This window comes from Streptomyces sp. NPDC085900, from assembly GCF_044540925.1.
GTDB lineage: Bacteria > Actinomycetota > Actinomycetes > Streptomycetales > Streptomycetaceae > Streptomyces > Streptomyces gilvifuscus.
This window is the reverse complement of sequence record NZ_JBITSP010000001.1, coordinates 844,785-901,157: the sequence shown is the minus strand read 5'-3', so window position 1 is coordinate 901,157 and position 56,373 is coordinate 844,785. Positions and strand designations below refer to the sequence as shown.

Sequence of the window (56,373 nt, the reverse complement as noted above, 5' to 3'; positions counted from 1 at the left end):
AGGGCGGGCGGATCATCAACAACGGGTCCATCTCCGCGCACACGCCCCGGCCGCTGTCGGTCGCCTACACGGCGACCAAGCACGCGCTGACCGGCCTCACCAAGTCGCTGTCCCTGGACGGGCGGCCGTACCGGATCGCCGTCGGGCAGATCGACATCGGCAACGCGGCCACCGACATGACGCAGCGGATGCAGGCGGGGGTGCTGCAGGCGAACGGTTCCGTGGTGCCCGAGCCGGTGATGGACGTCGCCGATGTGGCGCGCACCGTGCGGCACATGGCGGAGCTGCCGCTGGAGGCGAACGTGCAGTTCGCGACGGTGCTGGCGACCACGATGCCGTACATCGGGCGCGGCTGAGCGCGTTCCCGGGTCACCGAAAAACCGTCAACTCGTCAACTTGCACAAACGGAATTGAAGCGTCCGGACCATTGCGGCCGGTCGTGGATCTATGCTCAAATCTCCTACACAAGAGCTTCACACTTGGAGCAGTGAGGTTCCGTAGGCCCAGGCTGCTCGCACGTCTCGCAAGGCCAAACCGAGGGGGGAGGCGGCAGTCGTTCCGCCGCATCGGGTGGGGGTGGATCCCGCGTTCTGACGCGGGATACGCACCGGTGCGCGGAACGGCTGCCGTACGCATCTCAACCGGCGTGCTCGCCCTCGTCCTTGCGCCGCCTGCGCAGCGCCCACACCCCGCTCGCCAGCAGCGCGACCGTGCCGCCCGCACCCTCCAGCAGCCGCCAGCCCGAGGGGGAAGCGGAGCCCGCGCCGGGCGCGCCGGCCGCCGCCCGCACGGCCTTCCGGCTCGGCGTCGCCCGCGCCCCGCCCTCGCTCAGCGGCTCGACCAGGCTGCCCACCGCCACCGCCGAACTCCCCTTGTCGAAGCCCCAGTCGAGCAGGGCGGCCGTCTCCTCGTAGACGGCGTTGTAGCCGCTGGTGGGGTGCATCACCGTCACCAGCAGGGTCCGTCCGTCGCGGGTCGCGGCGCCGGTGAAGGTGTTGCCGGCGTGGCTGGTGTAGCCGTTCTTGACGCCGATCAGCCCGTCGTACGTCTTCACGCCCCACGCGCCGGTGAGCAGGCGGTCGGTGTTCTGGATCTGGAAGGTCTTTTTGCCGCCGGCCGGGAAGTTCGCGGTCCTGGTGTGGCAGTAGCCGCGGAAGTCGGCGTTCTTCAGGCCGTGCCGGGCGAAGAGGGTGAGGTCGTAGGCGGAGGAGAGCTGGCCCTTGTGGTCGAAGCCGTCCGGGCTGACGACATGGGTGTCGAGGGCCTGCAGGTCCTCCGCCCTGGCCTGCATCTCGGCGACCGTCTTCGCGATACCGCCGTTCATGTGGGAGAGCACGTGCACGGCGTCGTTGCCGGAGCGCAGGAAGACGCCCTGCCACAACTGCTCGACGGTGTAGGTGATCCCGGGCTTGATGCCGACCAGGCTGGATCCGGACGGGACGTCGGCGAGGTCCGCGTCGGTCACCTTGTAGCGCTCGCTCCGGTCGAACTTCTTCAGGACCGTGTCGGCGAAGAGCATCTTCAGCGTGGAGGCGGGGGCGAGCCGCTCGTGCGCGTTGCAGGTGGCGAGGACCTCTCCGGTGTCGCCGTCGGCCACGAGCCAGGCGGCGGCGGTGAGCTTCTTCGGCAGTCCCGTGCCCTGGACTCCGGGACGGGCGAGACGCGCCCCGCCGACGACGGTCGCGGCGTGCGCGGGGGCCGCCGCGACAAGCGGCGACGCAGCGGCGGCCAAGCCCAGAACGGCACGCCGGGAGAGCGGAGAGGAACCATGCATCCCGGGACCGTACTGCATCTTCCTGAGGGACGATCCCGAGCCCCCCGGCCCACTCAACTGGGCTTTCCTGGCAGTAGCCCCTCCCCTGCCCAGGAATTGCCTGTCTTACGAAAATTTGAAGTCCTACCCCGCTTTCTCAGCTGTGACACATCCTTTACTCAGTCCGACTCAAAGGTTTCTCCCTAGCTTGTGGCAGCGCCCACAGCGGGCGCCAAGAACCTTCGAGGAACGGGATGTTTGGCATCTATCTCAAGCGCGAACTGGGCCGCAGAAAGAAGGCGGCCCTGGTCATCGCACTGGGTCTGGCGCTCGGTATCGCGCTGGTCATCACCGTCAACTCGGTGTCGGCCGGTATGACGCAGGCACAGGACAAGGTCCTCAAGTCGCTCTACGGCCTCGGCACGGACATGACCGTGACCAAGGCGCAGTCGGCCCCCAAGGCGGGCAGCTCGCAGGGCCCGAACTTCAAGTTCGACGCGAAGTCGAGCAGCAGCAACAAGCAGAGTTCGGACCGGGTGACGACTCAGGGCGGTCAGGCTCTGTCGTCCTCGCTGGTCACCGAGGTGGGCGCCCAGAAGGGCGTGGCGAGCGCGGTCGGTGCCCTCACGCTGAACGTCACCAAGGTCGACGGCTCCTTCACCCAGGGCAAGGCCAAGTCCTCCACGTCGTCCTCCTCGGGCGCCCAGCAGCAGGGCGGCCCGGGCGGCGGCACCACCGGCGGCGGTCAGCCGCAGGTCCAGGGCGGCGGCGCGAACTTCAGCGTCAACTCCTACTCCGTGGCCGGCATCGACGTCACGAACCAGGATCTGGGCCCGCTGGCCACCTCCAAGATCACCTCGGGCAAGACCTTCACCTCGACGCAGACGAACGCGAAGGTCGCCGTCGTCAGCAAGTCCTTCGCCAAGACCAAGAAGTACAAGGTCGGTTCGACCTTCAAGATCTCCGGCACCAAGTTCACGGTCATCGGCATCGCGACGCCCGACAGCAGCGAGTCGACCACCGACGTGTTCGTCCCGCTCAAGCAGGCGCAGACGCTGGGCGACGCGAAGAACAAGGTCACCACGATCTACGTCAAGGCGACCGACTCCCAGCAGATCTCGGCCGTGAAGAAGGCGATCCAGTCCAACATCTCCGGTACGACGGTCACCACCTCCGCCGACCTCGCCTCCACCGTCTCCGGCTCCCTGTCCACCGCCTCCGACCTGGCCACCAGCGTCGGCAAGTGGCTGTCCATCGCGGTGCTGGCCGCGGCGTTCCTGGTGGCGGCCCTGCTGACCTCGTCCGCCGTCTCCCGCCGGGTGCGTGAGTTCGGCACCCTGAAGGCGCTGGGCTGGCCGAGCCGCAAGGTGACCCGGCAGGTCGTCGGCGAGTCCATGGTCAACGGCCTGATCGGCGGCGCTCTCGGCATCGCGCTCGGCCTCGCCGCCGCCTACGCGGTCACCGCGATCAGCCCGAAGCTGACCGCGCAGCTCGGCAGCAGCGGCGGTGGCGGCATGGGCGGGCCAGGCGGCGGCCCCGGTGGCGGCCCCGGTCAGCAGTCGGCCTCCAGCACCATGGAGATCGCCCTGTCCGCCCCGGTCTCCCTGACCACCATCGCCCTCGCGGTCGGTCTGGCGGTCACCGGCGGCCTGATCGCCGGCGCGATGGGCGGCTGGCGCGCCTCCCGCATGCGCCCGGCGGACGCCCTGCGCAGCGTCTCGTAACACCCCCGCCCCCGAACCGGGGCGCCGCCTCCGTACATCCCCCCGGGAGGCGGCGCCCCACCCCATACCTTCCTGTGGAGAACTCCATGTACAGACTCACCGGCGTCACCAAGCGCTACACGCGGGGCAAGGAGACGGTGGAGGCGCTGCGCGGCGTCGACCTCACCATCGCCGACGGCGACCAGCTCGTCATCCAGGGCCCCACCGGCGGCGGCAAGTCCACGCTGCTGCAGATGATCGGCGGCCTGGACCGGCCGACGGAGGGCAGTGTCGAGCTGGACGGCGTCGACCTGGCCCGCATCAGCGAGACCAAGCTGACCCGGGTGCGCGCCGAGAACATCGGCATCATCTTCCAGTCGTTCAACCTCATCCCGACGCTGACCGCGCAGGAGAACGTCGAGACGGCCCTGGTGCCGCTGGGCGTGAAGCCCGCCGAGCGCCGGGAGCGCGCCGCCGAGGCGCTGCGGTCGGTCGGTCTCGGCGAGCGCCTCGGCCATGCCCCGTCCGAGATGTCAGGCGGCCAGCAGCAGCGCGTCGCCATCGCCCGCGCACTGGTGAAGAAGCCGAAGGTGCTGCTGGCCGACGAGCCCACCGGCAACCTCGACGAGGGCACCCGCGACGACATCATGGCCCTGCTGGAGGGGCTGTGGCGCGAGCACGGGCTGACGTTCGTCATGGTCACCCACGACTCCTCCATCGCCCGCCGCGCCCCGCGCCTGGCCACCATCAAGGCGGGGCTGCTGACGCTGACCGAGCAACAGCCGTACGGCGTGGGGGCGTACGACGGTCAGGTCGCCCACTGACCCTGTCCAGCGGGCCCGTCGGGGCCGCTCACCTGCCCAGGATCCGGTCGATCTCGGTCAACTGGCCCGCGGTGAGCGGCCCCTTGGCGAGGGCGCCGGCGTTCTGCTCGGCCTGGGCGACCGAACGGAAGCCGGGGATGGGGACCGTGCGGGGGCTGCGGGCCCAGATCCAGGCGAGGGCGCCCTGCGCGAGCGTACGGCCGTCGGTGGTGAGGATCTCCCTGATCGCGTCGACGCGGGAGAGCCAGTCGGACGCCGCTCCCGAGCCCTCCTCGAAGCCCGGCAGCCAGGCCGGGGGCCTGCTGCGGATGTCGCCCGCCTCCAGCTCGCCCTGGCGCCGGCCGGCCAGCAACCCCATAGCGAGGGGGCTGCGGTTGATGCTCGCCAGTCCCGTCTCTTCGCACAGGGCGAGCATCTCGGGAGCGTCCTGGAACACGTTCAGCGCGTGCTGGACGGCGGCGCAGTGGGCGCCTTCGGCGAAGACGGCGGCGCGGGCGGGGTCGTCGGTGCTCCAGGCGTAGGCGCGGATCAGCCCCTCCTTCACCAACTCCTCGCAGGCGTCGCGGAGTCGGGCGCCCTGTTCGGGGTGGGCGTCGGAGATGTGGAGCTGGTACAGGTCCACGTAGTCGGTGCCGAGGCGGGCGAGCGAGGCGGTGAGCGCCTCACGGACGTACTCCGGCGAGACGTCCGCGCCCTTCAGGGTGCGGGTGGTCTCGTCGAAGAGGTTGCCCCACTTGGTGGCGAGGACCACGTCCCCGCGCCGCTTGCCGAGCGCACGGCCCAGCACGCGCTCACTGTGTCCGGTGCCGTACACGTCGGCCGTGTCGAAGAAGGTCACCCCGAGGTCGAGGGCGCGGTGGATCGCCCGTACGGACTCCTCGTCGTCGACCTTTCCCCAGCCGAGGGGCCGGCCTTCCAGGTCGGACCACTCACCGCCGATCGCCCAGCAGCCGAAGCCGAGGGCGCTGACCTCTGTCCCGCTGCGTCCCAAAGTCCTCTTGGTCTCCATGGGCACAGACGCTAGGAGTTGGAGTGCACGCCAGGGCAAGCCCTTTCACCGAAACGCGTCACACCTGCCCGGTCTCGAACCGGGCGATCCTGCCGTCGTCGGTGACGTCGAAACTCCAGCGGGTGCGCATCTCGCCCCAGGTGTCGTTGCGGTAGTGGGCGACGAGCGCCCGGCCGTCCCGGGACTCGTTGTCGACGTCCAGGTGACCGTGGGAGGAGAAGATCTCCCGGTCGATCCAGTCGCCGAGGTCGCGGTCGGAGCCGTCGTCCGACATGGTCGCGTCGTCGGTGAGCAGGGCCATGAACGCCTCGCGGTCGTGGGCGTTGACGGCGGTGACGAAAGCGCGCACGACCGGGTCGCTGAGTTTGGCCGGTTGAATCGTCATGCCAGCCAGACTCACACCGCTCCCCTGCCGCCGCCACCCGAACGGCGGCGCGCGGAAGTCCGCCGGGCGCCGGCGGTGCGACGGTGGATACGGAGGGGACTGTCCCCTGTCTACCGCCATTGTCCGTTCCTGTTCTTCCCGGGAGTCATCGTGACTGCTTTCGACCGACGTGATGTGGGCCTGCTGCTGCTCCGGCTGGGGGCCGGGGGTGTGCTGGCGGCGCACGGCGCGCAGAAGCTGCTGGGCTGGTTCGGCGGCCACGGCATCGAGGGGACGGGCCAGTTCATGGAGTCCGTCGGCTACGCGCCGGGCAGGGCGAGCGCCACGGCGGCGGGCCTGGCGGAGGCGGGCGGCGGCACGCTGCTCGCACTGGGCCTGGCGACGCCCGCGGCCGGTGCGGCGGCGGCCGGCGCGATGGCGGGAGCGGCCGCCGTGCACGCCCCGAACGGCTTCTTCAACCAGGAGGGCGGCTACGAGTACGCGGCCACCCTGGGCCTGGCCGCCACCGGCCTCGCGGTCACCGGACCCGGCCGGCTCTCCCTCGACCACGTACTCGGCCACGCCCTGGACCGCGGCTGGATGGTGCCGGCGGCGCTCGGCGCGACGGCGGCGGTCACGGCGGTCATCGTGGGCGCGCGGAACCGGAGGCTGAGGAAGCCGGAGCAGGAGCAGGCGGCGGCGGGGTTCGAATCCCAGGAGTCACTGTCCGGGGAGTGACCCTCCTTCGGCCGACGGGTGGCGGGCGGGTGGCAGGCTGGGCCCCATGACCGATCAGCAGGCCCCCTCACCCTCCTGTCCCTCCTCCCCCGACGTCTGGTCCTCCGTCGACGCCCTGTGGACCTGGCTGGACGGCGACCGCCCGCACGGCGGCGGGGAGGGGCTCCTCCTGCGCATCCTCAAGCTCTCCGAGGAGGTCGGCGAGGTCGCCCAGGCGGTGATCGGCGTGACCGGCCAGAACCCCCGCAAGGGGGTGACCCACACCTGGGAGGACGTCCAGGGCGAGCTGTGCGACGTGGTGATCACGGCACTGGTGGCCCTGCGCACGCTCACCCCGGACACCCGTGAGGTCTTCACCCGGCACCTGGAGCGGGTCACGGCACGCTCCCTCGGCCCGTCCGCGCCGCCCGCCCGGCGGAAGTGACGGGACGGCAAACAGGGCAGCCCCCTCCCGGGGCGGGGCACTTCTCTCCGGACACACAGCGCGCTGAGCTCCCTCCACGGGCACCCGTGTGCGCGGATATTGGGCAACTCATTGACCGGTGTCGAAAAACTGCCTTACATTCGCAGCGTTTCCCGGCGCCGCCCGTCCCCGTCCTCCGCTCGAAGGGGAGCCCCACGTGTCCACCGAAACCCGCACCCAACCCGGCAGCACCGCCACGAAACCGGCGTCCGGCGGACTGCCCGTCGGCACGCTGGTGGCCGGCTGCTTCGCGGTCTGCCTGGCGCAGATCGCCCTCGCCATGCCGGCCACCCTCAACGGCCTCTTCCAGGAGGACCTGCACCCAGTCGGCTCGCAGCTGACCTGGATCTCGGACGCGTTCCTGCTGCCGGTGTCCGTACTGGAGCTGACGTTCGGCGTCCTCGGCGACCTGTTCGGCCGCAAGCGGCTGCTGGTCGGCGGCGGCGGGCTGCTCGTGCTCGGCGAGGCGCTGGCCGCCGCCAGCACCGGCATCCATGTCCTCTGGGTGGGACAGGCCATCGCCGGCCTCGGCGCGGCGGCCCTGTTCCCGACCTCGCTCGCGATGATCGCCGCCGGCACGCACTCGGCCCGGGACCGGGCCCGCACCATCACGATCTGGGCCGCCGCCCTGTCCAGCGGCGGTTTCGTCGCCCCCGTGCTGGGCGGCATCACCGGCAACTACGGTTCCTGGCGCTGGGCGTTCATCGTCGTCACGGGCCTGGCCCTGGTCAGCACGGTGCTCAGCCAGCTCTTCGCCCGCAACTCCAGCGCTCCGGAGGGCCGTTCGCTCGACCTCGCCGGCCAGATCACCATCGGCGTCGGCATGTTCGCCCTGCTCTACGCGGTGATCCAGGGCCCGGCGGACGGCTGGACCGCGACACCGGTGGTGATCGCCTACGTCGTCGCCGTGGTGTTCGTCGGCCTGTTCGTCCTGGCCGAACTGCGCGCGGAGGCACCGCTGTTGCGCCTCGACCTGTTCCGCAACAGGGCGTTCGCGGTGGCGTCGTTCGTCGCGGTGGTCGGCATGTTCAGCTACCTCGGCACCGCCTACGCCACCAGCATCCGGCTGGGTCCGATCCAGCACCAGAGCCCGCTGCGTGGCTCGTTCGCGTTCATTCTGCTCAACGCCTGGACGCTGCTGCTCATGCCGCTGATCTCCCGGCTGCTGGAGCGGGTCAGCGCGCGCTGGGTGCTCGGCTCCGGTCTCGGCCTGATGGCGGCGGGCGACTTCGTGGCCGCCACCCTCTCGGTCCACGACCGCGCCCTGACCTCGCTGATCCTGCCCATCGGCCTGGTCGGCATCGGCTTCGCGCTGACCGTCTCCTCGATCACGGCGACCGCCGTCAACACGGTCGAGGTCCGCTACGCGGGCATGGCCAGCGCCTCCACCAGCCTGCTGCGCGACTTCGGCTTCACGCTCGGCCCGGCGGTCATCGGCGCGATCGCGCTCAGCCGCGCCGCCGACGAGTTCACCCGGAAGCTCGCCGCCTCCGACCTGTCCGCCCAGGCCAAGGCCGCGGCGGCGCAGGTCGCGGCGGAGGGCGGCCCGCTGGCCTCCAACTCGGTCCCGCCGTCGTCCCCGCCGGGCGGCGGCGTGCCGATCGCCCTGGAGGCCCTCGGCAACGGCTACGCGATCGGGTACGTCGTCTGCGGCATCGCCGCCCTGGCCTGCTGCCTGCTCAGCGTGGTCGCCCTGCGCGGCAAGGGCGACGCGGACGCGACGGTGGGCATCGACAAGGAGGAGGAAGCGGCGGCGCAGGCGGTCTGACCGGCGCTCCGACCGGCCGTTCTGTCACCGCTGCGTCACAGGTGACGCACAGGGGAAACCCGTGGTGCCCGAGATCGGTCTCCCTCGGCGAAAGCCGGCGGGGACCGGCTCGTGCGAACCGACTTCGGGGGACCTCATGCATCACGTCAACACTGTCCGCAAGGCCGCGCTGGCGGTCGCCGCGCTCTCCGCGGCGCTGGCGGTGACCGCCTGCCAGTCGAGCGACTCGGCCTCCGGCACCGGCGGCTCCTCGCCGACGCCCAGCGCCTCGGCGTCCGCTCCCTCCTCCCCCACGCCGGCCTCCTCGGCTCCGAGCTCCGCCCCGTCGGCGCCGCCCGCGACCGCCTCGCCCGCCTCGCACTCCAGCTCCGGTTCCGGTTCGGGCTCCGGCGGCGGTTCCGGTACGGCCGTGAAGACCTGTGCGGCGACCGCCCTGGACGTCACCGCCCACCAGGCCGCCAACCGGCCCGTCGGCACCGGAACCGGCGCGGCGGTCTTCGAGTTCACCAACACCTCCAAGCAGACCTGCGTCCTGCAGGGTCACCCCACCGTGGCCGGCGCCGGCAACGGCTCCCCGCAGCACAACGCCCCGCTGAAGGTGACGCCCACCGGCACGGCCACCCAGGTCAAGCTGGCCCCCGGCGGCAAGGCCTGGCTCAAGCTGACCTTCGTCCAGGTCCAGGGCGAGGCCGACGGCTACTGCAAGTCCGGAGCCACACCGACGACGTACCCGACGATGGTGATCGGCCTGCCGGGTGCCGGCTCCCACCAGGTCGCCCTGGACGACGGGGTGTTCGCCGAGTGCGACAACACGGTGACGGCCACGGCGGTGTCCGGGGCGGCGCTGTCATGACGGCTGTCCGGGAATAGCTGTTCGAAGGTACGAGCCGCGGTTTCTGCGGCTACTGTCCCCGGCGTGGACACAAGTGCAATGGTGTCGTTCCGGTTCTCTCTGCTGGGTCCGCTGCGCGCCTGGCGGCAGGGGGCGGAGCTGACGCTCGGCCCCCCTCAGCAGCGGGCCGTCCTCGCACTGTTGCTGCTGCGCCGGGGCCGGGCGGTCGGCGTCGGCGAACTCGTGGACGGGATATGGGGCGCCGACCCGCCGACGGCCGCCGTCTCCGTGCTGCGCACCTATGTCTCCCGGCTGCGCAGACTCCTCGAACCCGAACGGCCCGCGGCCGGGTCACCACGGCTCGTGGTGTCCCTGGGCGACGGGTACGCCCTGTGCACCGACGCCGTCGTCAGCGACCTCGACCGGTTCGAGGACCTCGTCGCCCGGGCCGGGGCGCGGCACGCCGAGGGCGACGACCCGGCCGCCGTGGAACTGCTGCGCGATGCGCTGGATCTGTGGCAGGGCACCGCACTGGCCGGGGTGCCCGGACCGCGCGCCGAGGCCGAGCGGCGCCACTTGGAGGAACGGCGGCTGGCCGCCCTGGAGTCGCGGCTGCGCGTCGAGCTCGACCTCGGGCAGCACGCCCGGGTGCTGCCCGAACTGGCCGCCCTGTACGAGGCGCACCCCCTGCGGGAGGCGCTGTGCGAACTCCTCGTCCTCGCCCTGTACCGCGGCGGACGCCGGGCGGAGGCCCTCGCCGTGTACGACCGCACCCGGCGCACCCTCGTCGACGAACTCGGCATCGAACCCGGCCCGTCGCTGCTCGCCGTGCGTGCCGAGCTCCTCGCGAACAGCGGTTCCGGGCCACCGGAGACGACGGACACAGACGACCGGTTCGACGTGGTCGACGAAGGCCGCGACGGCGACGGGGATGGGCTCGCGGACGGGACCGGTGCAGGGCAGGACGGTCCCGGTCTTCCGGTGAGCGCCGTACGACCGTCCCAACTCCCCACCGACCTCGCGACGTTCACCGGCCGCCGCGCCCAACTGGACGGAGCCGCCGCGCTGCTGCCCGACCGGGGGCATCCGCAGACCAGCGTGATCGGCCTGATCAGCGGAATGGCCGGCGCGGGCAAGACGACCCTCGCCGTGCACTGGGCGCACCGGATCGCCCACCGCTTCCCCGACGGCAGCCTCTACGTCAACCTGCGCGGCTACGACCCCTCCGGCTCGCGGATGAGCCCCGGCGACGCGATCGAGACGTTCCTCGTCGCGCTCGGTGTCGCCCAGCAGGCGGTACCGGAGGAGCTGGAGGCGCGGGCCGCGCTCTACCGCGGTGTCCTCGCCGACCGGCGCGTGCTGATCGTGCTGGACAACGCCGGCGACAGCGAGCAGGTGACGCCGCTGCTGCCCGCCGCCCCCGGCTGCCTCGTCATCGTCACCAGCCGCAGCCGGCTCAGCGGCCTGGTCGCCCGGCACGGCGCCCACCCGCTCGCGCTGAACCCGCTGTCCGCCGAGGAGTCCCTCGAACTGCTCGCCCGACGGCTGGGCGACGCCCGTGTCGACGCCGAACCGGAGGCCGCCCGGGCCATCGTCGCCCTGTGCGCCGGGCTGCCCCTGGCCCTGTCGATCGTGGCGGCACGGGCCGCCCTCAACCCCGGCTTCCGGCTCGCCGGCATCGCCGAGGAGCTCCGCCAGGACCACGGCAGTCTGGACGCCTTCGCCGGCGGCGACGCCGGCACCGACGCCCGCGCCGTCTTCTCCTGGTCGTACCACGCCCTGTCGCCGGAGGCGGCCGGCCTCTTCCGGCGGCTCGCCCTGCACCCCGGCCCGGACATCACCGTCGCCGCGGCCGCCGCGCTGGCCGGCGTGGACCGCCGCCGGGTCCGTACCCCGCTGACCGAGCTGACCGGGGCCAGCCTGCTCATCGAACGCGCCCCGGGCCGGTACGTCTTCCACGACCTGCTGCGCGCCTACGCGGCGGAGCTCACCGAGGCCGAGGACGGCGCGGAGGTGTGCGGGGCGGCGCTGCTGCGGATGCACGATCACTTCCTGTTCACCGCGCACGACGCCTCCATGGTCCTCGACCCCTTCCGGGAGACCATCCCCCTCCCGGCGAGCACAACGGACGCCACGCCGCTGCGGTTCAACGACCGTGCGGCGGCGACCGCGTGGCTGCGCACGGAGCGGTACGTGCTGCGCGAGATCGTCGCGCACGCCGCCACGCACGGGTTCGACACGCACGCGTGGCGTACCGCGGCGGCCCTGGACGTCTACTTCAACCGGCTCGGCTACTGGCACGACCTCCTGGAGATCAACGGCGCGGCGCTGCGGTCGGCCCGCACGCTCGGTTCCGTGACCGGCGAGGCGTACTCGCTGTGCGGGCTCGGCGTCGCGCACTCCCAGCTCAACCACGCCGCGCAGGCCCAGCGGTACCTCGAGGACGCGCTGGAACTGTTCCGGTCCGCGGACCACGCCAGTGGCCAGGCCCGGGTGCACCGCGGCCTCGCCTACCTGTGCAACCGCACGGACCGCCGCCCCGCCGCGCTCGACCACTACGCGCGGGCCATCGAGCTGTACCGGTCCGAGGACGACCGCAGCGGCGAGGCCGGTGTGCTCAACCAGGTCGCGTGGACGTACATCCTGCTGGGAGAGCACGAGAAAGCCCTCGAACGCTGCGAGGAGGCCGTCCTGTTCTACCAGCAGCTCGGCGACCCCTACGGCGAGGCCTCGACGCAGGACACGCTCGGCTACGCCCTGCACCATCTCGCCCACCACGCGGAGGCCATCGGGCACTTCGAGAGGTCGGCGCGGCTGTTCCACGGGATCGGCGACCGCTACCTCGAGTCCGACGTGCTGCGTCACCTCGGCGACGCCCATCTCGCCACCGGCGACCGCGACGCCGCCCGCGCGGCACGCCGGGCCGCGCTGGCCCTGCTGGAGGAACTCGGCCACGCGGAGGCGGACGAGGTACGGCGTGAACTGCGCGAGCTGGGCGAATGGGGCGAGCCGGCCGAACCGGCCGAACCGGCGCCGGGGGGAACGGCCGTCTGAGGGGCGGGCGTTCACCGCACGCCGCTGTCCTCCAGCGCCGCCTTCAGACTGCGCAGGGCGTAGTAGACCCGCGACTTCACCGTGCCCTGCGGGACGCCCAGCGCCTCGGCCGCCTGCTGCGTGGTGCGGTCCGCGAAGATCGTCGCGCGCAGCGCCTCGCGGTGGGCAGGCGTCAGCGACCGCAGGGCGTCCTGCACCACGATCGACGACAGCATCCGTTCGATGTCGTCCGCCTCGGCGCACATGTCGCTCAGCCAGGAGTTGCCGCTGATCTCCGTCGGCCGCGCCGTGCGCGTGCGGTGCGCGTCGATGACGAGGTTGCGGGCGACCCGGAACATCCATGGCCGTACGGCCATGCCTTCGCTGTCCGCGAGGGTCTGCTTGTTCCAGCAGCGCAGCAGGGTCTCCTGGAGGATGTCCTCCGTGCGGTGGGTGTCTCCGCCCAGCATGCGCAGCACGTACGAGTAGAGCGCCGGGCCGTGTTCCAGGTAGAGGTCCCGCAGCGCCCGTTCCTCCGGGGAGACCGCGCTCGCGGATCCGATGACCGTCACGTTCATGGTGTGCTCCTGCTCCTCGGGGCGGCCTGCCCCGGTCCGCGGACGGGGGCGAAGGCCGCCTGGAGCTCGGAGTGTTGCGACGGGCGATGCACATCCGTTCGACGAGCGGGCCACATGGCGATTGACGATCGGTCCACACGGTGGACGGATCGATATACGCGCAGCTCACGGCCGTCAACGGCGGGCGGGGGCGTGGTTCAGACGTAGGCGGACTCCAACGCGTCGACGCGTCGGCGGACCCGGTCGGCGAGCTCCGCGTCCTCGGACGCCAGCAGCCCGCGCAGGTGCAACCGGTCCCACATGTGCAGCAGTTCGCGGCCGTGCGCCACGGCGGCGCGGTCGTCGTCGATCCGCTGCCAGGCGGCCGCCGCCCGGGCCACCTCCTCGGCCGCCCGCCGGTCCCCGGTCCGGCACCGGATCCTCGCCACGGCCAGGGCCAGCACGGTGGCCTCCCTGTGGTCGCCGCGCAGATGGGCGACGTAGGCCTCCACCGCCCGCGCCTCCACCGCGCGCGGATCCTCGGCACCCGCCTCCTCGGTGAGGCTCTCGCGCAGCCGGTTCGCCAGCAGGTGCGCCTCCTCCAGCCGGCCGACGGTCGCGAGAGCGTGGATACGACCGACGGGTCCGGCGAGGTCGGCGGGAAGCACGACGGTGGGCAGGGAGGGGGTGGCCAGGTTCGGGGCGGCCGCCCGGCCCTCGGCTGCCGCCCGCGCGGCGGCGGTGGCACGGGCGACGGCGGTCGCCACGGCCGAGCCCAGGGCGGTGGGCGGCTTGGGCAGGCGGGGTACGGGGGTGGGATCGGCGACGTCGTCCCGGGATACGGCTTCGGGGCTGGGCTCAGGCTCGGGGGCGGGGTCGGCGACCGGTACGGGCTCGGCCTCCGACTCGGTATCCGCCTCCGGTTCGACGTCGGCGTCCGGCTCGGGCTCGCCCTCCGGGTCGGCCTCGTCCTCCGTCTCGCCGTCGAACTCCGGTGTTCCCGTGGAGGTCAGGACTCGGCTGGAGCCGTCCGGGGAGACCTCCAGGACGAAGTGGCTGGTGTCGGGGCTGTCGTTCACGGTCGCCTCGACGGCCTCGGCGCGCTCGGCGGCGTACCGCTGCAGCCGGTCCAGTACGGCCTCGTGCAGGGACTGGCCCGGCGCGGGGACCAGGGGTTCGCCGTCGATCGCGGCGAGTCCCTCGTCGGAGATGTGCACCTCGTAGCGGTCCATGGCGTTCCTCCTCAGGGAGTGGATGTGGGGGTGAGGGACTCGGTGGGGACGGCGGTGGGCAGGGAGGTCTGGATGCCGGTGGGGGTGGGCGTGCCGGACGGGATGGCGGCGACCCCCGAGTACTTGGCGAACTGGGCGCGTACGGCGGCGACATAGCCCTGCGCCTCCGCCGTCTTGGGCACGCCCTTGGCCGCGCGGACGGCGTCCATGCCGACGTCGTAGCCGGCGAGGGCGAGGTCCAGGACGCTGCCGGTGGCCTCGTTGGCGTCGATCATCTTCTGGGCCTCGTCGGCCATGGCGCAGATGTAGCGGCCCTGGGCCATGATCGAGTCCTTCGCGTCCAGCGCGGAGGTCTTGCCGTTGTCGTCGTCGTCCTTGCCTTGCTTCGTGAAGACGTCGGGCGGCAGCTGCGAGATGCCCTGCTTGCCGTCGGGGCCGACCAGGGAGGCGTTGAAGCCGGACGCCTTCTCGATCTGCGAGGCGATCACGATCGGCCCGATGGCGCCGCACAGTTGGCCGGCCTTCTGGATGGGGTCGACCAGGTCCTCGGGGACCGTGGAGGTGTCCAGGTCGCCGTGGCCGTCCCCCTGGAAGACGGCCAGCACCGAGCTCGCGTCGCTCGGGCCGGGCAGGTCGCCGCCCCCGCCACCGCCGCCGAAGATGCTGTGGAAGAGCAGGTAGATCGCGATCAGCGGGGCCAGCAGGACCCCGAAGCCGCAGAACACGATGACGATGACGGTTCCGCCGGCCAGGCCGAGCGGGAACAGCAGGCAGCCCGCGCCGCCGGCCGCGATCGCCGTGTTCCTGACGGCATTCGACCCGCCCTCCTCGTCCGGCTGAGCCGGTGCCGCGGGGCCGCCCTTCTCGCCCGTCTCCACGCCCATGGGTGTCCGCCTTCTTCCCCTCGCCTTGAACCGCTCTGCCTGGACGGCCCGTTGTGCTGTCCGTCGGGCTCGGCAGATCGAAACGGGCCTCAGAACAAATAAGTTCAAAACGGTGGAAACCAAATGAGTCAGAGCAGCGGACGTACGAGGCAAGAGGGGGGCGGGGCACACATGGGCACACCTTCGGCGACGCCGTCGGGCGGGGGAGGTTGGGTGCGGGGGCCGAAGTCCCCGCAGCCCGCTCCCCCGCCTCCCGCACCCCAGAGCGAGGGCACCGGTCCGGCGGCGCGGCCGCCTCACGCCGGCCACGGCGCCGGCGTCGCACCGGCGCCGGTCCCCGTACCGGCCGCCGTGTCCGCGGCCCCCGTCCACGCCGCGGCCACCACCGCCGTACAGCCGGCAGCCGCTCCGGCGGCCCCGCCTCCTGCCACCACCCCCGCCCCCACCCGCGCCAGCGGTCAACCCGCCGTCCAGCCCCGCACCCGGCGTCTCTCCGCCGCCCCCGCCGCCGAGCCGGCCTGGGGTGAGCCCCGGCGGCCGAGGGCTGCCCGGGGCCGGTCGCGGAACGAGGTCGGCTGGGTCAAGGCGCACGGTGGCGCCGGGGTCACCTCGCTCGTCGAGGTGCTCGGCGGCGTGGACGTAGGGGCACGCTGGCCCGATCCGTCCCGCGGCGAGCCGCGACGGGTCGTCCTGGTGGGACGGACCAGCGCGCGCGGACTGCGGTCGGTGTCCCAGGCGCTGGGCTCGCTGCACGACGGCCGCGCCCCGCAGGGGCTGGAGTTGCTCGCCGTGGTGCTCGTCGCCGACGCCCCCGGCCGGCTGCCGCTCGGCCTGTTGCGGCGGCTCCGTGTGCTGCGCTCCGCCGCCCGGGTGCAACGCGTGCCGTGGATACCTGCGTGGCGCACCGGCGGCAGCCCGAAGGTCCTGCCCCGGCAGTTCGACAGGCTCGCCGAGCTGGTGGGAAGCGAGCTGTACGCCGAGGGGGCCGCGTCATGACCCGCGCCCTGCCCGTCGCCCGGTTCCTGGCCGACACCTACACCCCGCCCGAGGGCGCGCACACGATCATCAACACCCTCGCCTGGTGCGTCACGGCCGCCGGTGTCTTCGGCCTGATGGCCGTCGGCATCAACATGGCGGTCCAGCTCAACCGAGGTGAACCGGGCGAGGGTGGCGCGCACTTCCGCGGTGTCTTCTACGTCGCTCTGGCCTGTCTGGTCGCCACGACTGCCGGTCCGCTCGTCGCGTTCCTCGGCGACCTGTCCCTCCTCGGGCCGTAGGCCTGTCCCGCACCTTTCCGATCGACAGCCATCCCTTCGCCCACCGCTCACGCGGGGCACCGATTCCTCGGAGATCCGAATGTCCTCATTGCTTGTCGAAGCCGCCAACGTCATCGTCGCCGCGCCCTCGCCCGGTACCTCCACCGTGCCCCAGCCGACGAGCAACGCTCCCGGTGACCTGGCTGCCAAAGTCAACACCGTCCTGGGCATCGTCGCCTGGGCGGGCACCGCGGCCGGTGTGCTGGGCGTGCTGATCACCGGCGCGATGATGGCCGTCTCCCTCAAGCGCGGCGAGAGCTCGGAGCACATGAGCCGCCTCGGCATGGTGCTGGGCGGCTGCGTGCTGGTCTCCACGGCCGGGCCGCTGGTCGGCTTCGTCTTCAACTGAGCCGGCGGACGTCGAGATGCTCATGCGCAGGCAGCGTCGGACCGAGGAGTCCGGGCCGTACTGGAAGCAGCGCAACTGGCAGTTGTCGGCGGGGTTCCTCGCCGTCGTGGTGCTGGCGGGCGGGTTCACTGCTCTGACCTCGGAGCACGACACCGGCGGCGACCGCATGGGCGCGGCGGTCTCCGACGGCCCGCTGTCCGGCACCTCCGCCCCGCGGGGCGGCCGGCCCCTGGGCTGCCACACCGATGACAGCGGGGGTGACGCCTTGCCCGAGTCGGCGCCGAAGGACATCAGCTGGCACACGCTCGGCATCGCGCGCGTGCCGGTCTCCGGCTCGGCCGGGCCCACCCGGACGACGGGGTCCCTGCGCTGGTGCTTCGCGCACACGCCCATCGGCGCGGTGCTGGCCGCCACCGTCATCCCCTCCCGGATGAGCGGGTCCGACTGGCGGGCCGTCGCGCGGCAGCAAGTCGTGGCGGGGCACGGCCGGGACCTGTTCTCCATCCAGCGCCAGACCGTCGCGGACATGGACAGCGCCGAGCAGGCCGGTAACACCGCCGTCGCCTCGTACGCCGGTTTCTCCGTGACCTCGTACACCGCAGACGCGGCGAACGTCAGGCTGCTGCTCCGGACCGGGCAGGGTTACGCGGCGACCGCCGTCCTCGTGCGCTGGAGCAACGGGGACTGGAAGGTCGTGCCGAACGCCGACGGTTCACTGCACTCACAGGTGACGACCATCCAGGGCAACGCCAACGGCTTCATCCTGTGGGGGGTGTGACATGGGCTGTTCGACCGGAAGCCCGCTCCTCGATTTCGCCAAGGGCTTCTTCGACTTCCTCGGCGATCCCATCGGCACCATCGTCACCCTGATCGCCAAGACCATCCTCAACGGCGCTGTCTCCGTGTACGCGGCCCTGATCACCAGGGTGCCCACCCTGACCGGGACGACCGTCTCGAAGGACGTCAACGGCCAGACCCAGTGGCTGGTGGTCTACCTCGCCGTCGGCTCGCTGCTCTTCGCCTCCGCCCGTATGGCCGTGGAACGGCGCGGCACCGCGGGTACGACCGCCCTGAAGGGCATCCTGCGGGTCATCCTCGTCTCGGGCGCGGCCACCACCATCGTCATGGCCGCCGCCGATGTCGCGGACAGCTACTCCAGCCACCTGTTCAACCAGAGCACGCAGGGCACGCTGAACTCGGTCGGCTACTGCTCCGACCAGGCCGGGATCGAGCCGTTCCTGCTCCTCGTCCTCGCCTTCCTGCTGCTGATCGCAGGGATCATCCAGACGATCCTGATGTACATCAGGCTCGGCGTCATGATCCTGCTCCTCGGCACCCTCCCGCTGGCCGCGGCGGCCTCGATGACCGACTGGGGTGCCGGCTGGTGGCGCAAGCACATCGGCTGGATGATCGCCTGGCTCCTGTACAAGCCCGCGGCGGCGCTCGTGCTCTACGCCGGATCAGCGATGATCAACCAGGGTCAGGCCGGTTCCAAGGACGCCGTCGAGACAGCCGTCAACCAACGCATCGCCGGTATCGGCGTAATGCTTCTGTCCGCGGTCGCCCTGCCCGCGCTGCTGAAGCTCGTGGTGCCCGCCACCGCGGCCCTCGGCGGCAGTTCGGCGTACTCCGGGGCGATGCAGTCGGTGGGCGGCGGCCTGGCCAGCGGCGCCCGGTCGCTCGGCGGCGCCGGGGGCGGTTCCGGCAGCCGGGGCCAGTCGGGTCCGAGCGGCGCGTCCGGCGCGTCGGGCGGCTCCGGTTCGTCCGGCGCCAACGGCGCGGGCGGATCCTCCGGCGGCGGCAAGTACGGCCCGGCCGGTGGCGGCGGGTCCGCTGCCGGCGGCGGAGGCGCGGCGAGCGGGGCCGGCCGGGCCGCGGCGGCCGCCGGAGGACCGGCCGGTGTGGCGGTCGCCGCGGCGGTGACCGCGGCGCAGGTTCTCGGCAGAGCCGCCTCCGGTGCCCTGGACGGTGCCGACGGCGACCAGGGCCACAACCCGAGCCCGCACCGCTGACTCGGCGGCGGCCCGCCCGCCACCCCCTGAACGGGCCGCCGGACTCCCGCTCCCCCCGGAGAGTCCGGCGGCCCTCCCCGCTCCGCGACCGACCCGGCCGAGCGCCGTGGCCGTATCACCTCACGAAGGGAAACCGGACCCCCATGTCCACGGAAGCCGTCACTCATCCGACCTACGGGAACTGGCGCCGGCCACGGCGGCCGGGGCTCGGACCGCTCGGGCTCGTCGGTACGTTCGGTGTCTTCGGCGGGCTCGTCGTCACCCTGCTCGCCTCACTGATCTCGCTGTACGCGGCGCTGACCGTGCTCGTCCCGGTCGTGCTGTTCCTGACGCCGCTGGCCCTGCGCACCCAGGACGGGCGCAACGTCTACCAGTTGCTCGCCCTGCGCATCGGCTGGCGCAGCCGCAAGGCCAAGGGGGCGCACCTGTACGTCTCCGGGCCGCTGTCCGCGCGGCCGGGCGGCCGGTTCCGCCCGCCGGGGCTGCTCAACAAGGTCGCCGCCATCGAGGGCCGGGACGCCTACGACCGTCCCTTCGGCGTCCTGCACCACCCGGCGCGCAACCTCTACACGATCGTGCTGGGCTGCGACCCCGACGGCGGCTCGCTGGTCGACCCCGACCAGGTCGACGTATGGGTCGCCCTGTGGGGCGAGTGGCTGGCCCGGCTGGCCCACGAACCCGGGCTGCGCGGCGCCTCCCTGATCGTGGAGACCGCGCCCGACCCGGGCACCACCCTCGCCCACGAGGTGCTGCCGCGCATCCGCCCCGACGCGCCGCCCGCGGCCCGCGCGGTGATGGAGGAGGTCGTCGAGCGCTATCCGACCGCCTCCTCGGAGATGCACACCTACGTCACCCTCACCTACGGCATGCCCGCGGGCCAGAAGCGCAGCAAGGAGGACGTGATCACCGACCTCGCCATCCGCATCCCCGGTCTGCTCAGCGGGCTCGTCGCGGCCGGCGGCGGTGCCGCGTACCCGCTGTCGGCGGAGCGGATCGCCGAGGTCGTGCGGGTCGCCTACGACCCCGCGGTCGCCGCAGACGTCCTCGACGCCCGTAACCAGTACGGCGGTACGGGCCTGGAGTGGGAGGACGCCGGGCCCGCCGCCGCCGTGGAGACCGTGGGCAGCTACCAGCACGACTCGGGGGTGTCCCGGACCTGGCTGCTGACGCTGGCGCCGCGCGGCACCGTGCGGTCCTCGGTGCTGCGGGGTCTGCTGGAGGCCGCGCCCGGTACGCGCCGCAAGCGGGTCGCGCTGGTCTACCGGCCCATCGACCCGGCCACCTCGGCGCGGATCGTCGAGGCGGACCGGCGCGCGGCCCAGTTCATGGCCACGTCGGGGCGCGGGATGGTGCAGGCGCGGGCGGCCTCCGAGATGCGGGCGGCCGAGCAGACCGCGGCGGAGGAGGCTTCGGGCGCCGGCCTCGTGGAGTTCTCGCTGATGCTGACGGTCACCGTCGACGACATGGACCAGCTGGCGGACGCGACGGTCGCCGTACGGAACCTGACCGCCGCGTCCCGGGTGCTGATGCGGCCCGCGGACCGGATGCAGGCGGCCGCGTTCGCCTGCACGCTGCCCGCCGGGATCCTCCCGTGGGAGCAGACCCTGATCCCGCACGAACTGCAGGAGGCGCTGTGAGCCGCCGGAGCGAGGAGAAGAGGGCGGAGCGGGCGGACCGGCTCGCCGAGGAGACGGCGTGGCGGTCACCTGCGGGCCCGTCCCCGGCGGCGTCACTGGCGGAACTCGACCCGTCCTGGGCGGAGAAGAAGCCGGGGGGAAAGAAGGCCGACAGCGGCAAGAAGGGCGACAGCGGCAAGAAGGCCGCCGGCCCCAAGGAGCTCTACATCCCGCCGCGCGGCTGGTACGGCCCCGGTGGCGGCCGGGTCGGCTACATGGATCCGCCGACCATGTGGCGTGCCACCACCGTGCAGGCCTGCGGCATGTGGCCGTTCGCCGCCGGTTCGGGGTCGCCGATGACCGGAGTGCCGCTCGGGCAGCACCTGTTCACCGGTGCCACCGTGTGCGGCGACCCGCTGAACTGGTTCACGCGGGCCCGTTACATCTCCAACCCGTCGCTGTTCATGCTCGGCATGCCCGGTCTGGGCAAGTCCACGCTCGTCAACCGGATGCTGATCGGGCTCAGCGCCACCGGTGTCGTACCGCTGGTGCTCGGTGACCTCAAGCCCGACTACGCCGACACCGTGCGCGCGCTGGGCGGCCAGGTGATCTCCATCGGGCGCGGCCGGGGCGGCATCAACGTCCTGGACCCGGGCGCGATGGGCGCGGCGGCGGCGCGGATCGGCGGCGAGGCGGGCGAGGTCCTGAAGGCCGAGACGCACGGCCGTGTGCTGAACATGGTGGCGGCGCTGGTGACCATCGTGCGCGGCCGTCCCATGGACGACCACGAGCAGTCCGTGCTGTCCGCGGTGCTGCACCACCTCCGCGAGCGCACCCCGCAGGGCCGCCCGGCGCTGCTGCCGGACCTGCTGCGGGTGCTCACCGAGGGCCCCGACCGGGTGCGGGCGGTGACCCTGGACCGCGGGGACGACACCCGTTACCGGGATGCCGTCGACCCGCTGCACCGCTCCCTGCTCGGCATCCTGGACGGCCCGCTGGGCGACACCTTCGCCTCCGAGACGTCGACCCGGATCGACCCGGACGCGCCGGCGGTGTGCATCGACATCTCGGGCATCGGCGAGGCCGACACCCAGCTGACCGCGGCCGCGATGCTCGCCGCCTGGTCGGACGGGCTGGGCACGGTGGCCGCCTCGCACGCCCTGGCCGACGCGGGGCTCGCGCCCCGGCGCTGGTTCTTCACCGTCCTGGACGAACTGTGGCGTCCGCTGCGGGCCGCCTCCGGCATCGTCGATCGCATCGACGCGCTGACCCGCCTCAACCGGTCCCTGGGCCTGGGCGACGCCAAGATCACCCACACCCTCAAGGACGCCGAGGCCCTCGGCACCGACTCCGACCGCGCCAAGGCCCGCGGCTTCGTCGAACGGGCCGGGATGGTGGTCTGCGCGGGGCTGCCGAAGGCCGAGATGGAGGACCTCGGCAAGGTGGTGGGCCTGTCCCGGCGCGAGATCGAACTGGTGTCGTCCTGGTCCTCGCCGCCCGGCTGGGGCGTCTCCGGCGAGAACGAGGAACCGCCGGGCCGGGGCCGCTTCCTGATCAAGGTCGGCGGCCGGCCCGGCATCCCCATCAAGGTCGCCATCACCGACGCCGAACGCCACTTGCACAACACCAACACCCGCTGGACGCCCAACGAGACGGCCAACGAGACGGTCATCGAACAGGCCCTCGCGCACACCGCGGCTCAGGTCGCACGGGCCGCCCAGGAGGGACCCCGGCAGCTGCCCGGGAGGTGGACCGCATGACCGGCAGAGCGCCCTCGACCAGTGGCGTCCACGACCTCGCCCCGTGGGCGATCGTGGCCGTCGCCGCGGCCTCCCTCACGGTGTTCACCGTCGGCTGGGCCGGCGGCACGCTGGGCGCCGGGATCACCGGGCACGGCTGGGACGCGCCGCCGTTCGCCCTCTCCACAGCCGCGCATCTCGTCGGCGACGGTCCCGGGACCCTGTGGCCGGGCACCACGCCGGCCGCGGTCTACGGCGGGATGGCCGGCCTGCTCGCCCTGATCGCGGTCCCCGCTGCCGTGGTCGTACGACTGCTGCTGGCGCGGGCGGGCCGCACCAAGGGCCTGGCCGGCTGGCGCGAGCTGGCGAGCATGTGCCCCAAGGGCATCGAGGCCCGCGCCCGCGAACTGCGCCCCGGCCTCAAGGGCCGGGACCAACTGCATCCCGACGAGACCGGCAACCTGCTCGGCGACCTCGACCCCAAGGGGCCCGAGGTGCGCAGCAGTTACGAGGACGTCGAGCTCGACCTGATGGCCCCGCGGGCCGGCAAGTCGACCGGCATCGCCGTCCCGCGCGTCCTGCGCGCCCAGGGCGCCGTCCTGCTGACCTCCAACAAGTCCGACGTCTTCGCCGTCACCCGCGCCGAGCGCGCGAAGGCGGGCCGGGTGTGGACGTTCGACCCGCAGGGCATCGCCCACACCGAGCGCGCCATGTGGTGGAACCTGCTCGGCGACTGTCACACCATCGAGGGCGCCCGCCGGCTGGCCGGGCACTTCGTCGCGTCCGTCAACGACGACAGCGCGAAGAAGGACTTCTGGATCTCGGCCGCGCAGAACACGCTCACCGCGCTCTTCCTGGCCGCGGCGCGCGGTGGCGCCCCGGTCACCGACCTGCTGGGCTGGCTCGCCGATCCCGCCGACCGTACCCCGATCGACCTGCTGCGCGACGCCGGACTGATCGCGATGGCCGAGCAGTTGCAGGGCACGGTACGCGGCGCCGTGGAGACCCGGGACGGCATCTTCGAGACCGCCCGGCAGACCGTGTCCTGCCTCCTCGACCCGGAGATCCTTGCCTGGGTCACCCCGGACCCGTTCCTGCCCGAGTTCCGACCGGACCGGCACGTCGTCGGCACCGACACCCTCTACCTGCTGTCCAAGGACGGCGGCGGCTCGGCGGCCGGCGTCATCGCGGGCCTCGCGGACGCGACGATGCGGGCGGGCGTGGTGGCCGCGGAGCGCATGGGCGGACGCCTCGACCCGCCGTTGACCGCGGTCCTCGACGAGGCCGCCAACGTGTGTCGCATCTCCGATCTGCCCGACCTCTACTCGCACTTCGGCTCCCGCGGCATCAACGTCGTGACTCTGCTGCAGAGTTACCGGCAGGGCGCCCGGGTGTGGGGCGAGGTGGGGATGGACGCGCTGTGGAGCGCGGCGACCGTCAAGCTGCTCGGCGCGGGCCTGGACGACGCCGACTTCGTGCAGAAGATCTCGACGCTGGTCGGCCAGCACGACGTGAAGACGCCGAGCCTGTCCCGCAGCAAGGACGGCACGCAACGCTCGTACTCCTACCGGCAGGAGTCGATCCTGCCGCCCGACAAGATCCGCGCCCTGCCCAAGGGCACCGCCCTCCTGCTCGCCACCGGCATACGGCCCGCCCTGATCCGGCTGCGCCCCTGGTACAAGGAGCCGGGCGCCGACGCCATCTCGGCGCAGGCGAAGGCCGAGGCGAACGCCATCACGGCCCGGGCCGCGGCCCGCGCGACCGGCGGGGTGCCTCTGACGAAGAAGAGCCGCTGGGAGCGGGACGCGACACCGGCGTGAGGGTGCCGTCAGGGGGCGGTGGCCGTGTCAGGGGGACACCGCCACCGCCGTGCCGAAGGCGACCGTCGAGGACAGGAACCAGCCGAACGACGGCGCGAGCAGATGCCGCCCTCGATGAGGTGCGCGCACGGCTCGACGACCTGTACCACCAGGCGGAGGTGGCCACCGAGAAGTACAACGCCGCCGACGAGAAGGCCACCGCCCAGCGGAAGAAGGTCGACACGCTCAAGGGCCGGGTGAAGCAGGCCGAACAGCAGGAGACGCGGCTGAAGGCGCTGCTCGGGGCCGCGGCCCGCGCCCAGTACCGTGGCGGCGGGCTGCCGGCCGAGATGCAGTTCGCGCTGGCCCGCGACCCCGAACACGCGCTGGACGACGCCGCGTTGGCCCAGCGGGCACAGCAGGGCACGCAGGACCGGCTGACGGCGCTGGAGGCGACCCGCAGGGAACTGCGCACGCGTACGGACGAGGCCAGGGCCGTGCTGGGGGACCTGCGGGCGAGCCGTCGCGCGATGGACGACAACCGCGACAAGATCGAGAAGCGCATCGCGACCGCCCGCGCCCTGGAGTCGCAGCTGCGGTCCGAGCAACTGCGCAAGCTCGCCGAGATGGAGAAGCAGGCCCAGGACAAGGCGCAGGCGAAGTGGGAGGACACCGGCGTACTCGACAAGGCATCCACGAAGGCGACCCCGGCCGCCCGGAAGGCCATCGCCTACGCGACGAAGCAACTGGGCAAGCCGTACGTCTGGGGCGCCGAGGGCCCCGACTCCTTCGACTGCTCCGGCCTGACCTCCCAGGCCTGGCTGCACGCGGGCGTGGTCATCCCCCGCACCTCCGAGGAGCAGTGGGCCCGGCTGCCCCACGTCCCCGTCTCCCGGATGCGGCCCGGCGACCTCATCATCTACTTCTCCGACGCCAGCCACGTCGCCCTGTACATCGGCGACGGCAAGATCATCTCAGCGCCGCGTCCGGGGCGGTGGGTGTATGTGTCGCCGGCGGGGTCGATGGAGATCCTGGGGGTGGTGCGGCCGGACGCCGGCTGAGCGTCCGGCCGAGCATGACGCGGCGCTCCCGGCCGGACCACTCGCGTCCGGCCGGGAGCGCCGCGTGTATGCCCGCAGGTCCTACCCCCGGGCCGCCTCTACCTGCCCTTCTTCGGCGGCTTCCCGCCCGCGAGGTACTGGAGTAGCGAGGAGGGCTGCTTCTTGCCCTTCCTGTTCCTGTCGCTCGAGGACTCGCCCCTGGACGATTCACCGCGGGAGGACGCGGCGCGGGGGGCCGACGAACTCGTTTCGGGCGTGCGCTCGGGCGAGTCGCCGGTGTGCGCCCGGACCCGCGTCAGCTCGCCGCCCCCTTCGAAGGACCCGGCCGAACGCGTACTCGGAGTCGAATCGCTCCGGCGGGGCGGGGAGCTGAAACTGCCGGCGTTCGCGACCGGCGGGGCGGGGTAGCCGGATGCGCCGACCGAGGGGAACGGATAGCCGCCCGACGAGAGGTCGACCGACCCCATGGCATCGGTGAGCGCCGAGACGTTGGCGGCGGGCAGGGACTCGCTGATCATCGGAAGGGTCGTCGGTACGGCCACGGAGTAACTGCTTCCCCCGGGCTGATACGCGGCGACCGACTGGGCGTACGCGTCCGGGTTCACGCTGTAGCTCGAGGAAGTCGCAGTCTGGGCGGGCCAGTTGAAGGGCGTGCTCCTGGGGAACGCCGAACCGGGTTGGTCGGCCGCGGAGGACGGGCCGGCCGCGTAGGACCCCACCCTGGACATGGCCGGCATGGAGCCGAGGCTCGCCGAGGACTCCCGGCGAACGGGGAAGATGGAGGTGGCGTCACTCCCCCTTCGCTGCTGTTCGGACTCCAGCGCCTCCAGCTTGGCCATCAGCGATTCCTGGGAGCCCCTGCGCTGAGACGACGACGCCTGCCGCTGCCCCGAGGTGTTGGTCTGCACCCTGGAGAGGTTCGCGGGGCTCTCCGTGAGGTCGGGCCCGGGTCCGTCCGGGTGGGACAGGACGAACTCGACGTCCTGGCCTGACCCGGACCACCTGCGACGGAAGTCGTCGAGGGTGGTCTGCACACCCGCGCGGTTGCGTTCTATCGAGCGTGCGATGTTCTGCGTGACGAACTCACGCTGCTGCCTCGCGACATAGGAGTCGGTCCGGGTCACCTGGGGCAGGTGGTCGAACTCCTGCTGGGTCCGTACGTCGTAGTGACCGACCTGCTCCAGCAGCCCCGTGTCGGAGTTCCTGCGGATGACGTTGACGTGCAGATGGTCGACCTGCCCCTGCTCGATCAGCTTCTTGAGCTCCGGCCACTCCTTGTCCCTCAGGACGCAGTTCTCCGGCAGCCCTTCGAACACCGTGGCCTCCACAGTGCCCCGCGCGTCCGACGCGAACTGCGGCGACAACTCGTTCCACATCTCCCACAGCGAGGGAGACGGCGTCGTACGGCCGAAACCGAAGGTGAGCTGGTCGAGCACGCCGGCCGCGCTCCCCGCTTCCAGGGTGTTGCCCAGCTCCTCCGCCGGGCGGGACGTGGACTTCACCCAGAAGGCCGTGTTCTGGACGGACTGTGCCGCCACGTCCTGCCGCGCCTGCGCCAGGCTTTCGCTGTCGGGGGCGCCACGGTGCTCCGTCGCCCACTGGGCGGGGACGTGCAGGGCGTTCACCGCCCTGAACGCGTCCATGAGGTCCTGGCGCGCGGCGACCGCTTCCGGACGCCTTTCCCAGCCCGAGTTCGTCGGGTTGTATCCCGCTTGGATCCACTGGCCTTCCTGCCTCATCACGTCCGTGAAAGCGATGTAGGCCTGCCGGACCTCGGGAGTGCCCAGCACCGAACTCCACCTGTCGATCCGGTCCCAGCCGGTCTGGACGTCGCGGTTGAATTTCCTCTCGTCCCAAGCCATTTGCGGTTCCTCCTTGCCGTATGGGGTGTGCGCGGCTACTCCCGCGCCACCGCCCTGTCAGGGATCGTCACCCTCTGCGCCGCGTCGCGGGCCGGGCGGCATTGCCCGCCGCGGGCACGGACCGCGAGGGGGTCTGTGTCTGAGCGGGACGCTGGTTCGCGCCCGGCGTGCGCGGCCGCTGGAGCGTGGCCTGGGCCCCGAGCGGGTTGTCGGGCGGCGGTGTGGCCATCGCGGGGGCGGGGAGCGAGTTGTCGCGCGGTGGCGTGCCCGTCGCCGGGGCGGGGAGCGAGTTGCCGTGCAGGGGCGTGCCCGTCGCCGGGGCGGGGACCGTGGCACCGCCTTCGAGCAGGGACGCCTCGCTGCCGAAGTACTGCGCTCCGAGCTGGACCGGAGTCAGGGGTGTCACCGGAGACAGCAGGGGTGGGACGGGCGGCGGAGTCGAGAGCGAGGACTCCTCGCTGCCGAAGTACTGCGCTCCGAGCTGAGCCGGGGTCAGGGGTGTCACGGGCGGCAGCAGGGGTGACACGGGCGGCGGAGCCGAGAGCGAGGACTCCGACTGAGCCGACTCCGACGGCGTGGACTGCGCCCCTGTCTCGTCGGGCGCCGCCCGTAACTCCTCGGGCGTGGGCATCGCGTCCTGATGCCGCTGCGGAAGGGCGGACGTCGTGCTGCCGGCCTCGGCCAGGCTCCGGGCCGACGCCAGGTGGGTCTCCGCGACAGTCGCGTCCCAGTGGCCACGGCCCGGCGACTCCACGAACGCCGGCCGCGGCACAGGTGCCGTACTCGCTGGCGCGGTGTACGCGGGGAGCTGTTCCCGGACGGCCGCCTCGCTCCTTCGCGCCGCGTCCTGCCGGTCGGCCGGGGCCACCTCCCTGCGGTACGCGTTGTTGGCGAACCGGACCAGGAACGAGTCCCGGCCCCTTTCGAGATCCCGGTCGTAGGCCCGGCGCCACTTGCCCTCGGTCCTGACCTTGTTCAGGACCGCGTCCTCGAAGGCGTGGCGTTGCTGTCTCGGCAGCTCACCGATCAGCTGCACGAGCTGGTCCAGCGGCGACATCTCCCTGCCCGCCGATCTCTGCGGACCCGGACCCGGAGCCGGTTGCAGGCCCGGGCCCTGGGCGGAAGCCCGCTCCCATCCGGCCGCGGCCGGCGCGTCGGGTGCCTGCTGCCATCCCGCCCCCGCGGGGCCGGGCGAAGGTTCGTACCCTCCCCCTCCGCCTCCTCCTCCGGCGGATCTACGGTTGAACACGCGCCGCAGCAACCGCAAAAGACTCTGCATCCCGTCGGAGACCACGCGCCGCGATCGGTCCCACGCCCGCCGGGCACGGGACGGGTGCTCCAGCCTGAACAGGGCGTCGGACAACCCGTCGGCATCGACGGACGGGGGCGCCGACCGGCTGCCCTCCCGCGGACTCGGGCTGAGGTCGGACATGGCGCCCCTCTCATGGGCCGGAGATGCCGATGAGTGGCACAACGGGCCGCGTGGGCGAGTGGTTCAATCCCGCGGCCTTGAACCGCGGCCGGTGCGCGCACGTTTCGTCCTCACCACGGCTGAGTCCCAGACCCGAAGAAGGGCGCCCGCCATGACCACTCAGACGTCCGAGGCCCCCGCCGAGTCCCCCGCCGTCGCGGAAGACCTCGGTACGGAGCCGGACCGGGCCGCTGTCCAGCCACAGCCGCCCGCCCCACCACAGTTCATCCTGTATCTGCAGGGCGCCGAGTACGGGCAGACGCTGCGTCGTCTCACCCTCTGGGTGCACAACGTGCTGCTCCCCGTCTACGGCAGGGAGGTCACCTCCAACTCCCCCTGGTGCGGCCGTTGGTGGGAACACCACGAGGCCGTGGCCCAACTGCACGGCCTGTGGCTGGCCTGGGGAGAACTCACCGGCCCGGACGGCGGAATGACCGGACCGGCCTCCTGGCACCGGGACTACCTCGGTCCCGTGATGGCCTCGCTCCGGGATCCGCAGGGCCCGTTCGCGGGGTGCAAGACCGGCGGACACCGGGCGAAGCAGACACCGCCCGTCGATGCCATGGATCCGTTCGGCCCGCCGCCGGGGGCGGCCTGACGTGCCCGCCCGCGCCGGTCTGCGGGCTGAATCTCCTTTGCCGGGCCGGAGTTTGAACCGCACCCGCATGCGGCCCGTTGTACCTCGCAGCCAGACCGCCAAGAAGGGAAGGGCATGAGCCGGGACGAAGAGACGCAACACTTCTCGGTCGTCATCGCCGCGGACGGCTCCGCCGCCATCGACGGGGTGCCCGTGCGGGTCGCGGACGGGGAGTCCGTCGACTCGGCGATCCTCGACGCCCTGCACGGGTACGCGAGCGACCGCAACGCCACGGTCACGGCGGCGATTTCGGATCCCGCCGTGGAGCAGGTGACCTACGTCGAGGTCGCTCCCGACGGTTCGAGCAGGCTGGTGGAACGGCCGCACGAAGTGTCCGCGGACGAGGTGGGGCGGACCGTACCGGTCGAACGGGCGAACGCGGCGGCCTACGGCGGGACGCCCGAGACGAAGCCCCTTCCGGGCGCCGCCTCGGAACCGGACGACTTGGCCGACGCGAACGGCACGAACGACACGGACGATTTGGCCGACATGGACGACGACGGGCCGTACGCGCTGCGGCAGCCGTCAAGCGTGCCGCCCGTACCCGGCCACCTGCTGCGCCGCCCCAAGTCCGAGGCCGGCAACGCCTCCCGCCAGTCCGACGACGAGTACCGGGTGTCCGGCCTGCTCCACCGCCCCCTGGTCGTCGGGCCGGTGGCGCTCGGGGTGGCCGCCCTGGTCGTCGTACCGCTGGTGCTGCTGGGCAGTGGAGGGTCGGGCGGCGGGCAGAACAAGGCCGCCGGTGCCAGCGACGAGTTGAGCAAGGCGCCGTCGAGCCACGGCCCGAAGTCGAGGCCGACGCCGACCGTCTCCGTGTCGCCCAGCCTGTCCCCGTCGCCCAGCACCTCGCCGACGGGAAAGGGCAAACGCGGGTCGAAGGGCAAGAAGCACACCGACGGCGCCACGGGCGTGACCACCACGGTGACCGTACGGCCCCCGGCGGCGACGGCGACCGTGACCGCCAAGCCCGCCGCGGACACCGCCGCCACCGCCGTGAACCGGCTCGCCAGGAACGATCCCGGACGGCACATCTGCTACCGCGCGTACGTGTCCGGGCAGGGCTGGCAGAAGCCCGTGTGCGACGGAACGGTGGCCGGTACGACGGGTCAGAACCGGCCGATCAAGGCCCTCAACATCGCCGTACGCGGAACCGGCGGCACGGCCGCCAACGCCTTCGTCCACAAACCCGGTTCCACCGACGGCAAGGGCGTGTGGATGCCGCACTGGACGGCCAACACCTCCGACGGCAAGGACATCTACATCGGCCATGCGAAGAAGAGCGCCCCGAACATGCTCGGGTTCGCCATCAACATCGGCAGCGGCGGCCAGGTCTGCCAGTCCGCCCATGTCCACAACTCCAACTGGGGACAGTGGGGTTGCGTCGGACCGCGGCCCGAGTACGTCTTCGGCGGCACCCTCACCAACGACGTGTGGCTGGAGGCGGTCAAGTTCACCGTGTGAGCCTTGTCACGGAACGGACGTAGCGCGACAGTCGCCGTAAGGAAACAGTTCAACACCCGAGCAACATCGAGCACATGAAGTGTCACTAGAGTCCGCAAGGTGAACGCAGCGAACTCGACTGACTTACGTTTCTCCGTGCTGGGACCCGTCCGGGCCTGGCACGCGGACCGGGAGCTGGATCTCGGTTCTCCGCAGCAGCGGGCCGTGCTGGCCGCGCTGCTCCTGCGGCGTGGGCACCCTGTCTCGCTCGCCGAACTCGTGGACGCCGTCTGGGGTGTCAAGCCGCCGGCGGCCGCCGTGTCCGTCCTGCGCACCTATGTCTCGCGGCTGCGCAAGGTGCTGGAGCCCGGCCGCGGCCCGGAGGACCCGCCCCGGACGATCGTCTCGGTCGGCGACGGCTACCGGGCCCGCGTCCCGGAACAGGCCCTGGATCTGGCCGTGTTCGAACGCCGTACGGCGGACGCGGCGAAGGCGTCCGCCGCGGGCGAGGAGTCCACGGCCGCGCAGCTGCTGCACGACGCCCTCGACGGGTGGCCTGGCGCTGCACTGGCCGGCCTGCCCGGCCCGCTGGCCGAGTCGGAGCGGGCCCGGCTGGCCGAGGAGCGGCTTGGCGCGCTGGAGACCCGGCTGGACCTCGACGTCCGGCTCGGCCGCCACGGCCAGGTGATCGCCGAGCTGCTGTCGCTGACCGGTGAGCACCCGCTGCGGGAGGAGCTGTGCCGGCTGCTCATGCTGGCCCTGTACCGGTCCGGGAGGCAGGCCGAGGCACTCGCCGCGTACCGCAGGACCCGCGCCACCCTGGTGACCGAACTGGGCATCGAACCCGGCGCCCCCCTGCGGGACCTGCACGCCCGCATCCTGGCGACCGACGCGAGCCTGACGGCCGGTGCTTCGTCGTGGTCGACTCCGGCCGACAGTGACTCCCCACAGACGGCTCCGCCGTCCGGCTCTTCCCCGCAGCCGACAGGGGCCTCCGGCACCCCGCAGCGCGATGAGACGCAGCCGTCGGCCACCCCGACCACCCCGGCCGCCCTGACCACCCCATCCACCCCATCCGCCGCACCCGCCGCCACCCCGCAGGCGGAGACTCCCGCCCGCCGCCCCCCGTACGCCCCGCGTCTCGCCCAACTCCCGGCCGACCTGCCCACCTTCACCGGCCGCGAGGCCGAACTGAAGGCGACACTCGGCATGTTGCCGCTGGACGGCAGCGCTCCCGCCACCCTCGTCATCAGCGCGATCGGGGGCATGGCAGGCGTCGGCAAGACGACCTTGGCCGTGCACCTGGCGCACCGGGTCGCCGACCGCTTCCCCGACGGACAACTCTGCGTCAACCTGCGCGGTTTCGACCCGACCGGCTCGGTGATGAGCTCGCACGAGGCCATCCGCGTCCTGCTGGACGCCCTGGGCGTCCCCCCGCAGCGGCTGCCCGCCGGCCTGGAGGCGCAGACGGCTCTCTACCGCAGCGTGCTCGCCGAGCGGCGGGTGCTGATCCTGCTCGACAACGCCCGCGACGCCGAACAGGTCCGTCCGCTGCTGCCCGGCTCCCCCGGCTGCTTCGTCATCGTCACCAGCCGCAACCAGCTCACCGGCCTGGTCGCCGGTGAGGGAGCGCACCCGCTGACGCTGAACCAGCTGACGCCCGCCGAGGCACACGAGTTCCTGGCACGCCGGCTCGGCGCCGCACGCCTGGAGAGGGAACCCGGGGCGGTGGACGAGATCATCTCGCGCTGCGCCCTGCTGCCGCTGGCCCTCGCCGTGGTCGCCGCCCGCGCCGCCACCCACCCCGACTTCCCGCTCAGCGCCATCGCGGAGGAGCTGCGGGACAGCGACGACAGCCTCGACGCGTTCGCGGGCGACGACATCACCATCGACGTACGAACGGTGTTCTCCCTGTCGTACGAGGCCCTGTCCGCGCCGGCCGCACGGCTGTTCCGGCTGCTGGGCCTGCACGCCGGCCCGGACCTGTCCTCACCCGCGGCGGCCGCGCTCGCCGGGCTCACCCCGCGCGAGACCCGCGGCCTGCTCGTCGAGCTGACCCGGGCCCACCTGCTCACGGAGTACTTCCCCGGCCGGTACACCCTGCACGACCTGCTGCGCGTGTACGCCGCCGAGCGCGTCCGCGCCGAGGAGACGCCGCGGGACCGGGACCTGGCGGTGGAGCGGATGCTGTCCTGGTATCTGCACACGGCGGCCGCGGCCTATCCCCTGATCACGCCGAACCGCAACCCGATCCCCCTGGACCCGCCGCCGGCCTCCTGCCGACAGCTGTCGTTCACGACCCTCGACCAGGCCGTGGACTGGTGCGAGACGGAACGGTCCAACCTGGTCGGCGCGGTGCACCAGGCGGCCGACTCCGGGCAGCCGAGCATCGCCTGGCAACTGCCCGCCGTCCTGTGGGGGTTCTTCTACCTCCGCAGCCATCTGGGCGACTGGCTCGACACCACCCGCACGGGCCTGTCCGCGGCTCGGGCGGCGCAGGACAGCCGGGGCGAGGCGCAGGCGCTCGCGGACGCGGCCGCGGCGCTGCGCAGCAACGAGCGCTTCGACGAGGCCATCGAGCTCTTCCACCGTTCGATCGTCGTCTGCCGGGAACTCGGCGACATGGACGGCAGACTGCGCGCCGTGGGCAACCTGGGCGACGCCTACCTGCACACCGGCCGGCTGGACAAGGCCGTCGAGTACAGCCGCCGGGGTCTGGCCCTGGACCGGGCTGTGGGCAACATCTGGGGCGAAGGCATCGCGCTGAGCAACCTGGGAGACGCCTATCAGCAGCTCGGCCGCTTCGACGAGGCCGTCGACTGCCTGGAGCAGGCCCTGACCGTTCTGCGCGAGAGCGGCAACCGCTGGGTCGAGGGGGTCGCCCTCGACGTACTCGGCACGGTCCACCACCGGCTGGGGGCGCGTGAGCGCGCGGTCGCCTACTACCGGCAGGCGCTCGACGCCCACCGTGACATCGGCAACCGGTGGGGAGAGGGCCACACCCTGGGTCACCTCGGAGACGTCCAACTGGCCGCCGGCGAACAGGAGGCGGCCGACGGCAGCTGGCGTCAGGCCCTGGGGATCTTCGCGGAGTTCGACCATCCGGACGCCGCGAAGATCCAGGAGAAGCTGCACTCCCTTCAGTTGGCCTCGCGGTAGGCCCGACCGGCGGAGTTCGCGGTCGCACCGTCGTACAGGCCGGTCGGGCTGGTCGTGGTGGACAGGGTGAACCAGGCGTAGCGCTCGACGTAGTCCAGGCCGTCCAGCATCCGCGTGGAGGAGTTGATGAAGTCGGCCTCCTCCTGCTGGCTGGGGTAACGGGGGGTGGCCTGCGAGAAGTCGATCAGGCCGTACTCGGTCAGCCAGATCGGCTTGTGGTAGCGGTCGTGGACGCGCTGGATGTACTGGCTGAGCTGGTTGGCCGCGTCGGGGCTGAAGTCGGCGCCGTACCAGTGCAGGGGGATGAAGTCGACGCGCAGGCCGCGCTGTTCGGCTCCCTGCATGAAGCGGTCCAGCCAGCCGCCGGGTGTGTCGGCGCCGAAGGCGACCGCGGGGGCGCCCAGGCGCATGCCGGTGCTCTGCAGCCGGGGCCACAGATCCAGTGCCTGCTCCACTGTCATGTTGGCCTGCGAGCCGGAGTCGGGCTCGTTGAAACCGAGCAGCTCACTGCCCTCGCTCTTGGCACTGCCGAGCTGCTCGTCGGTGACGGAGCCGGGGCCCCAGATCATGGGGACGTACTCGACGCCGTCGGGCTTGGTGACACTGCCGGTGGACGAGGCCCAGTTGAAGTACCAGGAGGCGCCGGAGTCGGCGAGCGCCTGGGAGGCACCGTCGACGGGGTTGAGGCTGACGCCCTTGCGGGTGGAGGCGGCCGGCTGGTTCGTGGTGGTACCGGGATCGGAAGTACTGGTACCACCCGCTCCGTTGAAGGTGACGGTCATACCGCTGCACTTGGTGCACTGGTACATGGTCCGGTTCCCGGGCTCCGCGTCCTGCTTCGACCAGGCGTACGCGGTGGGGCACTTCTGGTTGATGAAGTCGCTGTAGGAGGTCTTGGCGTCCCGATCGGGATTGACGCACACCAACGACTTCCCTGACGCCTGGTCCTTGACCAGATCCTCGGCCGGACATGCGGACAGCAGATCGACGGCACAGCCGGCCGCCGCGCACTCCCCCGTCTCGGGCGGGGTCATGTCGTTCGGGGTGATGGTGACAGCGGCGGAGACGGCGTCGACGTAACTGACGTCGTACCAGGGCGCGAGGGAGTCACTGGGATCGAAGTTGAACTCGGCCAGACTGGTGGGCTGTTGCCCGGTAGAACAATGATCCACATACGGCCCGCAGTCCCCGACCGCGCAGTGGAAGGTGCTGCCGTCGTCCCCGGAGCACCCCTGCCGGGCGAAGAAGGTACCGCGCCAGTGCCCGGCGCCCTCCCGCTCGGGGACGGTGAGGGTGGCGGACTGCCCCGGGTCGAGAACGGGCAGCCCGGTCAACGCGGGCGAACCGTCAGCGTTGACATTGCTCCCCACCCAGATACGACTGTCGGTCCTGTTCTGCAGGGTGATGGTGTGCTCCGTGTTCCCCACGTCGGCGGCCGGCGCGCCGTGAAGACGGGCGGCGTCGGAATGCCGCCCGCTGAGGCCGACAGCGGTGGCAGCCGTCGCCCCGACGACAACCAGTAACAGCACCAACAGAATTGAGCGTCTGCGCACAAAACGCATAAACCATGCCTCTCAGATCGCGCCAGCGCCGGATCGCAGACGATCGGACGCCGCCTGCAGAGGCACGACGGATGCGGAGGGTGGACGGTTCAGCTCGAATCCTTCCGGTAGAGGCAGAAGAGCGGCCGGCAGAGGAGAACGCGGAGGCTCCGGGGCCGGGATGCGAGGTGCCGCGGCCGCTGCCTCCCGACCCGAACCCCCGTCAGCGCCGGGCACGTTCCTACGTCGACACAACAACCCATGAGGACCGAGGCGAGGGCGGTAGGCCGAGGAGGGCATCTCCGTTGGCGGAACGGGCGACGTGAACACGAGCGCGACCTCCCGGCTTCGACGACGACCCGACATCGCCGGTCGTGCCCGCACAACGGGGCGGAGGCGGCCGGAGGTTCAAGCGGCATGTGGATCGGCTGGAGCCGAGACCGTAGATCAGGAACGTTTCCGCAGGTCAGCACCCTTTCGCCATCGTCACTCGATCGCAGGGAATCACGAATGCAAGATCGACCCGATGCGGAGCAACGCACCCCAGACGCTGCCTTGTTATGGCAAGGCGGGCGCCCACCTCTACGTCAACGGAGTGCGCCGCGTGAGCCAGTGCCACCACATCACGAAGTGAGTCCTTCATGGTCGAGCAGAAGCAGAGGAACGCGCCGGACGAGGCGTGGAAGACACGCAGGCGGCGAGCCGGGATCGCCGCATTCCTCGCGGGCCTCGTCGACACGTCTTTGCCTTCTTCCCCGGACTACCCCACGTCATCGACTGGGGAGCCGTCCTGGTGGCCCTCCTCGTGGGTGCGCTCGCCCGGTGGTTCTGCCAGTCCCGGATGACGAATGCGGGGCGTAAGAAGACAAAGATCTGAGGCGGACGAGCCCGTAACCGCATGGGCCGGCGAACACTTCGCGGCCGGGCTCGGCATCGTCTCGCAACACAAACCAACCAATCGCCTCCAATCGGCAGTTGACGGTGGTTGAAAGATTGACGGGAGCTGTGAGAACCGGCGAGAATCCGGCTCACTCACTGTGTCTGAAGTGAGCAAAGTGACGCGAGTGGCCCGGCCACGAACTCCTCGTCTTCGTGCCCGCCGGCCGCGCGCCCACTCACCTCCCACACCCCTGATTCCACAGAGGCAGATCTTGACGCGCTCTCCCCGCTCCAGAACCTCGGTCGCCCTTGCCGCAACCGCTTTCCTCGCCGCCGCCACTCCCTTGCTCGGGGCAACCGCCGCGAGCGCCACGACGGCAGGCGACTGCCAGTCCGCCACGGTGCAGTACCGCATCGTCGACGCCGACGGAAACCCGGTCGGCGACGACTGGACCTCGCAGGGTGGCTTCCACCAGTGGACCACCGTCCCCGGCACCGTAGAGGTGCGGCTGGCGCCCGGGCAGAGCGTCGGGGACGGCTGCAAGTACCCGGTCTCGCTGGCCGAGTACACCACCGAGGGCTCCAACTGGTACACCTCCGGCCACCAGACCCTGGTCGACCACGCGACGGTGTACCTCACGGCCGCCGACGTCGCCGACAACAGCGGCGACAGCAAGCACACCTGGCAGAAGCTGGCGGTGAAGACGCCCGACTGTTACGGGCAGATCGACCTGTACGGCGACGACGTCATCTACGACGGCAAGTCGGGGGACGGGCACGGCCCGGCCCCGTACCAGCCCGACAACATCGTCACCCCGTACCACCTCATCGCCGCGTGGAACGGCGGCGACAAGCCCTGCACCCCGGACAAGCCCAGCTCGCCCACGCCGTCGGAGTCGACCCCGGCCACCCCGAGCACGCCTCCCGCGAGCCAGCCGCCCACCGACGAGACGACGCCGCCGGCCACCCCGACGAAGCCGTCCTCGGCCACCACGCCGCCGACCACTCCGGACGTTCCCCCGCTGCAGTCGACGCCGCCCACCACCCCGGCCCCCTCCCCCAGCGACAGCACTCCGCCGCTGGCCGAGACCGGCTCCAGCGCTCCGGTCGGCCTGATAGCCGGCGGCGCGGCAGTGGTGATCGCCCTCGGCGCGGGCGCGCTCTACACGACCCGCCGCGCACGCCGCTCGTAGAAGCAGCCAGCCGGAAGAGCAGGCTCCGCAGGACATCCGCAGGACACTCGACAGCTCCGCCGCACACCCACGCCCAGCCGCTGCGCCGGGAGACAGGGCGGCGGAGCTGTCGCAGCGCCATCGGGCTCACAAACCGTGGTCTTCCATCAAGCGCATCAGGTTCCGCTTTCGCCCGTGAGCGCCGCGCAGGGCGGTCACGTACGCCGTGAAGTCCTCCTGCGTGCCGAGCAGGCGGTGGCAGTCGCGGATGTTCACCAGCAGGCCGACGAGCCGTTCATAGATCGCGTTGCCGGTCTGTCCGAGGAGCGGCTCGGTCAGGCGCAGATACACGCCGAGCGCGTCGGCGGGACGGATGGCACGGACGCGATCGGCGAGGGTGAGCCACTGTCGGTCGTCGGCGCCGACGTCACGGGCAGCCTCCCAGGCGACCTCGTCGTCCTGGTCGTCCTGGTCGTCCTGGTCGTCGAGCAGAGCATCGACCAGGACCGGTCCGCCGTACCCGCCCCCGGTTGGCCTTGCCGCCTCCTCCCGCAGCAGGGCGAGTGCCTGAGGGCGTTCGTCCTGCCAGCACTCGGCAGCGCGGGCCACGGCACGCAACTGCTGGTAGGTCAGCAGAGAGCGCCGGGCGGCGAAGTGCGCGCAGCGCAGGGCGACTGCCTGCGCGAGCCGGGCGGATCGCAGGTAGTGCTCAGACAGGTAGTCGACGAGGGCGGTGTCCACTGCGCCGAGATCCGGCGCGTCCCGAACGCCGCGTTCGGCCCACTCAACGGCCTCCTCGGGGCGTCCTGCGGCGTCCAGTTCCTGCGCGATGAGCAGATGCGTGTGGCCGTTGGCCGTCGGGTCGGCCGCGTGTACGGCGATCACCAGGTCGATGTCGCCGCCCGCCCTGGCCAGCTGCTGCATCAGCGATCTCTCGGCCCAGCCGGTGCGCCGTCTGCGCCACGCCTCGATCGCCAGCTTCCGCAAGGCGGCCATGCCCCTGTCGCCCAGCACGTCTTCGTAGTCGAGCGGGTCGATGTCGGTGATGCCATCGAAGTCGTCGAGGGCCTGTTGTGCGAGCCAGTGCGCGAGTTCCTCCGGGGCGGGGCGCGCGGCGCGGCAGGCGTTGAGATGAGCGTCGGCAAGGGCCTCGCCGACCTGGCCGAGCCCGCCGTCGGAGTCGTCGACGCTGTCCGCCGCCTCGGCCAGCAGCCGCATGGCTTCCACCGCCATGGTGATCGCCTGGTCGGCCCGCCCCGACTCGGTCAGCGCGTCGATCGCGGACGTCACGTGCATGGCCTGGGTGACGTAGGCGCGGGCATCGGCGTACTCGACGTATCCGTACTGGGCGAACGGGCCGATGTCGAGCAGGTCCCGGATGCGGGGTCGGACCGCGGCGAGATCCCCGTGGGCGCTCGCGGCGCGCAGCTCCAGGCGGCGGCGCAATTGCCGGTCCTGGTCGGTCTGTTCGTGCAGCAGAGCGAGCAACTCGTCCTTGGAGAGGCCCGACAGCCAGGTGTCGAGGGTCTGGACTCGTTGTCGGGTCGCTTCGCGCTGCCGTGGCAGGCTGTCGCGCTGGGCGAGGACGGTGAGTCCGAGGGCGACCAGGTGTTTGCAGAAGTTGCCCTCCAGCCCGTAGGGGCAGTCACATGCGCCACTGACTCCTCGTGGGTCGTCGAGGTTGAGCCGGACCTCGTAGCGTTCCGTGCCGTGGACGGTCGCGGTGACCCATCCGTCTCCGACTTCCACGCCGGTCACCGCGTTCAGGTATCCCTGGCCACGCTCGAAGGAACGGGCCCCGGCCCGTGCCAGGAGCGCCGCCTGGGTGAGGTTGCCGTTCATGGTCTTCCGCTCCGGCCGCCCCGTGGCGGTTGGGTGTGCGTGGCTGACTCAGCCTAGTGTTTGGGCGGGTCGCCGACGGTCCGTCGTGCGGATCGGTGCCCGTAGACAGGTCATCGCTCGGTGGCGCCCGCTGATCAAGCGGTGCGCAAGGGACGGGCCGAGGCGTGACGATGGGTGAAGCTCGAGTAAAGATTCCCGAAGCGGGGTGTTCGTCGGGGAGGATGCACGACGATGACGTCGACGCCCTCCCAACCGGCACGTGCCGGGTATGCGGCTGGCCGCCTGGTCCATGTCGGCGGACGGCCGTAAGTCACAGGCCCGCCTGGTGCGCGGGCGCGCTCGGAGGACGATCCCGCAACTGCTGGCAGTAGTAAGGAAGTTGAACGAGCGACGTGCTGGGCGCTCGGATCGTTCGGCGGACTTCCGCGTTCTGGCCCGCTGGTTCGCCAAGGCCCCGGACGGCCAGGCACGGTACCGGCCGTGGTGAGCGGCCTTCGGGTTGTACCCGGCACGGCACCTCACCGTCGACGCCGACACCCTCGACCGGCACACGGCCCGGCCGGCGGCCGCGTCCACCCCGTGGGTGGCGGCCGAACCCCTGGTCATCAGCCCGCATTACGCCGCAGCGGCAGCTACGAGCGGCGCGGCAGGACCCGTCGGATGCAGGACCGCTCCGAGCAGCGCAGGCACCTGGCCGAGATCGCTGCCCGGCAGACACGAGACGACCGGACCGCCGGCCTCGAGGCCGCGGGGGCATGCCGAAGGGGCCGAACCAGGTCGGGTCCGGGAAGGAGTGCGCACAGCTCTACACCAAGCCGACGACCGGCGGCACGTGGGGGCTGTTCCCGGAGAACCGCGACGGCTACACCGGCCCGAAGTGGAACGAGAAGTGCGGTCGCGCCTCCGTGCCGACGGATCAGAACACGGGAGCCTTCCGCAACCTCGGTATCAACTTCGTCCCGCAGATGCGGCTGCTCGACAAGGACGGGTTCTTCATCAGCAACCCCGGCTTCGAGCACTGCAAGAACGCCGATACGGTCTGCGCGTGGAAGAGGGTCGGTTGACCTGACCCTTTGACCGAACGGTCCTGTGGCCGGAGCACCCCGCGGTGTTCCGGCCACAGTGCTATGCGAAGCGTGTCCAGTCCGGGTCCGTCGGACGCGTCGGACGGTCCCACACCAGGGCTTGATCGACGAGACCGGGCACCTTCTTGTCCTGGTGCCCGTCCGCGTACTCCACACCGCGGTTCTCGTACAGGGCGTCGGCGACTTCGATGAGGTAGTCGGCGAACGACGGCCACACGCCCAGCGTGGGGATGCCGGCCTCCTCGAAGGTGCCGATCCGTCCGTAGCCGGGTCCCGGGGTGCAGTCGGTGAACAGCCCGTACAGGCAACTGCGGTCGGTCGCGGCGAAGGCGAGGTACCGCATCGCGGGATCGACCGGCATACCGACGGTGTGGGGGCCTTCGGCCCAGTACGGCAGCTGCTGTACCGGAGGGATCGCGTGCTTCCTCGGCAGCAGCCAGGCTGTTCCCTGTCCCTGGAGCGGAAGCCCGGTTTCGGGTTCGGGTGTCCAGCCGAAGTCGGCGGGGTGGCCGGTGCCGTTGCGGAGGCGGTAGAAGGCTTTGAGGCCGGGAGGCATGGTGAGGTCGAGTTCCTGCTCGACCTCGAGGATGTCCGCTTCCGGAGCGGGTGGCGGAAGCATCCGGTAGCAGCGTGGGGCGTTCTGCCCCAGCCACGCCTCGATCCTCGCCCAGGCGCCCCCTGCGGCCTCTTCCTGCTGTCGGTCGTCGGTCATACCCGCGACCCTATGGGGCTCCTGCCCCCGCAACCGTGGCCTGCGTCATGCGGCCGCCGAAAATGCCGCCGGGCATCGCAATCGGCGCCCTGTATCAGGACAACATCCGGTCAGAGAGGGTTGGTTCGAACGAGCCCCCGCCTCACAGACGCCGCGCAGGTCGACCACCGACTGGTCTTCTGTCAGGCGGCAGCGGTTACGGCCCTCAGCGAACATCTCCCACAGACACCTTCCGGGGAAGCTCAGGATTTCGTCTCGATCGGCCAGGGCGATCCGGACGCGATAGCGGCTGTCACCAGCAAGGCCGGCACATCGCACCAGTCCGACACCGGCGCCTCGATGCCGGCAAATGTGATGCGGTCATGGGCCATGTGACCCTCATCGAGGCCCGCATTACTGGCCGGTGCGCACACCGCGTCCCCTCGCGCGGCGGCTGTAGGCCGAGGTGCTACTGACCACCGGACGGCGGGCCGTCGAGCCGCTCGGGCGCATCGCGGACGAGGGGCGGGATATGAAGGTCGGCCTGCGCGGCCGTGCCGAGGCGGTGCTGCACGACTTGTCCAATGCAATGGGATCGAATCGCCGCAGTTGACGCACAAGGGGTAACCAAATCAGGCATAACCTCCCAGAGCAGGGTAGAGGCAGACGAGTCGGGCTGTACGCCGGGTTCTGTTCCGAAGGGTCCTCGCGGGCCCCTCGGCGACGGCCATCCATCTAGGGCCGGCGTTGCCGCCGGCCTCGTGCGGTCTACCCGGGGACTCGGGCGGGCAGCCCTCGAACGTCCCCGCAGGAGCACCGGGGTGCTCCCTCTTGACCTTGCTCCGGGTGGGGTTTACCTAGCTGCCCAGGTCACCCTGGGCACTGGTGGTCTCTTACACCACCGTTTCACCCTTACCGAGGGCCGAAGCCCCCGGCGGTTTGCTTTCTGTGGCACTGTCCCGCGAGTCGCCTCGGGTGGCCGTTAGCCACCACCCTGCCCTGTGGAGCCCGGACGTTCCTCGGGAAGCCCCTCAAGGGGACTCCACGCGGCCGTCCGCCCGGCTCGTCTGCCGTGTCGACCATGTTACCGGGCGGGTCGGATGTGTCCGACCAGTCGTCGTGGCGAGGACCGAGCCCGCCAGGATCAGCGCGAACGCCGCCCCGATGCCCCAGGTCAGGTCCTCGCCCAGCAACAGCGCTCCCGCCGCGACCGCCACCGCCGGGTTGACGTACGTGAAGACCGTCGCCCGGGTCGGGCCCACCTCCTTGATCAGCTCCAGGAACGCCACGAAGGCCAGCGCCGTGCAGATCACGCCCAGGCCCGCGAGGGCCGCCAGCACCGATGCCGACGGCATCTCGGACGGCCGGGTCGCCGCGGCCGGCGCCGCGTACACGACCGCCGCCAACGCCAGGCAGGGGGTGATGAGCTGCAGTGTGGGGACGTCCTTCAACCAGCGGGCCGCGATCAGCGGGGCCGTCGCGTAGCCCACTACCGTCAGCAGCACCTCGGCCAGGGAGAGCACGTCGCCGCCCGCCAGGTGCGGGACCGTGAGCACCGCGACTCCTCCCAGGCCCAGCGCCAGTCCCGTCATCCGTCGTACGCCCAGGTGCTCCGTGTCGCCGAAGAAGCGGGCCAGGGCCACTCCGACGATCGGGACGCCCGCGATCAGCAGGCCCGCCGTCGAGCTGGACAGATGGCGTTCGGCGTCCGTCAGCGTGAACCACGGGCCGATGATCTCTATGCACGCGAAGGCCAGCATCGGCAGCCAGTGGGTGCGGACCGTCCTCACCAGGCCGCCCTGTCGTAGCGCGAAGGGGAGCAGGAGGACCGCGCCGAGTGCGCAGCGCGTGAAGACGACCACGGAAGGGGACAGCGGGGCGTCCACCGCCACCTTGATCATCAGGTAGGGGATGCCCCAGACGACTCCCATCAGGGAGAACAGGAACCAGCCGCGTGCAGTCATACGGCGAGTTTCGGCCCGCCCCCTAACGGTCGTCTTGAACGCTGTTGCGGTACGCCGCCGGGGTCACCCCCAGCACCCGCCGGAACCAGCGCGTCAGGTGCGCCTGGTCCGCGAAGCCGACCAGGGCGGCCACCTCGGCCGGGCGCAGGCCCGACTCCAGCAAGCCGCGTGCCCGGGCCACCCGGTACTGGGCCAGCCAGGCGTACGGCGGCACTCCCATCGTCGTACGGAAGGCTCGTAGGAGCTGGTAGCGGGACAGGCCGAGGTCGGTCGCGAGGTCGGCCAGGGACGGGGGTGCGAGCAGTTCGTCGGCCAGGCGGTCCCGGACGGCCAGGGCGATGCCGCCCGCGCCGGGGACCGCGTCCGGCACCGGTCGGGCCGTGGAGTGGCGGCGGGCCAGAGCCGTGAAGAGCCAGGGGAGGCGGGACTCCGCCTCCAGCGGGTCGGGGCAGGTGCCCAGGTCGGTGTGGGTGAGGCGGAAGGCCGCGGCCAGTTCGGGGTCGTCGATCAGCGGCTCGTGGAAGTGCGGGAGGCCGCCCAGGGTGCCTTCCGTCAACAGCGACGGTTCCGCGTACAGGGCCCGGTAGGCGTAGCCGTCGGTGGAGTTGCCGGGGCCGCCCGTGTGCATCTCGCCGGGGGCCAGGACGACGATGGAGCCGGGTCCGGGGCGGATGCGGCCGCCACGGTAGTCGATCACCTCGGAGCCGGCCACGCACACGCCGATCGTGTACTCGTCGTGGGCGTGCGGGGCGTAGACGTGCCGGCGGAAGCGGGCCGTGAGCATGTCCAGCTGCGGGCCGCAGCGACCCAGCCGCGCCCTGGTCCACAGTGCCTGTTCCACGCGTCGCCCCCTGTCCGTCGTCCACAGAGTGCAACGCCGGGAGGGTCAGAGAAAGTCCGTGGTCTCCAGGTCGAAGGCGAAGGGTTCGGGGAGGCGGAGGGGTCTGCCGAAGGCCACAGCGTGGAGATCCTGGTAGTCGCCCGACTCCGGGGCTCTGAACACGCTGATCCGCCCGGTTTCACGGTCGACCAGGAGGTAGAGAGGGATGCCGGCACGGGCGTAGCAGCGGCGCTTGGTCTCCCGGTCGATCTCCGGCTTTCGGTTCGTCACCTCCAGCACCATGGTGACTCCCGCGCAGGGCATCCATGGGTCGGCTCCGCGGTAGGGCCGCAGTGATTCCGGCACGAAGGTGCCGTCCGGGATCACGTGATCCTGCGGGCAGCCGTCCGCGGTTCCCAGCTTCAGCCCCTTGTTCGCGGAGAACTGCGTCCCGATCGCGGTTCGCTCGTAGATCTGGCCCACGATGCTGCTGATGCAGTGCTCGTGGTGCCCGTCCGGCACCGGCGTCACCACGACCTCCCCCTCGATGAGCTCCGCCCGGATGCCCTGTGGGGTGTCCAGTTCGACGAACCACTCGAGCGAGAGCCCCTGCGTGATCGGGTCGATGGGGTGGATGGGGTGGATCGGCGCCATGGCGTTCATGCAACACGGCCGCTCCCCCGGCTGGGGACAGCGCCGAGGCAGTTCACCTGTACGGGACCTGTTCTGGACCCGACGGCTCACGCCGGCGCGAAGCGCACCTTCGCCGTTCCCGGGTCGGCCTGGGTGAGGCGGACGCGGAGGCGTTCGCCCAGGGGCAGGTGCTCGCCCTCGATGCGGCCGATGACCGCCGGGGACTCCAACTGGACCGTTCCTGCGGTCGGTTGGCGGTCCTCCACGTCCACCACGCAGCCCTCGAACACCTCCCCCACCCGGCCCGCCAGGAGGGCCGCCTCGACGATGTCGACGCACTCCCGCTCGACCGTTCCGGCGCGGCGGCTGCCGTCGGTCATTTCGTGGGGCAGTGCGTCGAGGGCCGTGAGCACCCAGTCGGGTGGGGGGTCGCCTGCCGCCGCCGCGAGGCAGATCTCCGACGCGTACCGGTCGGCCAGGCGGCGCAGTGGGGCCGTGCAGTGGGCGTAGGGCGCGGCGACGGCGGCGTGGGTGGTGATGGCGGGGAGGACGCCGTCGCGGAAGACGGTGTAGCCGGCGCCGCGCAGCAGGGTCGTGCATTCCTGGAGGAAGGCCGCGTGGCGCGGGTCGTGCGGGTCCAGGGAGCGGATGAGCTGCGCGTACGAGACGTGGTGGGGCCAGTCGATGTGCAGCGCGAGCGCGGTGCGGCGCAGGCGGCCGACCGCGCCGTCGGGGGCGGCGGGGAGGGTGCGGAGGATGCCGGTGCCCGCCGTCAGCATCAGGTCGGCCGCCGCCATGCCGGTCAGGAGGGAGAGCTGCGCGTTCCAGCCGTCGGCGGGGAGCGGCGCGCGGTAGGAGAGTTCGTAGGTGTGGTCGCGCTCGGAGATTTCCTGTTCGGGCACGTTCAACGAGATCCCGCCGCGCTCCACCTCCAGCCGTTCCCGCAGTTCGCCGATCTCCTTCAGGAGCGCGAGCGGTTCCTCGGCCGTCTTGTCGTCGATCTGTGTCTGTACGGCGGCGTAGTCGAGCTTGGCGCGGCTGCGGACGAGGGCGCGGCGGACGTCGACGGCGAGGGTGCGGCCGTCCGCGTCGAGGTCGATGGTCCACAGGGCGGCCGGGCGGGTCGCGTTCGGCAACAGGCTCGCGGCGGCCTCGCTGAGCACCTCGGGGTGGAGGGGGATCCTCTCGTCCGGGAAGTAGAGGGTCGTCACCCGCCGGTGCGTCTCCGCGTCCAGGGGGCCGCCGGGTACGACGAAGGCGGCGACGTCGGCGATGGCGTACCGGACGCGGTAGCCGGTGCCCCGGCGGGAGAGGTGCATCGCCTGGTCGAGGTCGGTGGAGGTGGGCGGGTCGATGGTGAAGAGGGGGATGTCCGTGGCATCCAGGGTGGGGAGGGTGGGGGTCGTGGACATGCGTTCCGCTTCGGCCAGGGCCTCGGGCGGGTAGCGCTCGGGGATGGCGAGTTCGGCGCGCAGGGCGGTGAGGGCGGCCCGGAGGGGGGCTTCGGGGGCGCCGGTCACGCGGATGTGGCGGCGGGGCATACAGCGAGGGTAAGCAGATCGGGCGCCGTACGCTGTGCGGGAGCTCAACCGTAAGGAGATCTTCCGTGCTTGTCCTGCTGCCGCCCTCCGAAGGCAAGGCGTCCTCGGGCCGTGGCGCCCCGCTGAAGCTGGAGTCGCTGTCCCTGCCGGGGCTGACGGAGGCCCGTGCGGCCGTGCTCGGGGAGCTGGTCGAGCTGTGTGCCGGGGACGAGGAGAAGGCGCGCGAGGTGCTCGGGCTGAGCGAGGGGCTGCGGGGCGAGGTCGCGAAGAACGCCGGGCTGCCGAGCGCCGGGGCGCGGCCCGCCGGGGAGATCTACACGGGGGTGCTGTACGACGCCCTCGGCCTCGCCTCCCTCGACGCGGCCGCGAAGAAGCGGGCCGCCCGGTCGCTGCTCGTCTTCTCGGGGCTGTGGGGTGCCGTCCGGGTGACCGACCGGATTCCCTCCTACCGGTGCTCGATGGGCGTGAAGCTGCCGGGTCTCGGCGCGCTCGGCGCGCACTGGCGTGCGCCCATGGCGACCGTGCTGCCGGAGGCCGCCGGTGACGGGCTCGTCCTCGATCTGCGGTCCTCCGCCTACGCGGCCGCCTGGAAGCCGAAGGGTGAGGTCGCGGGGCGGACGGCGAGCGTGCGGGTGCTGCACGCGCCGACCCGGAAGGTGGTCAGCCACTTCAACAAGGCGACGAAGGGGCGGATCGTACGGAGCCTGCTGTCGGCCGGGGTCGCGCCGAAGGACCCGGCCGGGCTGGTCGAGGCGCTGCGGGACCTCGGGTACGTGGTGGAGGTCGAGCCTCCGAAGGGCGCCGGGAAGGCGTGGATGCTCGACGTGCTGGTGGACGAGGTGCACTGAGCCGACCCCTGCATGCGTTGCAGCATGTGCAATGTGCTTTGCGCAGGGTGCACGGCGCGGGCACGATGTCGGCATGCTCTCGTCGTTGCTCGATCTCGCCCCCGTCGTCCCCGTCGTCGTGATCGAGGACGCGGCGGACGCCGTACCGCTCGCGCGGGCGCTCGTCGCGGGCGGGCTGCCCGCCGTCGAGGTGACGTTGCGGACGCCGGCCGCGCCGGCCGCGATCCGGGCGATCGCCGCCGAGGTGCCGGACGCGGTGGTCGGAGCCGGGACCGTGATCACGCCGGAGCAGGTGAGGGAGTCGGTCGCGGCCGGGGCGCGGTTTCTGGTGAGCCCGGGGTGGACGGACGTACTGCTGGAGGCGATGCGGGCGTCCGGGGTGCCGTTCCTGCCGGGGGTGTCGACCACGTCGGAGGTCGTGGCGCTGCTCGAACGCGGGGTGCGGGAGATGAAGTTCTTCCCGGCGCGGGCGGCGGGCGGTACGGCGTATCTGCGGTCGTTGGCGGGGCCGTTGCCGCAGGCCCGGTTCTGTCCGACCGGGGGGATCGGTCCGGACGACGCCCCTGACTACCTGGCGTTGCCCAACGTCGGCTGCGTGGGCGGCAGTTGGATGCTCCCGGCGGATGCCGTCGCCGCCCGTGACTGGGGACGGATCGAGGCGCTGGCCCGCGAGGCGGCGGGGCTGCGGCGGAGCGTGTGACGCGCCCCGCCCGCGGGGGCCTCAGCGCAGGTGGGACGTGTCGTTGAAGAGCCGTACGCTCGCGTTGCCGTCCGCGTAGTACGCCACCGCCGACAGGGAAGCGGCCGAGAGTTCCATGCGGAACAGGGACTCCGGCGGGGCGCCCAGGGCGAGTTGGATGAACGTCTTGATGGGCGTCACGTGCGAGACGAGCAGGACGGTACGGCCCGCGTAGGCCGCGACCAGCTTGTCGCGGGCCGCGGCGATACGGGTGGCCGTCGCCGCGAAGCTCTCGCCGCCGCCGGAGGGTTCGACCGTGGGGTCGGCCAGCCACCGGTTGAGGTCGTCCGGGTAGCGCGCGCGCACCTCGCCGAAGGTCAGTCCCTCCCAGGCGCCGAAGTCCGTCTCCCTGATCTCGTCCTCGACGCTCACCTCGAGGCCGAGGTGCCGGGCGACGATGGCGGCGGTCTCGCGGGTACGGGCGAGGGGGGACGCGACGATCGCCTGTACCGTCCCGCGCCGGGCCAGCGCGGCGCCGACCCGCTCGGCCTGCTCCCGGCCCACCTCGGACAGCGCGGGATTCGTGCCGCCGCTCCCCGAGAACCGCTTCTGCGGGGTCAGCGGGGTCTCGCCGTGCCGCAGCAGTACGAAGGTTGCCGGGGCGCCCATGTCGGCGGGAGCCCAGCCGGGACTGGCAACAGCGGTCGCGGCCCGAGCATCGGCGTCGGCCTTCACAGCGGCCCCGGCCCCAGCAGCGTCGGCAGCAGCGGCTCCGCCGCCGGTGGACGCGGCACTGTCCAGCTCCGCCGACGACTCCGCCGCTCCGCGGCGGGCAGACAGCTCAGCCGTCGACTCCCCCGCCGACCACTGCTCCCCCCGGCCCCCCGCATCCATCGCCTCGTTCGCCAACCGATCCGCATGCTTGTTCCGCTCCCGCGGAATCCACTCATACGTCACCCGGTCCGCCGGGAACACCCGTGCCGCCTCCATCGCCAGCGGCTTCATGTCCGGGTGCTTGATCTTCCAGCGGCCCGACATCTGCTCGACGACCAGCTTGGAGTCCATGCGGACGTGCACGGACGCCGAGGGGTCGAGCTCATGGGCAGCCCGCAACCCCGCCAGCAGCCCCCGGTACTCGGCGACGTTGTTCGTGGCCACGCCGATGTACTCGGCCGCCTCGACCAGCGTCTCCCCCGTCGCCGCGTCCAGCACGACCGACCCGTAGCCCGCGGGTCCCGGGTTGCCCCGCGACCCGCCGTCGGCCTCGACGATGAACTCCCGCACCGCACAGGCTCCTTAAAGCACCTCTGAAGGAAAAGACCTCTACAGACCGGACTCGGCCGTGCGCACCAGGATGCGGCGGCAGTTCTCGCAGCGCACCACCGTGTCGGGGGCGGCCGCGCGGACGTCGTTGAAGTCGGTGATGGACAGCTCCTGGCGGCAGCCCTGGCAGGTGCGCTGGTACAGCTTGGCCGCGCCGATGCCGCCCTGCTGCTCGCGCAGCTTGTCGTAGAGCTTGAGCAGGTCGGCGGGGATGGTGCCGGCGATGACCTCGCGCTCCTTGGTCACCGTGGCGACCTCGCCGTCGATCTCCTCGAGGGCGGCGTCCCGGCGCGCGGTGGCGTCGTCGATCTTCGACTGGACGGAGGAGACCCGGTCGGTCAGCTCGCGCACCCGCTCCTGCACGGACTCGATGCGCTCCATGACCTCCAGGACGATGTCCTCGAGGTCGCCCTGCCGCTTGGCGAGGGAGGCGATCTCGCGCTGGAGGTTCTCCAGGTCCTTGGGGGAGGTGACCGCGCCGGAGTCCAGGCGCTGCTGGTCGCGGGCGGCGCGCTGGCGCACCTGGTCCACGTCCTGCTCGGCCTTGGTCTGCTCGCGGGCGGTGTCGCTCTCCTCGGTCTGCGCGGCGACCAGGAGGTCCCGCAGCTGCGTGTGGTCCTTGGTCAGCGACTCGATCTCGGCGTGCTCGGGCAGCGACCTGCGCTTGTGCGCGAGCTGCTGCAGGCGTACGTCGAGGTCCTGGACGTCGAGGAGTCGGATCTGGTCGGCGGGCGCGGCGTTCAGTTGGGGGCTCCAGGTGAAGGGGAGTGGCTGGTCCAGGGGTCGGTGACCGTCTTGGAGACGTGGACGCGCAGGTCCCATCCGTGGCGGTCGGAGATTTCGTCGAGCTGGGTGGCGGCCAGCTCGCACCAGGGCCACTCGGTGGCCCAGTGCGCCGCGTCGAGCAGCGCGAGGGGGCTTTGGAGGACGGCCTCGGAGGCCGGGTGGTGGCGCAGGTCGGCGGTGAGGAAGGCGTCGACGCCCGCGGCGCGGACCTGGTCGAAGAGGCTGTCGCCGGAGCCGCCGCTGACGGCGACGGTGCGGATGACGGCCTCGGGGTCGCCGGCGACGCGGATGCCCTGCGCGGTGGCGGGCAGGCGCTCGGCGGCGCGGGCGGCGAAGTCGCGCAGCGGCAGCGGGTGGTCCAGTTCGCAGACGCGGCCGAGGCCCCGGCGGCCCTGCGGGTCGGTCGGGTCCGGCACGAGCGGTCGTACGACTCGGAGGTCCAGCGCGCCCGCGAGGGCGTCCGACACGCCCGGGTCGGCGGTGTCGGCGTTGGTGTGGGCGACGTGCAGCGCGATGTCGTTCTTGATGAGGGTGTGCACGACGCGGCCCTTGAAGTGGGTCGCCGCGACCGTCGTCGTACCGCGGAGGTAGAGCGGGTGGTGGGTGACGATCAGGTCGGCGCCGAGCTTGACCGCCTCGTCGACGATCTCCTGGACCGGGTCGACGGCGAACAGGACCCGGGTGACCTCCTGGTCGGGGTCGCCCACGACGGTGCCGACCGCGTCCCAGGACTCGGCCCGCGCGGCGGGCCACAGGTTCTCCAGCGCGGCGATGACTTCAGACAGACGGGGCACGGACAGAAGGCTACCTGCCTGATCCGTGCCGCTGAACCGATGTCCGCGGCCGGGCGCGCGCCGGTCCGGGTGTGCGGGACCGTCGGGGGCCACCCTCAGCACAGCGGCCTCCCTTCCCTCAGGCGAATCGTTCCTCTACCACCCTTATGTGTGAAGCAGGAGCCTCGTGGTCCCCCGTGTGTGCGTGCGAAAACTAGCTTCGTGACCGGAGGTGACCAGACCATGACGGCCTGTGCGATCGAGCCCGAGGCTGCCCCCGGGGACGGTGCTCCGGAGGTGGGCTGCTCCATCACCGCGGACGGCGCCTACGCCGCCCGCCTCGCCCTGGACGGCGACTGCTGGTTCCCGGAGCGCTGGACGCTGGACGGCCCCGAGCCGTACGCGGTGCCGCTGCCCGGCAACCAGCCGGAGGAGCCCGGTACGGAGGTGCAGCCGATGGGCGACGGGCGGGTGCTGATCCGTCGGCCCACGGACGGGCGGCACGTCTTCTCCCTGCTGTATCCGACCGGCCCCGGCACCGGCGAAGTCCTGCTCGGCGCGGTCGAGTGCCCGGACGAGGATGCCTCACTGCGGCTGCTGCCCCCGGCGCCGGGCGGCGAGAAGGCGTACGCCCTCGCGGTGGGCCGGCGTTCCAGCACGCTGTGGCTGGTGGCGGGCGGGGCCTTCGGGCCGGAGCGGCTGGCGGAGATCCCGGGGCGCTGCTCGGGCGGGGTGTGGCTGGACCACGCGGGCCGGATGCTGGCGCTGGACCGGGAGGTCGGCGGGCGGACGAAGACGGTCGTGGTGGATCTGGGGCGGGGCGGCGAGGTGTCGCCGTTCCTGCAGATCACCGACGGCAGCGACGACCGGCTGCTGCTGGCCGACCCGGACAGCGGGCTGCTGCTGATCCGCTCGGACGCGCCGTCGCCGGGTGAGGACCGGCTGGGCTGGGGGGTGCTGGGCAGCACGCTTCCGGTGCGGTTCCCGGAGTGTCTGCGGGTGCCGGACTGCTCGGTGACGCCGTTCGCGATCCAGCCGGGGCTCGTGCTGATGCCGGAGAGCTGTGGGGTGGCGCTGCGGGTGGACGGGCCGATGGGCGGCTGGGTGGGGCTGTGGCGGCCGGACCGGCGGCAGGTGCACCATCTCGCGGCGCCGGCCGGGTGGTTGGCCGGGGCGGGGCTGTGGACCAGGGACGGGGTGCTGCAACTGCCGTACGCGACGGCCGAGATGCCGTGCGGTCTGGCGCGGGTGGCGGCGCCCTCGGGGGAAGCGGGGGACGCGGTTCCGGAGGGTGGTCCGGGGGATGGCGGTGCGGGCGTGCGGGCGGCGTCGGAGGGTGCCCCCGCGACGGCGGACGAACCGTGGCAGCCGGGTCCTCCGGCGGCGGACGAACCGTCACAACCGGACCCTCCGGAACCGGTCGTGGCCCGTCCGGTGCCGTTGCGGGAAGCGCCCTTGGGACGTCTTGTAACGAACTAGTGCCGATGGGCGTGCCCGCCTGGATCCGGGTGGCGGGGTGCTGGTTAAACTCGCCGGGCTGTTCGAAAGATCATGTTGACGGGGTGAATCCTTCCGATGAGCGACACAAGCACCATGCAGCCGCTGTCCGCCGAGACCCAGGAGGACGCCGGTCACGGTCGTCACCGGGGTCCGAACTCGGCCCAGGACGGTGACACGGCCCCTCGTGGCCGCCACCGCAAGCCGGCCGAGGACACCGAGGCAGCTGCCTGAGGGTACGCAGGGAAGGGCCCGCACACCGACCGGTGTGCGGGCCCTTCCGCGTGTCCACGCCCGCCCTGCACGCGCTTCGCTCGACGTCGGCTCCAGGTCTCCGCTCGACGTCCGCTCTACGTCGGCTCTACGTCCGCTTGAGGCCGAGCACCTCCGCCGCCGCGAACGTCTCCCCCTCGGGCCGCTCGGCGTAGTGCGCGGTGAGTACGGCGTCCAGCTCGTCGTAGGTGAAGGTGTCCTGCTTGCTGTCGAACTTGGCTCGCACGCGCGGGCGGTCCACGACCGCGACCATGCCGCCGTGCACGACGAACAGCTGGCCGTTGGCGCGGGCCGCGGCGGGTGAGGCCAGGTAGCCCACGAGCGGGGCGACGTGCTCGGGGGCGAGCGGGTCGAGGCCGTCGGCGGGCTGCTCGAAGCCGGCGAAGACGTCCTCGGTCATCCGGGTGCGGGCGCGCGGGCAGATGGCGTTGGCGGTGACCCCGTACTTGGCGAGGGCGAGGGCCGTGGAGGTGGTCAGGCCGACGATTCCGCCCTTCGCGGCCGCGTAGTTGGGCTGGCCCGCGGAGCCCGCGAGGAAGGCCTCCGAGGAGGTGTTCACGATCCGGCCGTAGACCGGGCCGCCCGCCGCCTTGGAGCGCTCGCGCCAGTGGGCGGCGGCGAAGTGGATCGTGTTGAAGTGGCCCTTGAGGTGGACCCGGATCACCGAGTCCCACTCGCCCTCGGTCATGGAGAAGACCATGCGGTCGCGCAGGATGCCCGCGTTGTTGACCAGGATGTCCAGCTTGCCGAACTCCGCGATGGCCAACTCCACCAACTGACGGGCCTGTTGGAAGTCGGCCACGTCCCCGGTGTGGGCGGTGGCCCGTCCGCCGGCCGCGCGGATCTCGGCGGCGACCTCCTCGGCGGGGCCCGCGGAGGCCTCCCCGGAGCCGTCCCGGCCCGGTTGGCCGTAGTCGTTGACGACGACGGCCGCGCCGAGCCGGGTGAGTTCGAGCGCCTCGGCCCGGCCCAGGCCCCGGCCAGCGCCGGTGACGACGGCCGACAGTCCTTCCAGTGGCAGCGACACGGGCCCTCCGTCAGATCTCGATGCAGGTACGCAGGGCGGTGCCCGTGCGCATCTGGTCCAGCGCCTCGTTGATCTCGGTCAGCGGCACCCGGTGCGTGATCAGGCCCTCCAGGTCGATGCGGCCCGCCCGCCACAGGGCGACGGTGCGCTCGTAGGAGCGCAGGACGTCGCCGCCGCCGTACATCGACGGCAGGATGCGCTTCTCGTCGAAGAACAGCTCGAACATGTTGAGTTGGAGGAAGTCGTCCATGGCGCCCGCGCCGACCACGACGAGGGTGCCGCCGCGCCGGGTGTTGTCGTACGCCGTCCGGGCGGTGGCCGACTTGCCGACGACCTCGAAGACGTAGTCGAAGCCCTCCCCGGCGGTCACCTGCTGCTTGGCGTCGGCCAGTTCGTCCGGTGAGACGGCCTTGGTGGCGCCGAACCCGATGGCCGACTCGCGGCGCGAGGCCACCGGGTCGACGGCGACGATCTCCGCCGCGCCCTTCAGCCGCGCGCCCTGGATCGCCGAGATGCCGACGCCGCCGCAGCCGATGACGGCGACCGACGAACCGGCCTCCACGTCGGCGGTGTTGAGGGCGGCCCCGAGTCCGGTGGTCACCCCGCAGCCGATCAGCGCCGCGATGTCGTAGGGCACGTCGTCCGGGATCGGCACCGCGCAGCCCGCGTCGACGACGACCTCCTCGGCGAAGGTGCCGGTGCCGGCGAAGCCGAAGACATCGCCGCCGGGGCGGCGGAAGTTGGGGGTGCCGGCGTTCATGAACCCGGCCAGGCACAGCTCGGTCTGGCCGCGCTTGCAGGCGGGACAGGTGCCGCAGGCCGGCAGCCAGCACACGACCACCCGGTCGCCCGCCTTCAGGTGGGTGACCCCGTCGCCGACCTCGAGGATCTCCCCCGCTCCCTCGTGGCCGGGCACGAAGGGCGCGGGCTGCGGCAGTACCCCGCTCATCGCGGACAGGTCCGAGTGGCACAACCCGGTCGCCCTGACCCGGATGCGTACCTTGCCGGGCCCGAACCCCACGGACTCGACGTCGTCGAGGACCTCCAGCTTCTCCTGGCCGATCTCCTGCAGTACGGCTGCGCGCATGGTGCGGCTCCCCTCAACTGCTAGCTGTGTCAACCGTGTTCGACGATCGTGTCGGCGAGGACCGGCGCGTCGTCCCGCTCCACCGCGCTGACGACGACCGTGGTGGACCGCGGCGTGTGCCACATGCGCATCCGCAGGGTCTCCCCCGGGTACACGACGCCCGCGAACCGGGTCGAGTACGACCGCACCCGGCTCACGTCCCCGCCGAGCAGCGTGTCGACGACCGCCTTGAGCGTCATGCCGTAGGTGCACAACCCGTGCAGGATGGGCCTGTCGAACCCGGCGCGCTTGGCGAACTCGGGGTCGGCGTGCAGCGGGTTGTAGTCGCCGCAGAGGCGGTAGAGCAGGGCCTGGTCCTCGCGGATGTGCCGTTCGACGATCCGGTCGGGGTCGCCGGCCGGAGGTTCGAGGCGTGTGGAGGGGCCGCGGTCGCCGCCCCAGCCGCCCTCCCCTCGTACGAAGATCTGGGCGTCGTTCGTCCACAGCGGGCCGTCGACGTCGGCGACCTCCGTGCGCATGACCAGGACGGCCGCCTTGCCCTTGTCGTACACGGCGGCGATACGGCCGGTGGCGGTGGCGGTGCCCCGCGCCGGAAGGGGGCGGTGGATGGTCAGCGACTGGCCGCCGTGCAGGACCTTGGCGAGGTCGACGTCCACGCCCGGCATGGACAGCCCGCTGATCACGCCGGGGGAACCGGCGCCCGCGACGGTGGCGAAGCTCGGCAGGACGTGCAGCCGGGACTCCAGGGTGTAGCGCAGCTCGTCGGGGTCGGTGGCCGGGATGCCGGCGCCGATGCCGAGGTGGTAGAGCTGGACGTCCTTGTGGTCCCAGGTGATCTCGCCGGACCGGGGTTCGGCGGCGAGGGCCTTCGCTGCGTCGATGGGCATACGGCTCCTGGTGGATCGAGTGGCTCAAGACCTCGGCGCGGCCGTCCGCACCGTCGGCCGCGACCGAGGTCGTCACGATGGCCGATCTAGAACGCGTTCCAGTCCGGCGCCCTCTGTATAGCCCAGGGCTCGTCACTTGTGAAGGCTCCTGACGCCGTGTCAGGTATGCCGGGCGCCCGCCCGGACGGGCTGTCGGGTACGCCGGGTGCGCGCCCGGACCGGCCGTGACATTTGTCCTGCCCAGGTCCGTACAAGCGCATCTGCCGGACGGGGGTGCCCACTTCGTAGCGTCGTAGCCATGACACAGACGGAATGCGCCGCCGTGTCCTTCACGGGGGCGGTCAAGACCTTCGGCGCCGTGCGCGCCGTCGACGGCGTCGATCTGACCATCGCGCCCGGCGAGACGGTCGCCCTCCTCGGCCGCAACGGCGCGGGCAAGTCGACGACGATCTCCCTGCTGCTCGGCCTGAACGAGCCCGACGAGGGCACCGTCGAGCTGTTCGGTGCGCCCCCCGGGGCCGCCGTGCGGGCCGGGCGGGTCGGCGCCATGCTGCAGGAGGGCCGCGCGGTGCCCCGCGTCACCGTGCGCGAGCTGGTCGCCTTCGTCGCGGGGCGCTATCCGGCGCCGATGCCGGTCGAGCGGGCGCTGCGGCTGGCCGGGATCACGGAACTGGCCGGACGCCGCGTGGACCGGCTGTCCGGCGGCCAGACCCAGCGCGTCCGCTTCGCCGTCGCCCTCGCCGGGAACCCCACGCTGATCGTCCTGGACGAGCCGACGGCCGCCCTGGACGTGGAGGCGCGGCACGCGTTCTGGGCGTCGATGCGGTCCTACGCGCGCCTCGGCCACACGGTGCTGTTCTCCACCCACCACCTCCAGGAGGCGGACGCCCACGCGGACCGCATCCTCGTCATCGACGGCGGCCGGATCGTCGCCGACGGCACGAGCGAGGAGCTGAAGCGGTCGGTGGGCGGTGGCCTGGTCGCCTTCGACCTCGCCGGAGGCGACACCCGGGGGCTGGAGCGGCTGCCGGGCGTGCGGTCGCTGGAGGTGCGCGGGGGCCGGGCGCGGCTGCGGACGGACGACCCCGACGCCACGGTGGTCGCCCTGGTCGGGCTCGGTGCGATACGGGGGTTGGAGGTGGCACCGGCGTCTTTGGACGATGCGTTTCTCGCCCTCACCGCTCCTGGGGGCTCTGCCCCCAGGCCCCCGTTCGGCCCTGGACGGGCCTCGTCCTCGAACTCCCCCAGAGGGGGTGCCCCCAGACGGGCTGGATCGGTCCCCGAGGACACCGGCATCAAGGAGGCGTCGTGATGCTCGACTACCTGCGTCTAGAAGTGCGCCGCACCCTCCGCGACGTCGGATTCGTCGTCGGCGGGGTCGCCATGCCCGTGCTGATGTATCTG

50 protein-coding genes, 1 other RNA gene and 1 pseudogene (2 of these 52 running past the window's edge) are annotated in these 56,373 nt (G+C 72.0%); 29 read left to right on the top strand and 23 right to left on the bottom strand.

Annotated elements, in window-relative coordinates; genetic code table 11:
• Positions 1-356: the 3' portion of an SDR family oxidoreductase gene (locus ACIGDI_RS04040; protein WP_399890108.1), read on the top strand. It extends 403 nt beyond the left edge of the window; 356 of the gene's 759 nt are visible here — the last part of the coding sequence; its start codon lies beyond the left edge, outside the window; its stop codon occupies positions 354-356.
• A 281-nt stretch (positions 357-637) separates the two neighbouring features.
• Here ACIGDI_RS04040 and ACIGDI_RS04035 read toward each other — a convergent pair whose 3' ends face one another.
• The gene (locus ACIGDI_RS04035; RefSeq protein ID WP_399890106.1) at positions 638-1,774 is read right to left on the bottom strand and encodes a D-alanyl-D-alanine carboxypeptidase family protein; all 1,137 of its coding nucleotides are present in this window, start codon (positions 1,772-1,774) and stop codon (positions 638-640) included.
• A gap of 233 nt (positions 1,775-2,007) precedes the next feature.
• On the opposite strand from ACIGDI_RS04035, the gene ACIGDI_RS04030 reads away from it, so the two are divergent.
• Together ACIGDI_RS04030 and ACIGDI_RS04025 are read left to right on the top strand one after the other, a co-directional pair.
• A complete protein-coding gene (locus ACIGDI_RS04030) occupies positions 2,008-3,477 on the top strand; it encodes an ABC transporter permease (RefSeq protein ID WP_399890103.1) in 1,470 nt (489 codons plus the stop codon).
• Between the two features lie 86 nt (positions 3,478-3,563).
• Complete coding sequence (locus tag ACIGDI_RS04025) at positions 3,564-4,280, top strand: ABC transporter ATP-binding protein (protein ID WP_399890100.1); 717 nt, start codon at positions 3,564-3,566, stop codon at positions 4,278-4,280.
• Positions 4,281-4,308: 28 nt separating this feature from the next.
• On the opposite strand, the gene ACIGDI_RS04020 is transcribed toward ACIGDI_RS04025, so the two are convergent.
• Complete coding sequence (locus ACIGDI_RS04020; protein WP_399890097.1) at positions 4,309-5,289, bottom strand: aldo/keto reductase; 981 nt, start codon at positions 5,287-5,289, stop codon at positions 4,309-4,311.
• 58 nt (positions 5,290-5,347) lie between these two features.
• Positions 5,348-5,674, bottom strand: coding sequence for a nuclear transport factor 2 family protein (locus tag ACIGDI_RS04015; RefSeq protein ID WP_399890095.1), 327 nt, complete (start codon positions 5,672-5,674; stop codon positions 5,348-5,350).
• Between the two features lie 150 nt (positions 5,675-5,824).
• On the opposite strand from ACIGDI_RS04015, the gene ACIGDI_RS04010 reads away from it, so the two are divergent.
• From ACIGDI_RS04010 to ACIGDI_RS03990, 5 genes are all read left to right on the top strand, one after another.
• Positions 5,825-6,391 (top strand): DoxX family protein, encoded by a 567-nt coding sequence (locus ACIGDI_RS04010; protein ID WP_399890092.1) that lies wholly within the window; start codon positions 5,825-5,827, stop codon positions 6,389-6,391.
• A 46-nt stretch (positions 6,392-6,437) separates the two neighbouring features.
• Positions 6,438-6,815 carry a MazG-like family protein gene (locus ACIGDI_RS04005; RefSeq protein ID WP_399890089.1) on the top strand — a complete coding sequence of 126 codons (378 nt, stop codon included), beginning with the start codon at positions 6,438-6,440 and terminating at the stop codon, positions 6,813-6,815.
• Positions 6,816-7,011: 196 nt separating this feature from the next.
• Complete coding sequence (locus ACIGDI_RS04000; RefSeq protein WP_399890086.1) at positions 7,012-8,622, top strand: MFS transporter; 1,611 nt, start codon at positions 7,012-7,014, stop codon at positions 8,620-8,622.
• A gap of 136 nt (positions 8,623-8,758) precedes the next feature.
• Positions 8,759-9,475 carry a DUF4232 domain-containing protein gene (locus ACIGDI_RS03995; protein WP_399890083.1) on the top strand — a complete coding sequence of 239 codons (717 nt, stop codon included), beginning with the start codon at positions 8,759-8,761 and terminating at the stop codon, positions 9,473-9,475.
• 63 nt (positions 9,476-9,538) lie between these two features.
• On the top strand, positions 9,539-12,508 hold the full coding sequence (locus ACIGDI_RS03990; RefSeq protein ID WP_399890080.1) for an AfsR/SARP family transcriptional regulator: 2,970 nt from the start codon (positions 9,539-9,541) through the stop codon (positions 12,506-12,508).
• 11 nt (positions 12,509-12,519) lie between these two features.
• Here the strand turns inward: ACIGDI_RS03990 and ACIGDI_RS03985 are convergent, their stop codons facing one another.
• From ACIGDI_RS03985 to ACIGDI_RS03975, 3 genes are all read right to left on the bottom strand, one after another.
• Entirely contained in the window at positions 12,520-13,065 is a 546-nt protein-coding gene (locus ACIGDI_RS03985) for a sigma-70 family RNA polymerase sigma factor (RefSeq protein ID WP_399890077.1), read from the bottom strand.
• A 197-nt stretch (positions 13,066-13,262) separates the two neighbouring features.
• The gene (locus ACIGDI_RS03980; protein ID WP_399890074.1) at positions 13,263-14,276 is read right to left on the bottom strand and encodes a hypothetical protein; all 1,014 of its coding nucleotides are present in this window, start codon (positions 14,274-14,276) and stop codon (positions 13,263-13,265) included.
• A gap of 11 nt (positions 14,277-14,287) precedes the next feature.
• Positions 14,288-15,160, bottom strand: a complete 873-nt coding sequence (locus tag ACIGDI_RS03975) for a lytic transglycosylase domain-containing protein (RefSeq protein WP_399890071.1) — start codon at positions 15,158-15,160, stop codon at positions 14,288-14,290.
• Between the two features lie 213 nt (positions 15,161-15,373).
• Between ACIGDI_RS03975 and ACIGDI_RS03970 the strand changes: the two genes are divergently transcribed.
• From ACIGDI_RS03970 to ACIGDI_RS03930, 9 genes are all read left to right on the top strand, one after another.
• Positions 15,374-16,156, top strand: coding sequence for a hypothetical protein (locus ACIGDI_RS03970; protein ID WP_399890068.1), 783 nt, complete (start codon positions 15,374-15,376; stop codon positions 16,154-16,156).
• Entirely contained in the window at positions 16,153-16,437 is a 285-nt protein-coding gene (locus ACIGDI_RS03965) for a hypothetical protein (RefSeq protein WP_399890065.1), read from the top strand. The genes ACIGDI_RS03970 and ACIGDI_RS03965 overlap by 4 nt, the downstream gene beginning before the upstream one ends.
• 79 nt (positions 16,438-16,516) lie before the next feature.
• On the top strand, positions 16,517-16,825 hold the full coding sequence (locus ACIGDI_RS03960; protein ID WP_399890062.1) for a hypothetical protein: 309 nt from the start codon (positions 16,517-16,519) through the stop codon (positions 16,823-16,825).
• Positions 16,826-16,847: 22 nt separating this feature from the next.
• Entirely contained in the window at positions 16,848-17,603 is a 756-nt protein-coding gene (locus tag ACIGDI_RS03955; RefSeq protein WP_399890059.1) for a hypothetical protein, read from the top strand.
• A gap of 1 nt (position 17,604) precedes the next feature.
• Positions 17,605-18,837: a hypothetical protein gene (locus ACIGDI_RS03950; RefSeq protein ID WP_399890056.1), complete on the top strand. Its 1,233-nt coding sequence runs from the start codon at positions 17,605-17,607 to the stop codon at positions 18,835-18,837.
• Between the two features lie 143 nt (positions 18,838-18,980).
• A complete protein-coding gene (locus ACIGDI_RS03945; RefSeq protein WP_399890054.1) occupies positions 18,981-20,474 on the top strand; it encodes an SCO6880 family protein in 1,494 nt (497 codons plus the stop codon).
• Positions 20,471-22,213, top strand: a complete 1,743-nt coding sequence (locus ACIGDI_RS03940) for an ATP/GTP-binding protein (RefSeq protein WP_399890052.1) — start codon at positions 20,471-20,473, stop codon at positions 22,211-22,213. The genes ACIGDI_RS03945 and ACIGDI_RS03940 overlap by 4 nt, the downstream gene beginning before the upstream one ends.
• Entirely contained in the window at positions 22,210-24,012 is a 1,803-nt protein-coding gene (locus ACIGDI_RS03935) for a type IV secretory system conjugative DNA transfer family protein (protein WP_399890049.1), read from the top strand. The genes ACIGDI_RS03940 and ACIGDI_RS03935 overlap by 4 nt, the downstream gene beginning before the upstream one ends.
• A gap of 119 nt (positions 24,013-24,131) precedes the next feature.
• Positions 24,132-25,052 carry an NlpC/P60 family protein gene (locus ACIGDI_RS03930; protein WP_399890047.1) on the top strand — a complete coding sequence of 307 codons (921 nt, stop codon included), beginning with the start codon at positions 24,132-24,134 and terminating at the stop codon, positions 25,050-25,052.
• Between the two features lie 98 nt (positions 25,053-25,150).
• Here the strand turns inward: ACIGDI_RS03930 and ACIGDI_RS03925 are convergent, their stop codons facing one another.
• On the bottom strand, positions 25,151-26,914 hold the full coding sequence (locus ACIGDI_RS03925; protein WP_399890044.1) for a hypothetical protein: 1,764 nt from the start codon (positions 26,912-26,914) through the stop codon (positions 25,151-25,153).
• Between the two features lie 67 nt (positions 26,915-26,981).
• Positions 26,982-27,971, bottom strand: a complete 990-nt coding sequence (locus ACIGDI_RS03920; RefSeq protein WP_399890041.1) for a hypothetical protein — start codon at positions 27,969-27,971, stop codon at positions 26,982-26,984.
• Between the two features lie 526 nt (positions 27,972-28,497).
• Here ACIGDI_RS03920 and ACIGDI_RS03915 point away from each other — a divergent pair.
• The 3 genes from ACIGDI_RS03915 (at position 28,498) to ACIGDI_RS03905 (ending at position 33,621) form a co-directional block, all read left to right on the top strand.
• Positions 28,498-28,983, top strand: coding sequence for a DUF4913 domain-containing protein (locus ACIGDI_RS03915; protein ID WP_399890038.1), 486 nt, complete (start codon positions 28,498-28,500; stop codon positions 28,981-28,983).
• Between the two features lie 114 nt (positions 28,984-29,097).
• On the top strand, positions 29,098-30,483 hold the full coding sequence (locus ACIGDI_RS03910) for a hypothetical protein (RefSeq protein ID WP_399890035.1): 1,386 nt from the start codon (positions 29,098-29,100) through the stop codon (positions 30,481-30,483).
• A 135-nt stretch (positions 30,484-30,618) separates the two neighbouring features.
• A complete protein-coding gene (locus ACIGDI_RS03905) occupies positions 30,619-33,621 on the top strand; it encodes an AfsR/SARP family transcriptional regulator (protein ID WP_399890033.1) in 3,003 nt (1,000 codons plus the stop codon).
• Here the strand turns inward: ACIGDI_RS03905 and ACIGDI_RS03900 are convergent.
• A complete protein-coding gene (locus tag ACIGDI_RS03900) occupies positions 33,603-35,150 on the bottom strand; it encodes a glycosyl hydrolase (protein WP_399890030.1) in 1,548 nt (515 codons plus the stop codon). The genes ACIGDI_RS03905 and ACIGDI_RS03900 overlap by 19 nt on opposite strands.
• 1,163 nt (positions 35,151-36,313) lie before the next feature.
• Between ACIGDI_RS03900 and ACIGDI_RS03895 the strand changes: the two genes are divergently transcribed.
• Positions 36,314-37,234 (top strand): hypothetical protein, encoded by a 921-nt coding sequence (locus tag ACIGDI_RS03895; RefSeq protein WP_399890027.1) that lies wholly within the window; start codon positions 36,314-36,316, stop codon positions 37,232-37,234.
• A 126-nt stretch (positions 37,235-37,360) separates the two neighbouring features.
• Here ACIGDI_RS03895 and ACIGDI_RS03890 read toward each other — a convergent pair whose 3' ends face one another.
• Positions 37,361-39,055, bottom strand: a complete 1,695-nt coding sequence (locus ACIGDI_RS03890) for an SWIM zinc finger domain-containing protein (protein ID WP_399890024.1) — start codon at positions 39,053-39,055, stop codon at positions 37,361-37,363.
• A 268-nt stretch (positions 39,056-39,323) separates the two neighbouring features.
• Here ACIGDI_RS03890 and ACIGDI_RS03885 point away from each other — a divergent pair, with 268 nt between their 5' ends.
• Entirely contained in the window at positions 39,324-39,542 is a 219-nt protein-coding gene (locus ACIGDI_RS03885) for a DUF2397 family protein (RefSeq protein WP_399890021.1), read from the top strand.
• 268 nt (positions 39,543-39,810) lie between these two features.
• Positions 39,811-40,119, top strand: a complete 309-nt coding sequence (locus ACIGDI_RS03880; RefSeq protein ID WP_399890018.1) for a hypothetical protein — start codon at positions 39,811-39,813, stop codon at positions 40,117-40,119.
• 61 nt (positions 40,120-40,180) lie between these two features.
• On the opposite strand, the gene ACIGDI_RS03875 is transcribed toward ACIGDI_RS03880, so the two are convergent.
• From ACIGDI_RS03875 to ACIGDI_RS03845, 7 genes and pseudogenes are all read right to left on the bottom strand, one after another.
• Positions 40,181-40,852: an SMI1/KNR4 family protein gene (locus ACIGDI_RS03875; protein ID WP_399890016.1), complete on the bottom strand. Its 672-nt coding sequence runs from the start codon at positions 40,850-40,852 to the stop codon at positions 40,181-40,183.
• Between the two features lie 242 nt (positions 40,853-41,094).
• Positions 41,095-41,223 (bottom strand): hypothetical protein, encoded by a 129-nt coding sequence (locus ACIGDI_RS03870; RefSeq protein ID WP_399890013.1) that lies wholly within the window; start codon positions 41,221-41,223, stop codon positions 41,095-41,097.
• Positions 41,224-41,494: 271 nt separating this feature from the next.
• Positions 41,495-41,897: RNase P RNA component class A (rnpB, locus tag ACIGDI_RS03865), an RNA gene on the bottom strand.
• Between the two features lie 112 nt (positions 41,898-42,009).
• A pseudogene (locus ACIGDI_RS03860) lies at positions 42,010-42,732 on the bottom strand (DMT family transporter); the annotation flags it as partial.
• A gap of 85 nt (positions 42,733-42,817) precedes the next feature.
• Positions 42,818-43,579: a helix-turn-helix domain-containing protein gene (locus ACIGDI_RS03855; RefSeq protein ID WP_399890497.1), complete on the bottom strand. Its 762-nt coding sequence runs from the start codon at positions 43,577-43,579 to the stop codon at positions 42,818-42,820.
• A 102-nt stretch (positions 43,580-43,681) separates the two neighbouring features.
• Positions 43,682-44,278, bottom strand: a complete 597-nt coding sequence (locus ACIGDI_RS03850; RefSeq protein ID WP_399890010.1) for a Uma2 family endonuclease — start codon at positions 44,276-44,278, stop codon at positions 43,682-43,684.
• A 77-nt stretch (positions 44,279-44,355) separates the two neighbouring features.
• Positions 44,356-45,789 carry an RNB domain-containing ribonuclease gene (locus tag ACIGDI_RS03845; RefSeq protein ID WP_399890007.1) on the bottom strand — a complete coding sequence of 478 codons (1,434 nt, stop codon included), beginning with the start codon at positions 45,787-45,789 and terminating at the stop codon, positions 44,356-44,358.
• A gap of 65 nt (positions 45,790-45,854) precedes the next feature.
• Here ACIGDI_RS03845 and yaaA point away from each other — a divergent pair, with 65 nt between their 5' ends.
• Both yaaA and eda read left to right on the top strand, forming a co-directional pair.
• Positions 45,855-46,637 (top strand): peroxide stress protein YaaA, encoded by a 783-nt coding sequence (gene yaaA, locus ACIGDI_RS03840; RefSeq protein ID WP_399890004.1) that lies wholly within the window; start codon positions 45,855-45,857, stop codon positions 46,635-46,637.
• A 73-nt stretch (positions 46,638-46,710) separates the two neighbouring features.
• Positions 46,711-47,337, top strand: coding sequence for a bifunctional 4-hydroxy-2-oxoglutarate aldolase/2-dehydro-3-deoxy-phosphogluconate aldolase (eda, locus tag ACIGDI_RS03835; protein ID WP_399890002.1), 627 nt, complete (start codon positions 46,711-46,713; stop codon positions 47,335-47,337).
• 21 nt (positions 47,338-47,358) lie between these two features.
• Here the strand turns inward: eda and ACIGDI_RS03830 are convergent, their stop codons facing one another.
• The 3 genes from ACIGDI_RS03830 to ACIGDI_RS03820 are packed head-to-tail and all read right to left on the bottom strand — an operon-like array spanning position 47,359 to position 50,219.
• Complete coding sequence (locus ACIGDI_RS03830) at positions 47,359-48,600, bottom strand: bifunctional RNase H/acid phosphatase (RefSeq protein WP_399889999.1); 1,242 nt, start codon at positions 48,598-48,600, stop codon at positions 47,359-47,361.
• Positions 48,601-48,639: 39 nt separating this feature from the next.
• A complete protein-coding gene (locus tag ACIGDI_RS03825) occupies positions 48,640-49,383 on the bottom strand; it encodes a zinc ribbon domain-containing protein (RefSeq protein ID WP_399890494.1) in 744 nt (247 codons plus the stop codon).
• A complete protein-coding gene (locus ACIGDI_RS03820) occupies positions 49,380-50,219 on the bottom strand; it encodes a Nif3-like dinuclear metal center hexameric protein (RefSeq protein ID WP_200698612.1) in 840 nt (279 codons plus the stop codon). The genes ACIGDI_RS03825 and ACIGDI_RS03820 overlap by 4 nt, the downstream gene beginning before the upstream one ends.
• 222 nt (positions 50,220-50,441) lie before the next feature.
• Between ACIGDI_RS03820 and ACIGDI_RS03815 the strand changes: the two genes are divergently transcribed.
• Together ACIGDI_RS03815 and ACIGDI_RS03810 are read left to right on the top strand one after the other, a co-directional pair.
• Entirely contained in the window at positions 50,442-51,677 is a 1,236-nt protein-coding gene (locus tag ACIGDI_RS03815) for a hypothetical protein (RefSeq protein ID WP_399890491.1), read from the top strand.
• Between the two features lie 96 nt (positions 51,678-51,773).
• Complete coding sequence (locus ACIGDI_RS03810; RefSeq protein WP_399889994.1) at positions 51,774-51,929, top strand: hypothetical protein; 156 nt, start codon at positions 51,774-51,776, stop codon at positions 51,927-51,929.
• Positions 51,930-52,056: 127 nt separating this feature from the next.
• On the opposite strand, the gene ACIGDI_RS03805 is transcribed toward ACIGDI_RS03810, so the two are convergent.
• From ACIGDI_RS03805 to ACIGDI_RS03795, 3 genes are read right to left on the bottom strand one after another with little or no spacing between them, the layout of a single operon-like run.
• Positions 52,057-52,995: a 3-oxoacyl-ACP reductase gene (locus ACIGDI_RS03805; protein ID WP_399889991.1), complete on the bottom strand. Its 939-nt coding sequence runs from the start codon at positions 52,993-52,995 to the stop codon at positions 52,057-52,059.
• A 10-nt stretch (positions 52,996-53,005) separates the two neighbouring features.
• Positions 53,006-54,082, bottom strand: a complete 1,077-nt coding sequence (locus ACIGDI_RS03800; protein WP_399889988.1) for a Zn-dependent alcohol dehydrogenase — start codon at positions 54,080-54,082, stop codon at positions 53,006-53,008.
• 29 nt (positions 54,083-54,111) lie between these two features.
• Positions 54,112-54,969, bottom strand: coding sequence for a MaoC/PaaZ C-terminal domain-containing protein (locus ACIGDI_RS03795; protein ID WP_399889985.1), 858 nt, complete (start codon positions 54,967-54,969; stop codon positions 54,112-54,114).
• Positions 54,970-55,267: 298 nt separating this feature from the next.
• Here ACIGDI_RS03795 and ACIGDI_RS03790 point away from each other — a divergent pair, with 298 nt between their 5' ends.
• Complete coding sequence (locus ACIGDI_RS03790; RefSeq protein WP_399889982.1) at positions 55,268-56,281, top strand: ATP-binding cassette domain-containing protein; 1,014 nt, start codon at positions 55,268-55,270, stop codon at positions 56,279-56,281.
• Positions 56,281-56,373, top strand: the start of a protein-coding gene (locus ACIGDI_RS03785) for an ABC transporter permease (RefSeq protein WP_399890487.1). 624 nt of this gene lie beyond the right edge of the window; 93 of the gene's 717 nt are visible here — the first part of the coding sequence; its start codon is at positions 56,281-56,283; its stop codon lies beyond the right edge, outside the window. Before ACIGDI_RS03790 ends, ACIGDI_RS03785 begins: the two co-directional genes overlap by 1 nt.

Excerpts from the sequence above, each read along its gene's own strand:
- ACIGDI_RS03920 (WP_399890041.1), bottom strand. The coding sequence starts at position 27,971 with ATGTCGCCGCTGGACCAGCTCGTGCAGCTGATCGGTGAGCTGCCGAGA.
- ACIGDI_RS03855 (WP_399890497.1), bottom strand. The coding sequence starts at position 43,579 with ATGCTCACGGCCCGCTTCCGCCGGCACGTCTACGCCCCGCACGCCCAC.
- ACIGDI_RS03915 (WP_399890038.1), top strand. The coding sequence starts at position 28,498 with ATGACCACTCAGACGTCCGAGGCCCCCGCCGAGTCCCCCGCCGTCGCG.
- ACIGDI_RS03870 (WP_399890013.1), bottom strand. The coding sequence starts at position 41,223 with ATGGCCCATGACCGCATCACATTTGCCGGCATCGAGGCGCCGGTGTCG.
- ACIGDI_RS03800 (WP_399889988.1), bottom strand. The coding sequence starts at position 54,082 with ATGCGCGCAGCCGTACTGCAGGAGATCGGCCAGGAGAAGCTGGAGGTC.
- ACIGDI_RS03910 (WP_399890035.1), top strand. The coding sequence starts at position 29,098 with ATGAGCCGGGACGAAGAGACGCAACACTTCTCGGTCGTCATCGCCGCG.
- ACIGDI_RS03935 (WP_399890049.1), top strand. The coding sequence starts at position 22,210 with ATGACCGGCAGAGCGCCCTCGACCAGTGGCGTCCACGACCTCGCCCCG.
- ACIGDI_RS04035 (WP_399890106.1), bottom strand. The coding sequence starts at position 1,774 with ATGCATGGTTCCTCTCCGCTCTCCCGGCGTGCCGTTCTGGGCTTGGCC.
- ACIGDI_RS03815 (WP_399890491.1), top strand. The coding sequence starts at position 50,442 with ATGACGGCCTGTGCGATCGAGCCCGAGGCTGCCCCCGGGGACGGTGCT.
- ACIGDI_RS03950 (WP_399890056.1), top strand. The coding sequence starts at position 17,605 with ATGGGCTGTTCGACCGGAAGCCCGCTCCTCGATTTCGCCAAGGGCTTC.
- ACIGDI_RS03925 (WP_399890044.1), bottom strand. The coding sequence starts at position 26,914 with ATGGCTTGGGACGAGAGGAAATTCAACCGCGACGTCCAGACCGGCTGG.
- ACIGDI_RS03965 (WP_399890065.1), top strand. The coding sequence starts at position 16,153 with ATGACCCGCGCCCTGCCCGTCGCCCGGTTCCTGGCCGACACCTACACC.
- ACIGDI_RS03795 (WP_399889985.1), bottom strand. The coding sequence starts at position 54,969 with ATGCCCATCGACGCAGCGAAGGCCCTCGCCGCCGAACCCCGGTCCGGC.
- ACIGDI_RS03890 (WP_399890024.1), bottom strand. The coding sequence starts at position 39,055 with ATGAACGGCAACCTCACCCAGGCGGCGCTCCTGGCACGGGCCGGGGCC.
- ACIGDI_RS03790 (WP_399889982.1), top strand. The coding sequence starts at position 55,268 with ATGACACAGACGGAATGCGCCGCCGTGTCCTTCACGGGGGCGGTCAAG.
- ACIGDI_RS03960 (WP_399890062.1), top strand. The coding sequence starts at position 16,517 with ATGTCCTCATTGCTTGTCGAAGCCGCCAACGTCATCGTCGCCGCGCCC.
- ACIGDI_RS03875 (WP_399890016.1), bottom strand. The coding sequence starts at position 40,852 with ATGACCGACGACCGACAGCAGGAAGAGGCCGCAGGGGGCGCCTGGGCG.
- ACIGDI_RS04030 (WP_399890103.1), top strand. The coding sequence starts at position 2,008 with ATGTTTGGCATCTATCTCAAGCGCGAACTGGGCCGCAGAAAGAAGGCG.
- ACIGDI_RS03880 (WP_399890018.1), top strand. The coding sequence starts at position 39,811 with ATGCCGAAGGGGCCGAACCAGGTCGGGTCCGGGAAGGAGTGCGCACAG.
- ACIGDI_RS04025 (WP_399890100.1), top strand. The coding sequence starts at position 3,564 with ATGTACAGACTCACCGGCGTCACCAAGCGCTACACGCGGGGCAAGGAG.
- ACIGDI_RS03975 (WP_399890071.1), bottom strand. The coding sequence starts at position 15,160 with ATGGGCGTGGAGACGGGCGAGAAGGGCGGCCCCGCGGCACCGGCTCAG.
- ACIGDI_RS03885 (WP_399890021.1), top strand. The coding sequence starts at position 39,324 with ATGCGGCTGGCCGCCTGGTCCATGTCGGCGGACGGCCGTAAGTCACAG.
- ACIGDI_RS03945 (WP_399890054.1), top strand. The coding sequence starts at position 18,981 with ATGTCCACGGAAGCCGTCACTCATCCGACCTACGGGAACTGGCGCCGG.
- ACIGDI_RS03980 (WP_399890074.1), bottom strand. The coding sequence starts at position 14,276 with ATGGACCGCTACGAGGTGCACATCTCCGACGAGGGACTCGCCGCGATC.
- ACIGDI_RS04020 (WP_399890097.1), bottom strand. The coding sequence starts at position 5,289 with ATGGAGACCAAGAGGACTTTGGGACGCAGCGGGACAGAGGTCAGCGCC.
- ACIGDI_RS04015 (WP_399890095.1), bottom strand. The coding sequence starts at position 5,674 with ATGACGATTCAACCGGCCAAACTCAGCGACCCGGTCGTGCGCGCTTTC.
- ACIGDI_RS03955 (WP_399890059.1), top strand. The coding sequence starts at position 16,848 with ATGCGCAGGCAGCGTCGGACCGAGGAGTCCGGGCCGTACTGGAAGCAG.
- ACIGDI_RS03810 (WP_399889994.1), top strand. The coding sequence starts at position 51,774 with ATGAGCGACACAAGCACCATGCAGCCGCTGTCCGCCGAGACCCAGGAG.
- ACIGDI_RS04005 (WP_399890089.1), top strand. The coding sequence starts at position 6,438 with ATGACCGATCAGCAGGCCCCCTCACCCTCCTGTCCCTCCTCCCCCGAC.
- ACIGDI_RS03995 (WP_399890083.1), top strand. The coding sequence starts at position 8,759 with ATGCATCACGTCAACACTGTCCGCAAGGCCGCGCTGGCGGTCGCCGCG.
- ACIGDI_RS03845 (WP_399890007.1), bottom strand. The coding sequence starts at position 45,789 with ATGCCCCGCCGCCACATCCGCGTGACCGGCGCCCCCGAAGCCCCCCTC.
- ACIGDI_RS03985 (WP_399890077.1), bottom strand. The coding sequence starts at position 13,065 with ATGAACGTGACGGTCATCGGATCCGCGAGCGCGGTCTCCCCGGAGGAA.
- eda (WP_399890002.1), top strand. The coding sequence starts at position 46,711 with ATGCTCTCGTCGTTGCTCGATCTCGCCCCCGTCGTCCCCGTCGTCGTG.
- ACIGDI_RS03850 (WP_399890010.1), bottom strand. The coding sequence starts at position 44,278 with ATGAACGCCATGGCGCCGATCCACCCCATCCACCCCATCGACCCGATC.